The sequence below is a fragment of the Citrobacter sp. Igbk 16 genome (assembly GCF_028069755.1).
Taxonomy (GTDB): domain Bacteria; phylum Pseudomonadota; class Gammaproteobacteria; order Enterobacterales; family Enterobacteriaceae; genus Citrobacter.
On the sequence record NZ_JANEWJ010000005.1, the window covers coordinates 115,344 to 172,708 of the forward strand.

The 57,365-nt window shown below is 50.5% G+C and carries 58 protein-coding genes and 1 other RNA gene (1 of these 59 only partly in view); 30 read left to right on the top strand and 29 right to left on the bottom strand.

Translation table 11 applies throughout. The features are described from left to right. The 3 genes from NNO03_RS05610 to NNO03_RS05620 all read right to left on the bottom strand — a co-directional run. On the bottom strand, window positions 1-636 hold the 5' portion of the coding sequence (locus NNO03_RS05610) for a luciferase-like monooxygenase (protein WP_271449032.1). It extends 372 nt beyond the left edge of the window; only the first 636 of its 1,008 coding nucleotides appear in the window; it begins with the start codon at window positions 634-636; its stop codon lies off the left edge, out of view. A 177-nt stretch (window positions 637-813) separates the two neighbouring features. Continuing rightward, on the bottom strand, window positions 814-1,692 hold the full coding sequence (locus tag NNO03_RS05615) for a U32 family peptidase (protein ID WP_271449033.1): 879 nt from the start codon (window positions 1,690-1,692) through the stop codon (window positions 814-816). An 8-nt stretch (window positions 1,693-1,700) separates the two neighbouring features. After that, on the bottom strand, window positions 1,701-2,696 hold the full coding sequence (locus NNO03_RS05620; RefSeq protein WP_137382410.1) for a peptidase U32 family protein: 996 nt from the start codon (window positions 2,694-2,696) through the stop codon (window positions 1,701-1,703). Window positions 2,697-2,914: 218 nt separating this feature from the next. Here NNO03_RS05620 and NNO03_RS05625 point away from each other — a divergent pair, with 218 nt between their 5' ends. Both NNO03_RS05625 and NNO03_RS05630 read left to right on the top strand, forming a co-directional pair. Further along, entirely contained in the window at window positions 2,915-3,439 is a 525-nt protein-coding gene (locus NNO03_RS05625; RefSeq protein ID WP_271449034.1) for an SCP2 domain-containing protein, read from the top strand. Next, window positions 3,433-3,936: a GNAT family N-acetyltransferase gene (locus tag NNO03_RS05630; protein WP_137382408.1), complete on the top strand. Its 504-nt coding sequence runs from the start codon at window positions 3,433-3,435 to the stop codon at window positions 3,934-3,936. Before NNO03_RS05625 ends, NNO03_RS05630 begins: the two co-directional genes overlap by 7 nt. Here the strand turns inward: NNO03_RS05630 and NNO03_RS05635 are convergent. Beyond that, complete coding sequence (locus tag NNO03_RS05635) at window positions 3,933-4,238, bottom strand: GIY-YIG nuclease family protein (protein WP_271449035.1); 306 nt, start codon at window positions 4,236-4,238, stop codon at window positions 3,933-3,935. The two genes, NNO03_RS05630 and NNO03_RS05635, sit on opposite strands and share 4 nt — an antisense overlap. A gap of 37 nt (window positions 4,239-4,275) precedes the next feature. On the opposite strand from NNO03_RS05635, the gene NNO03_RS05640 reads away from it, so the two are divergent. After that, the gene (locus tag NNO03_RS05640) at window positions 4,276-4,704 is read left to right on the top strand and encodes a YhbP family protein (RefSeq protein WP_271440732.1); all 429 of its coding nucleotides are present in this window, start codon (window positions 4,276-4,278) and stop codon (window positions 4,702-4,704) included. 37 nt (window positions 4,705-4,741) lie between these two features. Beyond that, window positions 4,742-5,377, top strand: coding sequence for an NAD(P)H-binding protein (locus tag NNO03_RS05645; protein ID WP_271440731.1), 636 nt, complete (start codon window positions 4,742-4,744; stop codon window positions 5,375-5,377). A gap of 93 nt (window positions 5,378-5,470) precedes the next feature. Here NNO03_RS05645 and dolP read toward each other — a convergent pair whose 3' ends face one another. From dolP to NNO03_RS05665, 4 genes are all read right to left on the bottom strand, one after another. Continuing rightward, window positions 5,471-6,046 (bottom strand): division/outer membrane stress-associated lipid-binding lipoprotein, encoded by a 576-nt coding sequence (gene dolP / locus NNO03_RS05650; RefSeq protein WP_048213381.1) that lies wholly within the window; start codon window positions 6,044-6,046, stop codon window positions 5,471-5,473. 9 nt (window positions 6,047-6,055) lie between these two features. Then, a complete protein-coding gene (gene diaA / locus NNO03_RS05655; RefSeq protein ID WP_003024948.1) occupies window positions 6,056-6,646 on the bottom strand; it encodes a DnaA initiator-associating protein DiaA in 591 nt (196 codons plus the stop codon). Between the two features lie 61 nt (window positions 6,647-6,707). Further along, window positions 6,708-7,109 (bottom strand): YraN family protein, encoded by a 402-nt coding sequence (locus NNO03_RS05660; protein WP_137382404.1) that lies wholly within the window; start codon window positions 7,107-7,109, stop codon window positions 6,708-6,710. Then, window positions 7,067-9,118, bottom strand: coding sequence for a penicillin-binding protein activator (locus tag NNO03_RS05665; protein WP_271449036.1), 2,052 nt, complete (start codon window positions 9,116-9,118; stop codon window positions 7,067-7,069). Before NNO03_RS05665 ends, NNO03_RS05660 begins: the two co-directional genes overlap by 43 nt. Before the next feature lie 62 nt (window positions 9,119-9,180). On the opposite strand from NNO03_RS05665, the gene rsmI reads away from it, so the two are divergent. Both rsmI and NNO03_RS05675 read left to right on the top strand, forming a co-directional pair. Then, entirely contained in the window at window positions 9,181-10,044 is an 864-nt protein-coding gene (rsmI, locus tag NNO03_RS05670; RefSeq protein ID WP_202037656.1) for a 16S rRNA (cytidine(1402)-2'-O)-methyltransferase, read from the top strand. Window positions 10,045-10,046: 2 nt separating this feature from the next. Next, window positions 10,047-11,099, top strand: a complete 1,053-nt coding sequence (locus NNO03_RS05675; RefSeq protein WP_271449037.1) for a Fic family protein — start codon at window positions 10,047-10,049, stop codon at window positions 11,097-11,099. Here the strand turns inward: NNO03_RS05675 and NNO03_RS05680 are convergent. The 8 genes from NNO03_RS05680 to garD form a co-directional block, all read right to left on the bottom strand. Continuing rightward, on the bottom strand, window positions 11,096-11,869 hold the full coding sequence (locus tag NNO03_RS05680) for a DeoR/GlpR family DNA-binding transcription regulator (protein ID WP_048213375.1): 774 nt from the start codon (window positions 11,867-11,869) through the stop codon (window positions 11,096-11,098). The genes NNO03_RS05675 and NNO03_RS05680 overlap by 4 nt on opposite strands. A gap of 111 nt (window positions 11,870-11,980) precedes the next feature. Continuing rightward, window positions 11,981-13,024 carry a galactitol-1-phosphate 5-dehydrogenase gene (gene gatD, locus NNO03_RS05685; protein WP_271440726.1) on the bottom strand — a complete coding sequence of 348 codons (1,044 nt, stop codon included), beginning with the start codon at window positions 13,022-13,024 and terminating at the stop codon, window positions 11,981-11,983. A gap of 44 nt (window positions 13,025-13,068) precedes the next feature. Beyond that, entirely contained in the window at window positions 13,069-14,442 is a 1,374-nt protein-coding gene (locus NNO03_RS05690; RefSeq protein ID WP_271449038.1) for a PTS galactitol transporter subunit IIC, read from the bottom strand. Window positions 14,443-14,446: 4 nt separating this feature from the next. Beyond that, on the bottom strand, window positions 14,447-14,731 hold the full coding sequence (gatB, locus tag NNO03_RS05695) for a PTS galactitol transporter subunit IIB (protein ID WP_003828616.1): 285 nt from the start codon (window positions 14,729-14,731) through the stop codon (window positions 14,447-14,449). Between the two features lie 29 nt (window positions 14,732-14,760). Further along, window positions 14,761-15,225, bottom strand: a complete 465-nt coding sequence (gene gatA, locus NNO03_RS05700) for a PTS galactitol transporter subunit IIA (protein ID WP_271440724.1) — start codon at window positions 15,223-15,225, stop codon at window positions 14,761-14,763. 14 nt (window positions 15,226-15,239) lie between these two features. Then, window positions 15,240-16,511, bottom strand: a complete 1,272-nt coding sequence (gene gatZ / locus NNO03_RS05705; RefSeq protein WP_271440723.1) for a tagatose-bisphosphate aldolase subunit GatZ — start codon at window positions 16,509-16,511, stop codon at window positions 15,240-15,242. A gap of 133 nt (window positions 16,512-16,644) precedes the next feature. After that, complete coding sequence (locus tag NNO03_RS05710; RefSeq protein WP_271449039.1) at window positions 16,645-17,499, bottom strand: tagatose bisphosphate family class II aldolase; 855 nt, start codon at window positions 17,497-17,499, stop codon at window positions 16,645-16,647. A gap of 179 nt (window positions 17,500-17,678) precedes the next feature. Beyond that, complete coding sequence (gene garD / locus NNO03_RS05715) at window positions 17,679-19,250, bottom strand: galactarate dehydratase (RefSeq protein ID WP_271449040.1); 1,572 nt, start codon at window positions 19,248-19,250, stop codon at window positions 17,679-17,681. 413 nt (window positions 19,251-19,663) lie between these two features. Here garD and garP point away from each other — a divergent pair, with 413 nt between their 5' ends. The 23 genes from garP (at window position 19,664) to NNO03_RS05830 (ending at window position 47,711) form a co-directional block, all read left to right on the top strand. Further along, window positions 19,664-20,998, top strand: a complete 1,335-nt coding sequence (gene garP / locus NNO03_RS05720) for a galactarate/glucarate/glycerate transporter GarP (protein ID WP_271449041.1) — start codon at window positions 19,664-19,666, stop codon at window positions 20,996-20,998. 15 nt (window positions 20,999-21,013) lie between these two features. Then, window positions 21,014-21,784 carry a 2-dehydro-3-deoxyglucarate aldolase gene (garL, locus tag NNO03_RS05725; RefSeq protein ID WP_271440719.1) on the top strand — a complete coding sequence of 257 codons (771 nt, stop codon included), beginning with the start codon at window positions 21,014-21,016 and terminating at the stop codon, window positions 21,782-21,784. 30 nt (window positions 21,785-21,814) lie between these two features. Next, entirely contained in the window at window positions 21,815-22,705 is an 891-nt protein-coding gene (gene garR / locus NNO03_RS05730) for a 2-hydroxy-3-oxopropionate reductase (RefSeq protein WP_038634119.1), read from the top strand. A 65-nt stretch (window positions 22,706-22,770) separates the two neighbouring features. Then, the gene (gene garK, locus NNO03_RS05735) at window positions 22,771-23,916 is read left to right on the top strand and encodes a glycerate 2-kinase (RefSeq protein WP_271449042.1); all 1,146 of its coding nucleotides are present in this window, start codon (window positions 22,771-22,773) and stop codon (window positions 23,914-23,916) included. Window positions 23,917-23,948: 32 nt separating this feature from the next. Further along, an RNA gene (gene rnpB / locus NNO03_RS05740) (RNase P RNA component class A) lies at window positions 23,949-24,325 on the top strand. 52 nt (window positions 24,326-24,377) lie between these two features. Further along, window positions 24,378-24,830 carry a hypothetical protein gene (locus tag NNO03_RS05745; RefSeq protein WP_271449043.1) on the top strand — a complete coding sequence of 151 codons (453 nt, stop codon included), beginning with the start codon at window positions 24,378-24,380 and terminating at the stop codon, window positions 24,828-24,830. A gap of 8 nt (window positions 24,831-24,838) precedes the next feature. Then, window positions 24,839-26,494 carry an S-type pyocin domain-containing protein gene (locus tag NNO03_RS05750; RefSeq protein ID WP_271440715.1) on the top strand — a complete coding sequence of 552 codons (1,656 nt, stop codon included), beginning with the start codon at window positions 24,839-24,841 and terminating at the stop codon, window positions 26,492-26,494. Then, the gene (locus tag NNO03_RS05755) at window positions 26,495-26,746 is read left to right on the top strand and encodes a bacteriocin immunity protein (RefSeq protein ID WP_149608060.1); all 252 of its coding nucleotides are present in this window, start codon (window positions 26,495-26,497) and stop codon (window positions 26,744-26,746) included. It begins immediately after the preceding gene. A gap of 22 nt (window positions 26,747-26,768) precedes the next feature. Next, complete coding sequence (locus tag NNO03_RS05760) at window positions 26,769-26,951, top strand: CPCC family cysteine-rich protein (protein ID WP_149608070.1); 183 nt, start codon at window positions 26,769-26,771, stop codon at window positions 26,949-26,951. An 879-nt stretch (window positions 26,952-27,830) separates the two neighbouring features. Beyond that, complete coding sequence (gene hdcC, locus NNO03_RS05765; RefSeq protein WP_005131726.1) at window positions 27,831-29,183, top strand: histidine-histamine antiporter; 1,353 nt, start codon at window positions 27,831-27,833, stop codon at window positions 29,181-29,183. Window positions 29,184-29,223: 40 nt separating this feature from the next. Next, window positions 29,224-30,360: a histidine decarboxylase gene (locus NNO03_RS05770; RefSeq protein ID WP_271440713.1), complete on the top strand. Its 1,137-nt coding sequence runs from the start codon at window positions 29,224-29,226 to the stop codon at window positions 30,358-30,360. Between the two features lie 212 nt (window positions 30,361-30,572). Beyond that, a complete protein-coding gene (locus tag NNO03_RS05775) occupies window positions 30,573-31,955 on the top strand; it encodes an amino acid permease (RefSeq protein ID WP_271449044.1) in 1,383 nt (460 codons plus the stop codon). Next, window positions 31,952-33,220, top strand: a complete 1,269-nt coding sequence (hisS, locus tag NNO03_RS05780) for a histidine--tRNA ligase (RefSeq protein ID WP_202037669.1) — start codon at window positions 31,952-31,954, stop codon at window positions 33,218-33,220. Before NNO03_RS05775 ends, hisS begins: the two co-directional genes overlap by 4 nt. Beyond that, the gene (locus NNO03_RS05785) at window positions 33,221-35,206 is read left to right on the top strand and encodes an ATP phosphoribosyltransferase regulatory subunit (protein ID WP_271449045.1); all 1,986 of its coding nucleotides are present in this window, start codon (window positions 33,221-33,223) and stop codon (window positions 35,204-35,206) included. It abuts the gene before it with no gap. Between the two features lie 674 nt (window positions 35,207-35,880). Beyond that, on the top strand, window positions 35,881-36,819 hold the full coding sequence (gene tdcA, locus NNO03_RS05790; RefSeq protein WP_003828596.1) for a transcriptional regulator TdcA: 939 nt from the start codon (window positions 35,881-35,883) through the stop codon (window positions 36,817-36,819). A 98-nt stretch (window positions 36,820-36,917) separates the two neighbouring features. After that, window positions 36,918-37,907 carry a bifunctional threonine ammonia-lyase/L-serine ammonia-lyase TdcB gene (gene tdcB / locus NNO03_RS05795; RefSeq protein WP_137382486.1) on the top strand — a complete coding sequence of 330 codons (990 nt, stop codon included), beginning with the start codon at window positions 36,918-36,920 and terminating at the stop codon, window positions 37,905-37,907. Between the two features lie 22 nt (window positions 37,908-37,929). Continuing rightward, window positions 37,930-39,261 (top strand): threonine/serine transporter TdcC, encoded by a 1,332-nt coding sequence (tdcC, locus tag NNO03_RS05800; protein WP_271442072.1) that lies wholly within the window; start codon window positions 37,930-37,932, stop codon window positions 39,259-39,261. Window positions 39,262-39,292: 31 nt separating this feature from the next. After that, the gene (gene tdcD / locus NNO03_RS05805; RefSeq protein ID WP_271449046.1) at window positions 39,293-40,501 is read left to right on the top strand and encodes a propionate kinase; all 1,209 of its coding nucleotides are present in this window, start codon (window positions 39,293-39,295) and stop codon (window positions 40,499-40,501) included. A gap of 28 nt (window positions 40,502-40,529) precedes the next feature. Beyond that, window positions 40,530-42,824, top strand: a complete 2,295-nt coding sequence (pflB, locus tag NNO03_RS05810) for a formate C-acetyltransferase (protein ID WP_271449047.1) — start codon at window positions 40,530-40,532, stop codon at window positions 42,822-42,824. Window positions 42,825-42,837: 13 nt separating this feature from the next. Next, window positions 42,838-43,233 (top strand): enamine/imine deaminase, encoded by a 396-nt coding sequence (locus NNO03_RS05815; RefSeq protein ID WP_137382490.1) that lies wholly within the window; start codon window positions 42,838-42,840, stop codon window positions 43,231-43,233. Between the two features lie 89 nt (window positions 43,234-43,322). Beyond that, the gene (gene tdcG, locus NNO03_RS05820) at window positions 43,323-44,687 is read left to right on the top strand and encodes an L-serine ammonia-lyase (RefSeq protein ID WP_271449048.1); all 1,365 of its coding nucleotides are present in this window, start codon (window positions 43,323-43,325) and stop codon (window positions 44,685-44,687) included. Between the two features lie 357 nt (window positions 44,688-45,044). Further along, window positions 45,045-46,376: an amino acid permease gene (locus NNO03_RS05825; RefSeq protein WP_040230536.1), complete on the top strand. Its 1,332-nt coding sequence runs from the start codon at window positions 45,045-45,047 to the stop codon at window positions 46,374-46,376. A 24-nt stretch (window positions 46,377-46,400) separates the two neighbouring features. After that, complete coding sequence (locus NNO03_RS05830) at window positions 46,401-47,711, top strand: serine dehydratase subunit alpha family protein (RefSeq protein ID WP_271449049.1); 1,311 nt, start codon at window positions 46,401-46,403, stop codon at window positions 47,709-47,711. A gap of 131 nt (window positions 47,712-47,842) precedes the next feature. Here the strand turns inward: NNO03_RS05830 and NNO03_RS05835 are convergent, their stop codons facing one another. Next, the gene (locus tag NNO03_RS05835) at window positions 47,843-47,995 is read right to left on the bottom strand and encodes a hypothetical protein (protein WP_271449050.1); all 153 of its coding nucleotides are present in this window, start codon (window positions 47,993-47,995) and stop codon (window positions 47,843-47,845) included. A 26-nt stretch (window positions 47,996-48,021) separates the two neighbouring features. Next, window positions 48,022-48,723, bottom strand: coding sequence for a pirin family protein (locus NNO03_RS05840; RefSeq protein ID WP_271442078.1), 702 nt, complete (start codon window positions 48,721-48,723; stop codon window positions 48,022-48,024). Between the two features lie 104 nt (window positions 48,724-48,827). On the opposite strand from NNO03_RS05840, the gene yhaJ reads away from it, so the two are divergent. Then, a complete protein-coding gene (yhaJ, locus tag NNO03_RS05845; protein ID WP_271442079.1) occupies window positions 48,828-49,724 on the top strand; it encodes a DNA-binding transcriptional regulator YhaJ in 897 nt (298 codons plus the stop codon). Window positions 49,725-49,788: 64 nt separating this feature from the next. Here the strand turns inward: yhaJ and NNO03_RS05850 are convergent, their stop codons facing one another. The 11 genes from NNO03_RS05850 to exuT form a co-directional block, all read right to left on the bottom strand. Next, window positions 49,789-50,154: a DUF805 domain-containing protein gene (locus NNO03_RS05850; protein ID WP_271442080.1), complete on the bottom strand. Its 366-nt coding sequence runs from the start codon at window positions 50,152-50,154 to the stop codon at window positions 49,789-49,791. A 124-nt stretch (window positions 50,155-50,278) separates the two neighbouring features. Next, complete coding sequence (gene yqjG, locus NNO03_RS05855; RefSeq protein WP_271449051.1) at window positions 50,279-51,265, bottom strand: glutathionyl-hydroquinone reductase YqjG; 987 nt, start codon at window positions 51,263-51,265, stop codon at window positions 50,279-50,281. 190 nt (window positions 51,266-51,455) lie between these two features. Then, window positions 51,456-51,848 (bottom strand): DoxX family protein, encoded by a 393-nt coding sequence (locus NNO03_RS05860; protein ID WP_137382498.1) that lies wholly within the window; start codon window positions 51,846-51,848, stop codon window positions 51,456-51,458. Window positions 51,849-52,031: 183 nt separating this feature from the next. Continuing rightward, window positions 52,032-52,331 carry a YqjK-like family protein gene (locus tag NNO03_RS05865; RefSeq protein WP_271442082.1) on the bottom strand — a complete coding sequence of 100 codons (300 nt, stop codon included), beginning with the start codon at window positions 52,329-52,331 and terminating at the stop codon, window positions 52,032-52,034. Then, a complete protein-coding gene (locus NNO03_RS05870; RefSeq protein WP_271442083.1) occupies window positions 52,331-52,726 on the bottom strand; it encodes a phage holin family protein in 396 nt (131 codons plus the stop codon). Before NNO03_RS05870 ends, NNO03_RS05865 begins: the two co-directional genes overlap by 1 nt. Before the next feature lie 2 nt (window positions 52,727-52,728). Beyond that, the gene (locus tag NNO03_RS05875) at window positions 52,729-53,034 is read right to left on the bottom strand and encodes a YqjD family protein (protein WP_271449052.1); all 306 of its coding nucleotides are present in this window, start codon (window positions 53,032-53,034) and stop codon (window positions 52,729-52,731) included. Window positions 53,035-53,067: 33 nt separating this feature from the next. Continuing rightward, window positions 53,068-53,436: a DUF1090 domain-containing protein gene (locus NNO03_RS05880; protein ID WP_271442084.1), complete on the bottom strand. Its 369-nt coding sequence runs from the start codon at window positions 53,434-53,436 to the stop codon at window positions 53,068-53,070. A gap of 147 nt (window positions 53,437-53,583) precedes the next feature. Continuing rightward, window positions 53,584-53,967, bottom strand: a complete 384-nt coding sequence (gene mzrA, locus NNO03_RS05885; RefSeq protein ID WP_271449053.1) for an EnvZ/OmpR regulon moderator MzrA — start codon at window positions 53,965-53,967, stop codon at window positions 53,584-53,586. Between the two features lie 3 nt (window positions 53,968-53,970). Continuing rightward, the gene (gene yqjA / locus NNO03_RS05890; RefSeq protein ID WP_005131462.1) at window positions 53,971-54,633 is read right to left on the bottom strand and encodes a DedA family general envelope maintenance protein YqjA; all 663 of its coding nucleotides are present in this window, start codon (window positions 54,631-54,633) and stop codon (window positions 53,971-53,973) included. 349 nt (window positions 54,634-54,982) lie between these two features. Next, on the bottom strand, window positions 54,983-55,759 hold the full coding sequence (gene exuR / locus NNO03_RS05895; protein ID WP_005131459.1) for a transcriptional regulator ExuR: 777 nt from the start codon (window positions 55,757-55,759) through the stop codon (window positions 54,983-54,985). A gap of 134 nt (window positions 55,760-55,893) precedes the next feature. Then, complete coding sequence (gene exuT, locus NNO03_RS05900) at window positions 55,894-57,195, bottom strand: hexuronate transporter ExuT (RefSeq protein WP_271449054.1); 1,302 nt, start codon at window positions 57,193-57,195, stop codon at window positions 55,894-55,896. Between the last annotated feature and the right edge of the window lie 170 nt (window positions 57,196-57,365).

Genomic DNA, 57,365 nt, shown 5'->3' on the forward strand with positions numbered 1-57,365 from the left:
TGAAGGCTTGAACTGAGTACGGTACAGATGCAGCGCCTGATGCAGCATATCGGGTGCGAAATGCGAGGCGAAAGCAAACGGCAGGCCAAGCTGTGCTGCCAGCTGTGCGCTGTACAGGCTGGAGCCTAATAACCAAACCGGGATTTGCTCGCCGTAGCCAGGAACCGGGCGAACGTGAGGATTAGGATCGCGGGCGTCAAACCAGTCCACCAGTTCTGCTACATCACGTGGGAAGTTGTCGACATCGCCGCTCATATGGCGACGCAAGGCGCGCATTGTGGGTTGATCGCTCCCTGGCGCGCGGCCAAGCCCGAGATCAATCCGCCCCGGATACAGTGTGTTTAGCGTGCCGAACTGCTCAGCGATCACCAGCGGGGAATGGTTGGGTAGCATCACGCCGCCAGAACCCAGATGTAGCGTGGTGGTATGGGCAGCCAGATAGCCAATCAGTACTGACGTTGCGGCGCTGGCGATACCGGCCATGTTGTGATGTTCTGCCAGCCAGTAGCGGCGGTAGCCGCGTTTTTCAGCAAGCTGTGCGAGTTCGAGCGAATGGGAGAAGGCTTCTCGTGCGGAGGAACCTTGAGGGATCGGCGCCAGATCCAGCACCGAGAACGGAATATTTTTGTTAGTCATAACGGCTCACTTTGTTACCGGTTAATCTTTTAATACTGCATTAAAGATTAGCGAATGTTGTTAACAAAGTGAGCCTTATGAGGCTGACGGCAAAAACAATGCCCGATGGCGCTGCGCTTATCGGACCTACGGGAGCGCTATTTGTCGGCCGGATAAGACACTTTTGCCGCCATCCGGCTAGGCCAGCAGCTCCAGACCTGCCAGTCGCTTCCAGTAACCGTTGCAGTCGCTGTGGGCGGCAAGCGGTAGTGGGGCGTTGCCGTTTTCATTCGCGCGGAAAGCATCAAGCACCGCGATTGTTTCCGTCCCCAACGGTGATAGACGAACAATATCAACCAGCCCCTGCATTGATGTTAGCTCGTTGCCGAGATTGTAGACATAGCCGCTCATGGTCTGGATCCCATTGAGGACAAATACCTGCTGATTTTCCTGCGACAGAACATCACGCCCGTTGGGGTATTTGATGCAGCAGGTTTCACATTCGTCTTTTGGCCGATCTTCGGAACGCGCGGTAAAGCAGCGGGCTGAGTACGCCAGCGGCAGATGCCCGTAGCTGAGGACTTCGGTTTCAAACTGATTGCGAATACCCAGTTCCTCGCACTGATTGAGCAGATTTACCAACCAGTCACGGGACAGTTCAACAGGCATACACCAGCGCACCATGCCCTGTTTAAGCAGCATACGCAGCGTGACCGCGTTGTAGCAGTTGAGCGCATGTCCTGCGACAAACGGTAGTTTGCGCTCGGCGCACATGTTAACCACACCGAGGTCGCTGGCTTCCACCAGGAAGTCGCCGTTTTCCACATAGCGCTTCAGTTCTCCCAGTTCAGAGGAGGCCTGCACCAGCGCCAGTGTAGAGAGCACCACCTGTTTGCCGCTGCCGGCGAGTGATTTCGCCATATCTATCCAGTCACCCACTTTCGTAGCACGGCGCTTGCTGCACACGGCTTCACCCAGATAGATAACGTCGGCCTGGCTGGTTGCGGCCTGCTGATAAAAATCTTCCAGCGTCTCTTTCGGCCAGTAGTAAAGCACGGGCCCTAAGGAATATTTCATTGCTTTTCTCACTGCCATTTACGGTGATACGCACCAAGCGTGGTCTGCGTGCCTTCGGACATGGAGCCCAGTGTTTCCATCCATTCAGGCTGTGGAACGAAGTTCTGCGGGGAGGCTTTGCAGCGGTCGATCGCCTGACGCCATACTTTTGCGACCTGGCTGACATAGGCCGGGCTACGTTGACGGCCCTCTATTTTGACCGACGCAATATTGGCGGCCAGTAAGTCGGGCAGCAGCTCCAGTGTGTTCAGACTGGTTGGCTCTTCCAGTGCATGGTAGCGTTCACCATCGACCAGATAGCGGCCTTTACACAGCGTTGGGTAACCTGCGTTTTCGCCGTCCTGATAGCGGTCGATCAGCACTTCGTTTAACCGTGACTCCAGTCCCTGCGGGGTCTGCTGCCAGCGCACAAAGCGAGCAGGGGAGCAGGCGCCCACGGTGTTTGGCGATTCCCCTGTCAGATAAGAAGATAAGTAACAACGACCTTCCGCCATAATGCACAGACTACCGAAGGCAAATACCTCTAACGGAACTGGGGTGACGCGGGCTAATTGCTTCACCTGATGAATCGACAGCACGCGTGGTAGTACGACCCGCGCAACGTCAAAGTTGCGATGGTAGAAATTAATTGCCTCTTCGTTAGTCGCAGATGCCTGAACGGAGACATGGCGCTCAATATGGGGATAGCGCTCTGCGGCATACTCAAGCATGGCGAGATCGGCGAGGATCAGGGCATCCGCACCCAGTTGTGCCGCCATATCCACGGCACGTTGCCAGCGTACATACCCATCCGGATGGGCAAAAGTGTTAATCGCAATGTGCAGCTTACGGCGATGTTGATGAACGAAACTCACCGCTTCCTGCAATTTTTTCTCGGTAAAATTAAGGCCGGCGAAATGACGGGCGTTGGTATCATCTTTCAGCCCGATGTAGACAGCATCAGCGCCGTTCTCGATGGCCGCCTTAAGCGCCGGGAGATTTCCGGCAGGGCAGAGCAGCTCCATAATTTATCCTGAAAGTTGCGCCTGAGGACGCAAAAATGTTAACGAAGAGGGATTTTAGTTAACCTTGCTGAGACAATTTTTGATTTGAGGCAGTTAAAGTCGTATTGGTGACACCAATAAAGAGGTAACAATTTCGCATCGAATTGTTGATTTATGCCGCTATGTCGTTTATTTGATATGGCAAAATAGCAGGACTATTGAAACAGGGAGTAAAGCTCGTGTTGGATAAACTGCGTTCACGCTTAGTACATTTAGGTCCTTCTCTGATGAGTGTACCGGTTAAACTGACGCCCTTTGCGCTGAAGCGCCAGGTTCTGGAACAGGTCCTGAGCTGGCAGTTTAGTCAGGCGCTGGCCGATGGGGAGCTGGAGTTTCTCAACGGCCGCTGGCTGAGCATTCATGTGCGCGATATTGGTCTCAGATGGTATACCTCAGTAGAGAACGACAAGCTTATCGTCAGTGAGAGCGCAGATGCTGATGTGAGTTTTAGCGCCGATGCCAGCGATCTCCTGATGATCGCGGCGCGTAAGCAGGATCCAGATACGCTTTTCTTCCAGCGTCGCCTGGTGATCGAAGGCGATACAGAATTAGGGCTGTATGTTAAAAATCTGATGGACGCCATCGAACTGGAGCAGATGCCGAAAGCGTTACGTGTCATGCTGCTGCAGTTGGCGGATTTTGTTGAGGCGGGTATGAAAACGTCGCCAGAAACCAAACAGACCTCGGTAGGTGAAGCATGCTGATTCGAGTTGAAATTCCCATTGATGCCCCAGGTATTGATGCGCTGCTGCGTCGTTCATTTGAAAGCGATGCGGAAGCGAAGTTAGTGCACGACCTGCGCGAAGACGGTTTCTTAACGTTGGGTCTGGTTGCTACCGATGATGAAGGTCAGGTAGTGGGCTACGTCGCATTCAGCCCTGTTGATGTGCAGGGTGAAGATCTGCAGTGGGTCGGCATGGCACCGTTAGCGGTAGATGAAAATTACCGTGGGCAAGGCCTGGCGCGTCAGCTGGTTTATGAAGGGCTGGATTCTCTTAACGAGTTTGGCTACGCCGCGGTGGTCACCCTGGGCGATCCGGCATTGTACAGTCGCCTGGGCTTCGAACTGGCGGCCCATCACGACCTGCGTTGCCGCTGGCCGGGTACAGAAAGTGCATTCCAGGTGCATCGCCTGGCGGAAGATGCGCTGGAGGGCGTATCTGGCCTGGTGGAATATCACGACCATTTCAATCGCTTTTAAGTGTCGGGGGTTTGTAGACTGCTCAGCAGAGTCGCAAACCCTTCACCTTCCACAAGGCGCTCTTTCTGGCGTTTTGTAAGCTGCTTGACCCGATACTCTATGCGCAGGGCCAGCGAGCGATCGCCGACTTGCGCCGCAAATGCCAGAGTGAGCTCTCCCTTCCCGCGTAACGCTTTCGCACCTTTTCCGCTCTGATGCTGCTGATAGCGGCGTTGTACATCGGTGGTTATTCCGGTGTACAGGGCATTGTCTGCGGTACGGATCAGATACAGATACCAGGGTGTCATTGTTACCATCGACATGATAATTTTCAGTCCTACAGTATAAAAGAGAACAGAAATGGAAACACTGACTGCGGTGACTCGTTGGTTGGCAAAGCAGCACGTTGTGACCTGGTGTGTACACCATGACGGTGAATTGTGGTGCGCCAATGCGTTTTATCTGTTTGATGCGCAAAAGGTTGCGTTCTATGTGCTCACCGAAGAGAAGACCCGCCATGCACAGATGTCTGGCCCGCGTGCGTGTGTCGCCGGAACGGTAAACGGTCAGCCTAAAACGGTCGCGCTGATTCGCGGCGTTCAGTTTAAAGGGGAAATCCGCCGCCTGGAGGGAGAAGAGAGCGAAGCTGCGCGTAAAGCGTATAACCATCGTTTCCCTGTCGCCAGGATGCTGTCGGCGCCCGTGTGGGAGATTCGGCTGGATGAAATCAAGTTCACTGACAATACGCTGGGCTTTGGCAAGAAGATGCTCTGGCTGCGTGATCTATAGTTAGAAGATCGATTGAGGATGCGGGGATGGAAAAGCAATGAGCCAGGTGTTAATAACAGGTGCCACAGGGCTGGTGGGCGGAAATTTGCTGCGGATGTTGCTGAATGAACCCCGAATCCACGCTATCACCGCACCGACACGACGACCATTGGCAGATACGGTCGGGGTCTATAATCCTCACGATCCACAGTTAAGCGATGCGCTGGCGCAAGTTACTGACCCGGTCGATATTGTTTTTTGCTGCCTGGGTACGACCCGACGTGAAGCGGGTAGCAAAGAGGCGTTTATCCACGCGGATTATACGCTGGTGGTGGACACCGCTCTGACGGGCCGCCGGCTTGGTGCCCAGCATATGCTGGTGGTGAGTTCGATGGGAGCCAATGCACATTCGCCATTTTTTTATAATCGGGTGAAAGGGGAAATGGAGCAGGCGCTGATCGCTCAGAAATGGCCACGGTTAACGATTGTCCGGCCTTCGATGTTGCTGGGGGAACGGGAGAAGCAACGCGCAAATGAAATGTTTTTGGCACCGTTGTTCCGGTTGCTGCCAGGAAACTGGAAATCGATTAAGGCACGTGATGTCGCGCAAGCCATGCTGATGGAGGCGCTGGCACCTGAACATGAAGGGGTTTCGATCCTGACCTCTTCCGAGCTACGCGAAAGGGCGAAATAACATGCCGGATGTTGGCTGAGCTTATCCGACCTACAAACGATTACGTCCTGTAGGCCGGATAAGACGCCTATGCGTCGCTATCCGGCATCTGTATTACTTAATAAAGGTAAAGGCGGTAGTGACGCGTTTCACGCCGCTTACCCGGCTGGCGATATCCGCCGCAGCCTTCGCTTCGCGTTCAGTGACCAGGCCCAGCAGGAATACTTCCCCATTTTCGGTCGTCACTTTCACGTTGGAGGATTTCACCTGATCGCTGGTCAGGAGCTGAGAGCGCACTTTGGTGGTGATCCAGGTATCGTTGGACGCATCGCCCAGGCCGATAGGTTGGCCCTGACGGATCTCATTAAAGACCTCCGTTGTGCCCTCTACACCCATCGCAATTTGTTTTGCTCGTGCAGAAAGTTCGCTATTCGGCGACTGGCCGACCAGCAGGACTTTACCCTGATATGCGCTCACGTTGATGCGTGCTTCTTTCTTTATCTGGGCATCTTTCGACAACGCCGTATTGACGCGTAATTCCAGGGTCCCATCATCTACCTGGGTGCCGACACTGCGAGGATCCGTTGCTGCTTTCGTCCCGACAGCTGCTGTTCCGACAACGGCGGCAGCTACACAGCCTTGCAACAGCAACGCTGAGAGAACGACGGCGAGCGGCGAAAATGCCTTCATGTGTACTCCTTAATCATCCTGGTGAGGGAAAAGCGTGTTATCAATGAGATCGCAAAGGCAATTGACCGTCAGCATATGCATTTCCTGAACGCGGGCGCTGTGGTGTGAAGGGATGCGGATTTCAACGTCCTGTGGCCCCAACAATCCGGCCAGTTCCCCTCCGTCATAACCGGTCAACGCAACGATCGTCATGTCGCGCGTAACGGCTGCTTCAACGGCTTTTACGATATCGCGGCTATTACCACGCGTAGAAATTGCCAACAGAACATCACCTGCATGTCCCAGCGCACGGACTTGTTTTGCATAAACTTCGTCGTGCAGGCGATCGTTGGCAATCGCAGTTAAGACCACATTATCAGTATTTAGTGCAATCGCAGGTAAACTGGGTCGCTCTGTTTCAAAACGGTTGATCATGCTGGCAGCAAAATGCTGTGCGTTGGCAGCGGACGTCCCATTACCACAACAGAGAATTTTGTTGCCATTGAGCAGGGACTGAACCAGCGTCATGGCTGCACGGGAGATCGCATCCGGGAGTGCTTCAGCCGCAGCTATCTGAGTTTGAATGCTTTCTGTAAAGCAGACTTTGATTCTGTCTAACACGCTAATCCTTAAGTACCAGGCACGTCAGGTTATTTTATTTGCCTGATGGGCAGGTTCTGATTCAACTATATGAGCGGTCGTTGAACGCGTTCTTAAACCACTCAACATCATTTCCGGTGAAGGCTAACACATCGAACCGGCAATCCACAGTATCAAAACTCCCATTGTGGCGCGCAAGCCACAAGCGGGCGGTCTGTAATAATTTGTGTTGTTTGCTCCGGGTCACACTCGCCGCCGCGCCGCCAAATTGGGCGGACCGCCGGTAGCGGACCTCGACAAAGACGGTGGTCCTGCCTTCACGCATTATCAGGTCGATTTCGCCGCCACGTTCACGTACGTTGGCGGCGATAAAACGCAGTCCTTTGCTTTCCAGCCAGTGACGCGCAGTCGTTTCCCACGTATCACCGGTCTGTTTGCTCGTTAACTGGCGGGGACGACCTGTCCTTGCTGGTATTTGAGCCATGATAACTTCCTGTTAATCACGCAATCCTGCGTTGCGGTCAACGCGCCGGTGTTGCCGTTAATTTCGAAACCCTGCACCTGACGCATTTGCGAGAAATGATTAGCGAGCGACCAGGCATCAACACCCATTGCATACATGCGCGCAAGCGAGTAGTCATTGCGTACTGCACTCAGCGCTTGCTGCATGAGTGGCTCGTTGCCGCCCGCCAGCATGGGAATTTCGCTGTACTGCAGACCTTCCATCTCCAGACGGAAATCAGGACCAGCGGTACCCTGCGCGCTGCGGGAGCTGGCGTACAGCGTCGCACCGCTCTGGCTGCCGTTACGCATGGCGATCATCGGTTTAATAAACGCAATTTCTTCCGGCGTTGCCAGAATATACACGGCATCAACACGACCGCTGCCGCCAGTGATTTGGGCATCGGTAGGCGCTGCCGGTATCGTCAGACCGCCAATCGTCACGCCAGGTTGCGCAGGCACAGAGGATGCTACCGGGCTACCCGTCAGGGAAATCCCCGACCCGCCGTTGACACCCATTTTAAGCTCAGCGGTCGACCCGAACTTCTGCTGCAGCACTGTACCACCACCCAGTTTTTGCCATTCCTGCGCAAAGGCATTGGCAACACGATCGCCTAACGCGCTACGCGGGATTAACAGCAGTGGTGCTTGCTTGCCTTGTTCATGAATGTGGCGTGCGGCATCGCGCGCTTCATCTTCTGGTGACAGGGCGAAGTAGCAAACATTCGCCAGATTCTTCACCGACTCTGGCTGGTTTAGCGCCAGTACGTTGAGCGGTGTATTGCTTTTCATCAGCTCTTCGACATTGTTCTTCAACAGCGGGCCGACAACGATGCTGGCGCCATCCTGCTGTACCTGAGCCAGGATCTGATTCAGCGGCTGTGATGAGGTGTCGTAGATTTTCAGCTCTGCGGACGGATTCGCCGGCGCGCTGGCCGTCGTTGCCGGTTGTACTGGCGCAGTCTGAGGCACTGCGGCCGCTGGCTGTACTGGCGTATCGTTGGTCAGATCGCTGACAGAAGCCTGAGCGGGACTGGCGACGCCGTCAGTCGTCTGTGGTTGTGCCGTTGTTGCATCAGCACCAGTGTTAGCTGCAGGTGCGGCGGCAACAGGTGCAGAGACCGGTTGAGTACCCATATTTTTTGCCGCTTCAAAGCCCTGCTGAATGGTTCGCCCAAAAACAGCGGCCTGGCCATTCAGAGGCAGTAGCAGTGCGATTTTGCTGGTGGAGGCGGGCTTAAAGCTCTGGACGTTGACGAGCTGCGTAGGCAACAGTTTCGCCCCAGGATTTTGCGGGTAACGTTTTTGCCAGTCGGCAATACCCGCTTTCATCATGTTTGGATCGTTACGGTTATCGAACCAGACGCGCTGGAGATCCAGCCAGCCTTGTAGAACGTTTTCATCAGCGTTGATGACCAGCGTTTGCGCTTGTTCTGGCGTCATTGACGACAGGGCCTGCCAGGTTGCATCAATATTTTTCTGCTTATCGTTGGCGGTCAACAGCGGTTCCTGCGCGATCAGCGCGCGTAGCAGCGTGAGCGACGGGCGTCCCTGGTTGGCGTCAATTTGCGCCTGCCAGTAACGTGCTTGCTGGTTTTGCGAGAAATCGGCTGGTTTTAACTGGCCCAGTAGAGCCTGTGCGCCAGCGATATCTTTCTGCGCAAGTTTGATTTCGACGGCCAGCAGTGACTGTTCAAGACGTTGGGTATCGTTCAGTTGCTGCGGCAACTGGTTGAACAATTCGACCGCCTGCTGGCTCTTGCCTTCTTTCAGCAGTGCACGAATGGCGAGTAATTGCCAGTTGGTCTTGCTATCATCTGAGCTTTGCTGCATTTGCTGCAGATAAAAGCCGGAATCAGCTTGTGCTGTGCCCTGCATATGGGCAGCACTCTGGTCTGGCGCCTGGGTGCCACAGCCTGCGAAAATCAATGCTGCCAGAATGACAGGCAGCGCGCGTGCAGCTTTCAAACGAGAAAATGTTGAGGGTACCATACTGTATCCAGTGATATTTTTTACGCAATGCTCAATATTAAATCGGCAATACGGACGACACAATGAAACAACACGAATCGGCGGATAATTCTCAAGGCCAACTCTTTATTGTACCTACTCCTATCGGAAATTTGGCTGATATTACCCAACGAGCGCTCGAAGTTTTACAAGCCGTTGATTTAATTGCCGCTGAAGATACCCGCCATACAGGATTGTTGTTGCAACACTTCGCGATAAACGCCCGTTTGTTTGCGTTGCATGACCATAATGAGCAGCAAAAAGCCGAAACGCTGGTATTGAAACTGAAAGAAGGGCAAAACATTGCGCTGGTTTCCGATGCCGGAACACCGTTGATTAACGATCCTGGTTATCACCTGGTGCGCACCTGTCGCGAAGCGGGGATCCGCGTGGTACCTCTGCCAGGCCCTTGTGCGGCGATTGCCGCGTTGAGTGCTGCAGGTTTGCCATCAGATCGTTTTTGCTATGAGGGTTTCCTGCCAGCCAAATCTAAAGGGCGTCGTGATGCGATGAAAGCCATCGAAGCAGAACCACGTACGCTTATTTTTTATGAATCCACTCACCGCTTGCTGGACAGCCTGGAAGATATGGTAGCGGTCTGGGGCGAATCTCGTTATGTCGTGCTGGCGCGTGAACTGACCAAAACCTGGGAAACCATTCATGGTGCGCCAGTGGGTGAGTTGCTGGCGTGGGTCAAAGAAGACGAAAATCGCCGTAAAGGTGAAATGGTGTTGATTGTCGAAGGGCATAAAGCACAAGAAGACGACCTTCCGGCTGATGCGCTGCGTACGCTGGCCTTATTACAGGCAGAATTGCCGCTGAAAAAGGCTGCTGCGCTGGCCGCAGAAATCCACGGCGTGAAAAAGAATGCGCTGTATAAGTATGCGCTGGACCAGCAGGGAGAGTAAAAGTGGGTGGATATCAGCCTCCATTCGTTGTCACTCCATTGATACTCAATCAGGTGATTGAAATCGGTGAGCTTATGGGGCATTGGGCGGCGATGGCGGGTAGAACATCCCCTCTTTTACGCAAAGAGAATCGCATTCGTACAATCCAGGCTTCTTTGGCTATTGAACATAATTCGCTGACGACAGAGCAGGTCACCGCTCTGATGGAAGGTAAGCGAATTCTGGCGCCAGCTAAAGATATACAGGAAGTCAGAAATGCCATTCTGGCCTATGAAAAAATGTCGGAGTGGAAAAGTGAACGGTTATCCGATCTCCTTCAGGCCCATCAGGTCCTGATGTTAGGGCTGGTCGATAATCCTGGCCAATTGCGTTCTGGGAATGTCGGTGTCTACAGGGAAAAACAACTTATCCATATGGCCCCTCCTGCCTCACAAGTTCCGCGCTTGGTTAATGACTTGCTGGGTTGGTTAAAAACGACAGAACACCACCCGCTTATTGCTGGGGCTGTTTTCCACTATGAATTTGAATTTATTCATCCTTTTTATGATGGTAATGGGCGAATGGGGCGGTTGTGGCAAACATTAATTCTGCGGGAGTGGCGCGCCGAATTGGCCTGGCTGCCGGTAGAAACGCTGATCCATTACCAGCAGGATCGGTATTATCAGGTATTAGGGCAATGCGATCGGCAAAGTAGTTGTACGCCATTCATAGAATTTATTTTGGGAAATATCATCTCTGCTTTGAAAGAGGGATTAGGGCAAGCACCGACGATGTCGGAAGAAATGTCGGAAGAAATGTCGGAAGAAATGTCGGAAGAAATGTCGGAAGAAATGTCGGAAGAAATGTCGGAAGAAATGTCGCCTGATTTACTGGATATAGAAAAACGTATTCTGCAAATCTTGTCGAATCAGCCGGGCAGATCTGCCAAAAGTATCGCTGATGAGTGTGAAATCTCATCCCGTACCGTAGAGCGCTATCTGAAAGCGTTGCAGCAAAAAGGAAAGTTGCAACGCGTTGGCGCGAAGAAAGGCGGGATGTGGCGGGTAAAAAACTAAACGATCAGTAACTCAACGCCTGTTTTAGCGAGCGCTGATTTGTCCTGCTTGCTGATGCTATCGTCGGTTATCACGCAATTAATCTTCTCCATCGGCAGTACCTGATTAAAGCCACGGCGATTGAACTTTGTCGCGTCCAGCACAGCGATGACCTTATGTGCGGCAGCTGCCATGACGCTGCTAATGGAGTAGCCTTCGTTAAATGTCGTAATACCATTTGTGGCATCAATCCCATCGGCACCAACGAACATCAGGTCAGCACTGATCCCTTGTAGAGAACGCTCTGCTATGGTGCCATGCATCGAATGGGTTTTATGGCGTACTGTTCCACCGCAGACGACCAGCGTAATGTCTTTGTTTTCCGACAACGTGAATGCGGCGGGTAGGCTATTGGTAATAACGGTGATATTACTTTTTCGGTTTAACGCCTCCGCGATAAGCAAGGTGGTGCTTCCACTATCCAGAATGACGGTCATACCTTCTTCGACCATTGCGGTCGCGGCTTGGGCGATCCTTTTTTTCGGATCGCTGGCAAGTTGATACCGCTCTTCCAATATCACTTCCTGATTGTCGCCTTCAGCCAGGTGGCTTCCCGGTTTTGCCGCTCCGCCGTGAAAACGGGTGACAAGACCTTTCTCCTCTAATAACCGCAGGTCAGCGCGAATGGTCACTTCAGAAATACCAAAGGTATTCGAAAGGTCCATTACCAGTACGCTGCCTTGCGTATTAATCAGGTCGACAATTTTGTTCCTTCTCTCAAATGAGTTCATATTGATTTACCTGATAATTTAACTATCACTAGTTTAATCGAAGGATTGCGAAAGGTGAACGCTAAATTTCGAAAGGAAATGTGAGCCAGCGCAGGTTGCTGGCTCGTGAGGTCAGGCAAATTTGAGCAGAATTTTTCCCTGCATCGGTGCGCCATTGAGTGATGTTACCGCTTTGGCAAAACTGTCCGCGTCGCCGCTATGGGCAATTAACGGCTCCAGTTGCAAACGTTTTTCGGTCAGCAAGCGTGCAGCGGTTTCCCACTCCTCTCCTGGCCATGGGCTGGAGTAGTTCATCCAACTGCCGAGAATCGTTAATTCCTTACGCAGTATTTGGCCAAATACACTGGAAGTCAGCGTCAGGTCCTGGTGCAATGTACCCACTAACGCCACCTGTGCGCGAGGGCCTGCAATTTCTACAGACAGGGCTACGGTTTGTGGTGTTCCTGCTGTCTCCAGTACCAACTGATCGAACTGCATATCTGCCAGTGCGGAATAGATTTCCGCCGCACTCATCTCCCGGCTATTAAATACGTGAGTGGCTCCCAACTCTTTCGCTAACGTCAATTTTTGTGGGTTGATATCAATTGCCGTGACACTTTTTGCACCGAGTTCGCGGGCACATTGCATCGCCAGCAAACCGATAGTCCCTGCGCCAACGATAATCACGTTTTTACCTTCGCAGCCCTGAGCCAGGTGGAAGGCATGCAAACCGACGGTAATGGGTTCGATGAATGCCCCGTCATCAATCGGCATATCTGATGGCAGTCGGAACAGATTGGCGCGTTTTACGACCACATATTCCGCATTGCCCCCTTCGCTACGCGAACCGACAAACTGATATTGCTTACATAACGAAAAGTAACCACGTTCACACTGAGGGCAGTGGAAGCAGGGGAGTAGCGGCACACAGGCAACGGCGTCGCCAGGTTGCATATCAGTCACACCGGTGCCGTAGGATTCAACATAACCGCTAAATTCATGACCCAGCGTTATTGGGTAGTAATGCGCACCATGAGAAAAAATACGCGGGATATCAGAACCGCAAAGCCCTGAACTAACCACCCTGACCAATACATCGTTATCGGCTTGCAGTTGGGGCATGGGACGTTCTTCAACGCGTACGTCTCCCTCAGCGTGAATAACCACTGATTTCATAAGAGTCTCCAGAAATGTGAAGGGGAGCAAATGCTCCCCAGAAGTTAAGATGTGGGCTGGCTTTCTGAGATAGCGGCTGCTTTTTCGGTGGCGACGAAACGACGTGCCCGGCGCCAGGTCAATAGCACACCGGCGAAGTAAATGACGGCAATCACGGCAAACGCCACGACGTTTTGCCAGGTAAAGAGCTGAATCAGTAACCAGGTGATCGGCGAACCCCCCTGGTCCAGAGAGGCGACCATTCCACCTGCTTTCAGTGCCCCGGCGTTGGCGGCAAGCTGGGTGTGTAAGCCGATAGTCTGGGTGGCGATCCACAAGGTGATGCCCATGATGATGACACCAGAGATCAGCGTGCGGAACAGGTTCCCCTGATGAACGGCTACCGCCATTGCTACGAAGAACCCAATAGTAGCAAGATCACCGAAGGGCAGAACCTGATTACCTGGAACCAGGACGGCAATCAGAATGGTCAGCGGAATAAAGATCAGGCTGGCGGAAACCACCGATGTATGGCCGAGCAGCAATGCGGGATCAAGACCAATTAAGAACTCCTGACCGCCAAATTTCGCCTGCAGACGTTTACGGGCATGCTTTGCAATAGGTGTTAAGCCATCCATAATCGGTTTAATGACGCGTGGCATGAGCAGCATAACGGCAGCCGTTTTTACCGCCAGTTGCAATACTGCTTTGATGTCATACCCGGCTAACAAGCCGATCACTAAGCCCATAACAAAACCGACGGTGACTGGCTCACCAAAAGGACCGAAGCGTTTCTGTACATCATCAGCACTGAAATGAATGCGATTCAGGCCTGGGATTTTTTCAATGATCGTATCAACCAATACCGCTATTGGCCCCAGATAGGCTGATGAGCCGTGTGGGATGGCAATACCTTCGAGACCGAAAAAGTCGCGCGTGTCTTTCGCAAACCAGTCGCCAAGTTTGTAGACAAATGCGGCGTGAACGACAACGCCCAGGATGCCCAACCAGTATGAGCCCGTCGCCAGATGTAACATTGCGCCAGTGAACGTCATATGCCAGATGTTCCAGATATCGACATTGACGACCCGGGTCATTCGGGTGACCAGCATCAGGATATTGACCCCAATGGCGACAGGGATAGCAATCAAGGCGATCTGTGATGCCCATGTCATCGGTGATGAACCCGGCCAGCCAACATCAATGACATGCAGATTGATTTGAAACTGCTCCGCCATTGCTTTTGCGGCAGGCCCGATAGAATCCAGCATCAGGCCAATAACCAGGCCGATACCGACGAAGCCAATCCCAATATGCAGACCAGATTTAAAACAATCCCCGAGCTTCATCCCCAATAGTTTTGAGAAGATGATGATCACGAGCGGCAGCATGACCGTCGGACCTAAGTCCAGGATATAACGCATTATTTCGCTAAACATGGCGTCACCCCACGAGGATAGTCAGTATTTTTTGCTGCAATGCTTCGATACCCACGCCTGAAACAAAAGGCATGCCGTGGACCACAGGTATATCACCAAAAGTACGGTCAACACGGGCGGTAGTACAGATAAGATCTGCACCATCCATATAGGTTTCGATTTCCGTTACACGGCACTGAACCAGGTCGAGTTGGATATTGTTGGCTTCACACAGTTCTTTAATTTCTTCTGCTGCCATTGTTGAAGTTGCTACAGCACCGCCACACGCCACAATTACTTTACGTTTCATAGGGTATTCCTTTTATTATCAGTTTGTTATCAAGCCTGCGCGCAAGACTCAGGCTCAAGGATTTTTTCCCGAAAGATCATTGCCAGTTCAGCCTCTGGCGCATTCAATAATGCTTCAATGGTGTTCGGGTTTTGCAGCTCACTGAACAGGCGACGTAACAGCTTTAGCTGAGCCGTCGGGTTCTCAACGATTAAGGCAATAATTAAAGAGACCGCTATCTCTTCATCATCATCTGCCTGCTGAAAGTTGACAGGCGTCTCTGGGCGAATCAGATAGATAGCTGGCGATTTTGCATGAATGGCTTCACAGTGCGGGATCGCAACGGCGTGACGTTCCAGCGCTATCCCGGTTGGGAATGTGGCTTCACGTTCAATTAAGGCCTGCGGGTAGCTTTCATGCACGACCCCTTTGGCCAGCATCTCCTCCCCAATGTGTACCAGCGCATGCTGACACGAGCTAAAGTTTATTCCGGTTCGGACAAAGAGTTGGCTCATATATTCTCCAGATTTCAGGCGATGACTGGTGCGCAGCCAAAGCGATAGGCACGCAGAACGTCCTGGATTTTGTCGATAATCAGATTATGGGGTGTAGCCGTGAGCGTACCTTCTGATAGGCGCTCAAACTGCACGGGCATAAACTGGCTAATTAGCCCCAGCGGTAATGCCACACCGTTCAGGTTGGCAATTAACTTTTCCACGCTTTGACGAATGCGCGGATGAGGCCAGTAGTAGCGAATACGGTCAGACAAGCTGAAGTGAATATCGACCATCGCCTGGCTCCAGGTTGGGCGATAGTATTTTTTCCAGTAATCCGGCTCATTCAGCATGACTTCATCAATCACCTCCAGCACCCGGCTACGTTGTTCCGGAGAGATCAGCTCATTTTCCATTTGCGCCAGCGCAAAAATAGCTTCGCGAAGGGCGAAAGTCAGTGCGGGACCTACTTTCAGAATCGCATAGTGGTCACGTACCAGGTCACGATAGGCTTGACGGGTTTGATAATCGGTGGAGTGCGCCTCATAGACCATCGGCGTCTCTTTGATCCAAGCAGAAAGCGCTTCTGCGGCTTGTGGTTGATAGTGAATGATCTGTGTGTGATCAAACTCCACGCCTGGCTGGACGACAATGGCGATCACACGGGTTAATGCGTCTTCAAGCCCTAATGCGCGAAAAGCGACCTGGTGTGTTTCCAGGGTACGGGCAGCATCTTCTTCGCGGGTAACATGTACGGTACCAATAGTACTGGCTTCTCCGCCAGGTACAGGAACTTCTGTCCCTATAACGTAAGTTAGTTGGCGTTTCTGTTCTTCAGTGGCTGTTGCTTCTGCGGCCTGGCACAGTACAGCGGCGCGCTCGGCGACAATCATCGGATCCAACGGTGTGGGATCGTCAGCACAGGACATAGAGGCATCAAGATGGATTTTACTGAATCCAGCGGCGACATAAGCTTTAATTAAATCTACGGATTTCGCCATCGCCTCTGCTGCCGGTTCATTTTGCCAGCAGTTAGGACCGAGGTGATCGCCCCCGAGAATCAGTCTTTCACGAGGGAAACCGACTTGTTCTGCAATGTTATACACAAAGTCACGGAAATCGGCAGGCTTCATCCCGGTATAGCCGCCAAACTGATTGACCTGATTTGATGTCGCTTCGATCAGCACTTTACTGTCTGTATTGAGATCAAAACGTAATGCGGATTCAATCACCAGCGGATGGGCTGAACAAACAGAACAAATTCCCAAATGTTCACCCGCTTTATGACGAGAGATTATTTCTTTCACTTCTATCTCCGATATCTTTTGTTTATCTTCATAATATTTTTGGATTGAAGGCAAAGGGTAAAAGCATCTTTCGTGATCCAGCTTTAAAAACAAACCTTTGTCAGCACCCGTGCAATTCAAATTAATGAAGGACTTACAGCTTTCCTTCGCAGCCGCAGTCGGCAATGACTTTACGTACCACCTCTTTCATCGCCGCTTTTGCTGGCACCATGTAGTGCCGTGGATCGTTCGCATCGGTGTGGGCGCTCAAGTAGTTTTTGAGTGCGTCAGCAAAGGCGATTTTGAGTTCGGTAGCGACGTTGACTTTGCAGATCCCGAGGGCGATTGCGCGTTTAATATCCTGAGGGGGCAGGCCGGAAGCGCCATGTAAAACCAAAGGAATATCAACGCATTGACGAATCTCTTCTAACCGTTCAAAGTCCAGTTTTGGCTCTGCGGTGTACAAGCCGTGGGCAGTGCCAATGGCGACTGCCAGTGAGTCGATACCTGTTTTTTCTACGAACTCTCGAGCCTGCTCAGGGTGGGTATAAAGTGCATCCTTGCCATCAACGATCAGGTCATCTTCTTGCCCACCCAGGCGTCCCAGTTCTGCTTCAACGCTGGCGTCATAGCGGTGGCAGTAATCCGTCACGCGTTTGACTAACGCGATGTTATCGGCAAACGGTAAATGGGAGCCGTCGATCATGACAGAGCGAATCCCTGAGGAGACTTTTGCTTCAATATCGCTGACGCTTTCATGGTGATCGAGATGAATTGCCAGGGGGAGGTTCCAGCTTCTGGCCAGCTCGCTGGCGATAGCGACTATATTACCGACACCAGCGTAGCTAAAAGTACCTGGTGTTCCGGCGACGATCAACGGAGAACGTAGCTCGGCAGCCGTTTCCACGACAACCTGTAAGGTCTCGAGATTGTGGATGTTAAATGCGGGGACGGCGTAACCTTCTTGTTGAGCCTTCTTCAGCATTGTTTTGCTTGAAATGATAAACATACTTCCTCCGAAGTCTTTCGATTTCTTTCTTCGAAATAAAGTATAGGGTTTCGTAATGTTTTTTTGTGATTTTGATCTGAAAAATGAAAGTTTCGAAAGTAATGGGAGGGTTGCGAAAGTTTATGACAAAAAAAAGAGCATGCCCGTAGACATGCTCCTGAAGAAAAAACAGTGAAAAATCAGGTTACCGGTGCCGGGTTAAATACCGCCAGCTGGTTATGTAATCCCCACTGATCCGAGAAGGTTTTCTTACGCCCGCTGGCCACGTCGAGAATGAACTCGAATAGCTTCAAACCTACCTCTTCGATGGTTTCTTCTCCGGTCGCGATGGTGCCTGCATTGATGTCCATCAGATCAAACCAACGATTAGCCAGTTCAGTGCGTGTCGCCATTTTTATCACCGGAACGGCCATCAGACCGTACGGCGTACCGCGACCGGTGGTGAATACCTGCACGGTGATGCCGGAAGCAACCTGCTGCGTACCGCAAACAAAATCACTGGCGGGAGTTGCGGCGTAAATCAGGCCACGCCTGGTTGGACGCTGACCCGGCGACAACACTTCGACAATCGCGCTCTTGCCAGACTTGGCAATGGAGCCCAGCGCTTTTTCCACCACGTTTGCCAGACCGCCTTTCTTGTTGCCCGGAGAGGGGTTAGCGCTGCGGTCCGTTTTCCCCATATCGAGATAGTTGTCGTACCAGGCCATTTCTTCGAGCAGGCGTTTGCCCACCTCTTCGTTAATTGCCCGCGGGGTCAGAAGATGGATGGCATCTCGCACTTCGGTCACTTCCGAGAACATCACGGTCGCACCGCAGCGAACTAACAGGTCGGAGGCATAACCGACTGCCGGGTTGGCCGTTACGCCAGAAAACGCATCGCTACCGCCGCATTGCATGCCGACAACCAGTTCTGATGCCGGACAGGTTTCGCGCTGGCGCTGATTGAGCTTTGCCAGGTGGCGCTCAGCGACCTGCAAAATGTCTTCTACCATGGATTTAAAACCAACGTGTTTTTCATCCTGCAGGCTGACGATACTGGCGCTGTCTACCGGAATACTTTTCACATCGTGCGTACCTTCCAGCAGGCGCTCAGGCTGGAGTTTTTCGCAGCCAAGGCCGATGACCATGACTTCACCGCCGAAGTTTGGGTTCAGCGCAATATTGTGAATTGTACGAATCGGCACGATGGCGGCTGGGGCATTGATAGCCACGCCGCAGCCGTACAAGTGATTGAGCCCCACCACGCCGTCGACGTTCGGATAGTTGGGCAGCAGATCGCGCTCAATGATTTTCACGACATAATCCACCACGCCCGCCACGCAGTGCACGCTGGTGGAGATGCCGAGCAGATTCTTGGTGCCGACGCTGCCGTCAGCATTGCGGTATCCTTCGAAGGTATACCCCTCCAGCGGCGGCAGCGGTTCCGGGACTTTGGTGGCCAGCGGTAATGTTTCCAGCGGCGGGGCTTTTGGCAGTTCAACCATAGATTCATCGATCCAGCTGCCGCGTGGGATATCGCGAACGGCGAAACCTATTACTTCACCATAGCGGACGATTTCGCCATGAGCAGGAATATCTGTTAGTGCCACTTTATGGCCCTGGGGGATATGCTCTATCAGCGTCAGTCCATCCGGAAAACGTGTCCCGGCTTTCAGACCATTGTCATTGACAATAATCGCCACATTATCTGTGTCGTGTACTTTAATATAAAACGCCGTTGGCGATTCTTGTCTAATTTCGATATCGGCCATTGTCCAGTATTCTCCAGCCAGGTGGTGATAATAATTGTATGGGTGTTGTTATATTGAAGCTAATTAAAAGCAATAAAGACCTGGTATTGTGAAATAAGAATGTCAGGAGATTAAACCTGAGAATGTGACCATGATCACTTAAACTCAGGTACACCACGCCGCCAGAGGTGGCAATACGTAAATGTGTGCATTAGCGCCCATGCTTATGTGCATCCGCCCAAGAGAATATTCTAATGACTTTTCTTTAGTGAGCATTTGCACAATGATTAACCTTGTCACGCTGATTATACTAAATCACGGTTTCATAGCACCTGATAAATTATTGCGTATTTTTATTGGCGGTAATTAATTATTAAAATGCCTGCCAAATAATAATAAAAGACATGTGCCTGAGGTAACCCGAGGTAAATAGTATGATACTGGATACGGTTGTAGAGAAAAAGAAAGGCACGCACACTCGTTATTTAATATTGCTGATAATCTTTATTGTTACGGCCGTTAACTATGCGGACCGTGCGACGTTGTCTATTGCCGGTACGGAAGTGGCGAAAGAGCTACAGCTTAGCGCCATATCAATGGGTTACATTTTTTCGGCTTTTGGCTGGGCTTATTTGCTGATGCAAATCCCCGGCGGATGGCTGCTCGACAAGTTCGGCTCGAAGAAAGTCTACACTTACAGCCTGTTTTTCTGGTCGCTGTTTACCTTCCTGCAGGGATTCGTGGATATGTTTCCGCTGGCCTGGGCGGGTATTTCAATGTTCATCATGCGTTTCATGCTGGGCTTCTCTGAAGCGCCGTCTTTCCCGGCTAACGCACGTATTGTGGCCGCCTGGTTTCCCACAAAAGAGCGCGGCACGGCATCGGCAATTTTTAACTCCGCGCAGTACTTCTCCCTGGCATTATTTTCCCCGCTGTTGGGGTGGTTAACTTTTGCCTGGGGCTGGGAGCATGTCTTTACCGTGATGGGGGCGATCGGCTTTGTACTGACCGGGCTGTGGGTGAAACTGATCCATAACCCGACCGAGCATCCGCGTATGTCGCAAGAAGAACTGAAGTTTATCTCTGACAACGGCGCGGTGGTCGATATGGATCACAAGAAGCCGGGCGATGCGGCATCTGGCGGTCCTAAGCTGCATTATATCAAGCAGTTGCTGACTAATCGCATGATGCTGGGTGTGTTCTTCGGACAGTATTTTATCAATACCATCACCTGGTTCTTTCTGACCTGGTTCCCGATCTACCTGGTGCAAGAAAAAGGCATGTCGATCCTGAAGGTAGGCTTGGTGGCTTCTATTCCTGCGCTGTGTGGATTTGCCGGTGGCGTGTTGGGTGGGGTGTTCTCCGATTATCTGATTAAACGCGGCTCCAGTATTACTCTGGCGCGTAAGCTGCCAATTGTGCTCGGGATGCTGCTCGCGTCGACCATCATTCTGTGTAACTACACCGATAATACCACTCTGGTGGTGGCGTTGATGGCGCTGGCGTTTTTCGGAAAAGGCTTCGGCGCGCTGGGCTGGCCGGTGATTTCCGATACTGCACCGAAAGAAATAGTCGGTCTGTGTGGTGGTGTATTTAACGTATTTGGCAACGTCGCGTCCATCGTAACCCCGCTGGTGATTGGTTATCTGGTGAGCGAGCTGCACTCATTTAATGCTGCGCTGATGTTTGTAGGATGCTCGGCGCTGATGGCGATGGTTTGCTACCTGTTTATTGTCGGTGACATTAAACGTATGGAATTGCAGAAATAAACAAAGGTATAGGCGATGAATAACACGATATTCCCGAACAAATTTAAAGCGGCCCTCGCGGCGCATCAGGTGCAGATTGGCTGCTGGTCCGCGCTGGCCAATCCAATCAGTACCGAGGTATTAGGTCTGGCAGGTTTTGACTGGCTGGTGCTGGATGGTGAGCATGCACCGAACGATGTCTCGACGTTTATCCCGCAACTGATGGCACTGAAAGGTAGCATCAGCGCACCGGTTGTGCGTGTTCCGACTAATGAGCCAGTCATTATCAAGCGTCTGTTGGATATTGGGTTTTATAACTTCCTGATCCCGTTTGTTGAGACCGAAGAAGAGGCGGTAAACGCCGTAGCATCTACCCGTTATCCGCCGGAGGGGATTCGTGGTGTATCCGTTTCCCACCGCGCCAATATGTTCGGTACCGTGCCGGACTACTTTGCCCAGTCGAATAAGAACATCACCATTATCGTGCAGATCGAAAGCCAGCAGGGTGTCGATAACGTTGATGCCATCGCGGCGACCGACGGCGTAGACGGTATTTTTGTTGGTCCGAGCGATCTGGCTGCAGCATTAGGTCATCTCGGCAATGCTTCCCACCCTGACGTACAGAACGCAATCCAGCACATCTTTGCCCGTGCGAAGGCACACGGCAAACCCAGCGGCATTCTGGCCCCGGTAGAGGCGGATGCCCGTCGTTATCTGGAGTGGGGCGCGACATTTGTTGCCGTTGGCAGCGATCTTGGCGTATTCCGCTCGGCCACACAGAAGCTGGCTGACTCCTTTAAGAAATAACCACCATCGACAGTAGAGAGAGATAGAGATATGACAATGAAAGTTGGTTTTATTGGCCTCGGTATTATGGGTAAACCAATGAGTAAAAACCTCCTCAAGGCAGGTTACTCGCTGGTGGTTGCTGACCGTAACCCGGAATCCATTGCGGACGTGATTGCCGCAGGCGCAGAGACCGCCGCCACGGCGAAAGACATTGCCGAGCAGTGTGATGTGATCATCACCATGCTGCCGAACTCTCCGCACGTGAAGGAAGTGGCGCTGGGTGAAGGCGGCATCATTGAAGGGGCGAAACCGGGCACCGTGCTGATCGATATGAGTTCCATCGCACCATTAGCCAGCCGTGAAATCAGCGAAGCGCTGAAAGCGAAAGGTGTGGATATGTTGGATGCACCGGTCAGTGGCGGCGAACCGAAAGCGATTGATGGCACGTTGTCGGTGATGGTTGGCGGCGATAAAGCGATTTTCGACAAGTATTACGATCTGCTGAAAGCGATGGCGGGCTCTGTCGTGCATACCGGCGAAATTGGCGCGGGTAACGTCACCAAGCTGGCGAACCAGGTGATTGTGGCGCTGAATATTGCGGCAATGTCTGAAGCGCTGACCCTGGCGACCAAAGCGGGCGTGAACCCGGATCTGGTATATCAGGCGATCCGGGGTGGTCTGGCAGGAAGTACCGTACTGGACGCGAAAGCGCCGATGGTTATGGACCGCAACTTCAAGCCAGGCTTCCGTATTGATCTGCATATTAAGGATCTGGCGAACGCACTGGACACTTCTCATGGCGTAGGCGCACAGCTACCGCTGACTGCTGCGGTCATGGAAATGATGCAAGCGCTGCGCGCTGACGGGCTGGGAACGGCTGACCACAGTGCGTTGGCATGTTACTACGAAAAACTGGCGAAAGTGGAAGTCACTCGCTAACAAGAAGGGCGCGGATGCGCGCCCTGTATTTCTTGCCTTGCGCGGCACAGTCAGGCTACATAACTATGAAAATCGTAATTGCCCCAGACTCTTATAAAGAAAGCCTGTCTGCCTCCGAGGTAGCTCAGGCAATAGAAAAAGGATTTCGGGAAGTTTTTCCTGATGCGCAATATGTTTCTGTTCCGGTTGCTGATGGCGGTGAAGGGACAGTGAAAGCGATGATAGCCGCGACGCAGGGGACTGAACGTTCAGCCCTGGTGACGGGGCCTCTGGGCGAAAAAGTGAATGCCTGCTGGGGCATGTCCGGTGACGGTAAAACCGCGTTTATTGAAATGGCGGCAGCCAGCGGCCTGGCGTTGGTTCCTCCTGAGAAACGCAATCCATTAGTGACAACATCTTGTGGTACCGGAGAGTTAATTTTGCAGGCGCTGGAAAGCGGCGCGAAAAGTATCATTATCGGCATTGGCGGCAGCGCGACCAATGACGGCGGTGCGGGTATGGTGCAGGCGCTGGGGGCAAAACTCTGTGATGCCAACGGTACTGAAATCGGTTACGGCGGCGGCAGCCTGAATTGTCTCAGTGCCATCGATGTTTCAGGGCTGGATCCGCGCTTAAAAACCTGTTCAATCCGTGTCGCCTGTGATGTGACGAATCCTCTGACGGGCGATACTGGCGCATCCCGCATCTTTGGGCCGCAGAAAGGGGCGGCAGAGGAACACATTGTTGAGCTGGACCGTAATCTCTCCCACTATGCCGATATCATTAAAAAATCGCTCAGGGTGGATGTGAAAGACGTGCCTGGCGCGGGAGCTGCTGGTGGTATGGGGGCCGCGTTAATGGCTTTTTTAGGCGCGGAGCTGCGCAGTGGTATCGAGATTGTGACTCAGGCGCTCAATCTGGAAGAACATATTCACGATTGTACGCTGGTGGTCACCGGTGAGGGACGCATCGACAGCCAGAGTGTGCATGGCAAAGTGCCGATTGGTGTGGCAAATGTGGCGAAGAAGTACCACAAACCCGTAATTGGTATTGCCGGTAGCCTGACACGCGATGTGGACGTGGTACATCAATATGGCATTGATGCGGTGTTTAGCGTATTAACCCGGATTGGCACGCTGGAGGACGCTTTCCGCGGGGCATCGGATAATATTTACCGCGCTTCAAGGAATATCGCTGCCACGCTGGCAATCGGAATGCGTAGTGCAGGGTGACAAAGGCGCACGAACCCTCTATACTGCGCGCCGAAGCTGACCAGACAGTCGCCGCTTCGTCGTCGTCCTCTTCGGGGGAGACGGGCGGAGGGGAGGAAAGTCCGGGCTCCATAGGGCAGGGTGCCAGGTAACGCCTGGGGGGGAAACCCACGACCAGTGCAACAGAGAGCAAACCGCCGATGGCCCACGTAAGTGGGATCAGGTAAGGGTGAAAGGGTGCGGTAAGAGCGCACCGCGCGGCTGGTAACAGTCCGTGGCACGGTAAACTCCACCCGGAGCAAGGCCAAATAGGGGTTCACAAGGTACGGCCCGTACTGAACCCGGGTAGGCTGCTTGAGCCAGTGAGCGATTGCTGGCCTAGATGAATGACTGTCCACGACAGAACCCGGCTTATCGGTCAGCTTCACTCTTTATAAAACCCCGCTTCGGCGGGGTTTTTGCTTTCTGGGCAGGCTAAATGAATGACTGTCCACGACGCTATGTTCAAAATAACGCGGCTTATTGGTCAGCTTCATCTTCGTTTAAAACACTACATTAGTGTCTCTCTGGCCTTCATCGGTGAAAATGTGACACAGACGAGGCACACCAACGGCAGTTCCATCCCGAATATCCTGAAGCGTGGCAACCGCTACTGCCTTCATTTCCGACTTCCTTCAGGTGGCTTTTTTTACATGTCCCTGGGCTGCGATTCGGCCAGTGTGGCAACAGTATTTACACCTTCACCTACGCCACCAGGTCGAAGCATTGCCCATATAGCAAAACCTTTGATGCTTCACAAAGTGAATCAAAAATCAGGAAATATTCACTCTGAAAATTATTTAAAACATAGTTTTACTTTAAGTGAAAACAACTTCCTGCGTGTGGATGTTATTTGTACAATGCGTGCTGTATGTGAATTAATGCACTCTAAGTAGAGGGAATTATGGCTAAGGGATACATTCTTCATATGTACGATCCCACCACTTGTGGCGGTCGTGTACTGGAAGGAGCACCAAACAGAAGAACCAATGGGACTTCTGTTGCCCGGATGGGTGACCGGGTATCATGTGGTAAAGATGGCAATACTTACCGCATTGTCGGTGGCATTGGATGGATTAAAACGGATGGTCGCCTTGTGGCAGGCAGTCTGGACAGTTTCAGCAGTTGTCCCTGTAATGCAAAAATCATCCCGCAAATAACCGTACAAACCTATGAATCGCGCAGTGATTCCAGAACGTCGGCACCAGTAACAGCAACCACACCGCCGACAATCGTTTCCTCAAGTTCATCACCAGCGGCTAGCCCCGCTGCACTGCTGCCTGTCCCAGTCTTCGCTAAATCCCGCGAGCGTGGCTCAGGGAATACTGATGCAGGGAAGCAACAAGAACCGCATACTAATTTTGCAGAGATGGGCCTTTTCCGGGCAGCGCCTGCTGTTGACGCCGTAACAGATTCAGATGCCCCACAACACGCACAAACAGCAAAGAAAAAACCACAAGCCCCGGAAGATATTCCAAAACCGAAAAAGCGAAGCGCCCTGTATAAGTGGCTCAACGGCAATCACGAAGAGGTGCAATATCAGGCCGCAGTCGCAGCCGCTGCCAGTGCGACCAGAGCACAAACAGCCACCGCAGGTGCTGGCGTTCTGGAACAAGTTGCCGGGCGATTTGCTACATATGGAACATGGGCTGTACGAGGTGCGGAAATTGCCGCTGGTGGCGCTGGTGCCTCCGTTGCCGGATTCTTAGTAGGCATGATGCCTGGCAAACTCAATGAAGGAGAACAGGACTTCATCGACCGTATGCGGCTTGCACAAATGCGGGAAGCCCCTACGCGTGTTCGCTATTCGTGGGAGAATGACACCAACGGAAATCCCGTACCGCGTGGATATCACACGCCACCGGGTAAAGATATGGTGCGAGTCCGTAAGATGGAATGGGACCGCCGCTATGAGGCTTACACTTTCACCACTGAGGAAGAAAACCCCGTTACCCTTATCTGGACCCCGGACAGTTCGGGAGTTGACACTCCATCAAACACAGGCAACCAGACACCGCCAAGGCTACCGGGAACCATCCTTGTTAATCCGTTACCCGATGGAACACAGATCAGCAGTACGACAACCCCTGCACCGGATGAGAAAAATTTTGCGGATTACATTCTGATCCTTCCGGTATCAGATATCCCACCGATTTATATCTACATTCGAAACAATCCGGGACAAGTCACAGGCAAAGGCCAGAAGGTCACAGGCACCTGGTTAGCTGATGCGAATCAAGGCAACGGATCACCGATACCATCTCAGATTGCCGATAAACTGCGTGGGCGTACATTCTCCAACTTTGATAGATTCAGGGAAGCGTTCTGGCTAGAAGTTTCAAAAGACCCTGAATTGAGCCAACAATTTAAACGAGGAAACTTGGGAAATATTCGGGCAGGTAAAGCTCCAGCGCCAAGAGAATCTGAACAAGTTGGTGGCAAAATAAAATACAATATCCACCATATCAGGCCGATAAGTGAAGGTGGTGAAGTGTACGACGTCGACAACATGGGCGTAGTAACGCCAAAACGCCACATTGAGATCCATCGAGGTGAGTAAGTGAGCAGCATTAACGACTATACAGAAAGTGAATTTTTGGAATTTGTCCGTAAGTTATTCGATGTAGCGAATACTTCTGAAAGCGAAGACATTAAAAACATATTGGAGTTTAAGCGCTTGACTGAACACCCTGACGGATCGGACCTCATTTACTATCCCCGTGATGACCGCGAAGATAGTCCTGAAGGTGTTGTTCAAGAAGTCAAAGAATGGCGTAAAGCCAATGGAAAACCCGGCTTTCGAGATGAATAAGTCGCAAATTTTTGAGGCGAAGATGTTATGCCCCTGTTGTGAGCTGTTCGAGTTTAGCGGAGAGGGAAGTTTTGAATTATGCCCTGTCTGTGACTGGGAAAATGATTCAGTTCAGAGCAGTGATCCTGATTATGCTGGTGGAGCTAATATCATGAGCTTGAACGAAGCGCGCGAAGCATTCCGGCAAGGTCGAAAGGTAGGGTAACCCTGCTTTGGCAAATTCAATCTGTGAGTTGAACGGCTGGGTTTTGCCCCGGCCTTTCTTTTGTCTGTTAACCTGCTTTATCTGCCACACAAAGTGCGATACAGTCTGCGACACAAGACAACTCCAGCGCCGTAGATGCCTGACGTACAGTTGAACGAAGCCGCCTTATCGGTCAGCTTCACTCTTTATAAAACCCCGCTTCGGCGGGGTTTTTGCTTTTTGGGCAGGCTAAATGAATGACTGTCCACGACGCTATGCTCAAAATAACGCGGCTTATCAGTCAGCTTCACTCTTTATAGAACCCCGCCTCGGCGGGGTTATTGCTTTCTGGGCAGGCTAAATGAATGACTGTCCACGACGCTATGCTCAAAATAACGCGGCTTATCGGTCAGCTTCACTCTTTATAAAACCCCGCTTCGGCGGGGTTTTTGCTTTGTGAGGCGTAGCCCACAGGAAGGCATCGTTCTATCCGTTGTAACATAAATTATGTTCCCTCTTTTGAATCACACCCTTCTACTTTATCCATATCAGAAATGCCCGTTTTTGGCGTGATAAATAGGTGTCTTTAAATTACTCATAATTGTTAACATTGAAACAACACCATCAACAAAAAAGTACATTATTAATAAACGATCGTCGTGATTTTTTTCCTGATTATTTTAGTGTCGCCTTTGCTTTATTCAGGTCGAATAAAAGGGGACAGAGTCAATTACCAATAAAATGGTTAAAAAGTGAGCAAAAAAACCGCTCAAAAAAAATTGATTCATTATTATTTTTGATTGTTGTCACAATAATGGACATTTCTATTCATAACAATGGCCCACGAATTCAGTACGAATTTCCACTTATTGCAAAATTTTAAATTAATAGGAAACCATTATGGGAACAGTAAGCTCAGGCTCTGCTCATAAAATGGGAGTCATTGCCCTAACGTTAGTGACCGCATCAAATATGATGGGGTCTGGCGTATTTATGTTGCCAACTAATCTCGCAGGAATAGGCTCCATCTCAATATGGGGATGGGTATTTACCATCATCGGCGTTATTGCACTTGCATTAGTTTTCGCTAAAACCAGTCTAATTACACCTCGTACCGGCGGTATCGTTGCTTATGCCAGTGATGCGTTTGGTCCATTCATTGGGTTTCAGACAACAATGTGCTATTGGATCAGCGCATGGGTAGGTAACGTTGCATTATTGGTCGCAGGTGTCGGCTATCTCAGTTTCTTTTTCCCAGAGCTTAAAAATCCAACTTACGGTTGTATTGCCGCAATTATTATTCTGTGGGCATTTGTTTTCCTTGCTAGTTTTGGTGCCAAAGTTGCAGGGCGGGCACAATCGTTTACCGCAACCTGCGGGTTAATTGTAATTTTAGGCGTAGGATTCATTGGGTGGTTCTGGTTTAACCCGTCGCTCTATACTGAAGTTTATAATGGAACGGGTCATAGTGATTCCTCAGCAATAATTTCTGCTGCGTCGATTGCGCTATGGGGCTTCCTTGGTATTGAATCTGCAGTCGTTTCTACCGGCCAGGTCGAAGATCCTGAACGTACGGTTCCTCGGGCTACCGTTATGGGATTATTAATCGCTTCCGTATGTTATGTCGGTAGCTGCACCGTTATTATGGGGTTAGTACCACATAACGTTCTGGTAGATTCAGCCGCACCTTTTGCTGATGCCGCACGCTATATGTTCGGTAATACGGCAGGGAACATTGCTTCCGCACTGAGCATCATTGCCTGCTTTGGTTCCATTTCAGGTTGGCTGATACTTCAGTCAGAAGGCCCACGCGCAGGTGCTCAACAAGGACTTTTCCCGAAATTCTTTGAAGAAACCAACAAGCAAGATGTCCCGATGAAAAGCCTCATTTTTACCGGTGTATTAATGAGTATTGTCTTGCTTTTGACGGCATCTCCGAATTTGGCGAAGCAATTCCAGGCCGTAATCCTAATGTCGGTGTTTGCTTCACTTCTGCCATATATGTATGCCCTGATTTCGCTTCCAATTATCCTTGTCTCAAAGAAAGCCAATCGTGGAAGATCGTTTATGTTTTACTGCACGTTGGTTGTTATTGGCATGATTTACTGCATTTTTGCTTTGCTTGGTTCTGGCAGCGATTCCATATTCTGGGGCATCTTGATGATGATGGTAACCATTCCATTATTCTCTTTTGTTGCCGCCGGACGTAGTAAGAAAGGTCAGGATATTCTTTATTTAGATAAACGTATCTAAACGTATCCAACAGTATTGGTTTTATCCACGGGAGTTTAAAATGACATTATCTATTGTCGATCAGAATAAGCTCGATGCTTTTTGGTCATATTGCGTAAAAAATCAGTATTTTAATATAGGTTATCCAGAGTCAGCCGACTTCGATTACACGATACTGGAACGGTTTATGCGTTTCTCCATAAATAACTGTGGTGACTGGGGGGAGTATTGTAATTATTTGCTGAACTCGTTTGATTTTGAAAAAGAAGTAATGGAGTATTTTGCTAAGATTTTCAAAATCCCATTTGAAGAAAGCTGGGGGTATGTTACCAATGGGGGAACTGAAGGTAATATGTTTGGCTGCTATCTGGGGCGTGAACTGTTTCCAGAAGGTACGCTTTATTACTCGAAAGACACTCATTATTCCGTTGCAAAAATTGTTAAGTTGTTGCGCATTAAATCAAGTCTGGTGGAATCACAGCCGAATGGTGAGATGGACTATGATGATTTGATTCGTAAAATTCAACGCGATAATGAAGAACATCCGATTATTTTTGCAAATATCGGCACAACCGTTCGTGGCGCTATTGATAATATTGCTGAGATCCAACAACGGATTGGTCAGCTGGGTATCAAACGTGATGATTATTATCTACACGCTGATGCTGCGCTGAGCGGTATGATTTTGCCGTTTGTGAACGATCCGCAACCTTTTAACTTCGCTGATGGTATTGATTCTATCGGTGTTTCCGGCCACAAAATGATTGGTTCGCCTATTCCCTGCGGCATTGTGGTAGCGAAAAGGAAAAACGTTGACCGGATTTCTGTCGAAATTGATTACATCTCTGCACACGATAAAACCATTTCTGGTTCTCGTAACGGCCACACACCGCTAATGATGTGGGAAGCGATTCGCAGCCATTCCTGGAGCGACTGGCAACGCCGCATTGAACATAGCCTGAATATGGCGCAATACGCAGTCGATCGCTTACAGGCTGCGGGTATTGATGCCTGGCGCAATAAAAACTCTATTACCGTGGTTTTCCCTTGCCCGTCAGAAGCCGTCTGGAAGAAGCACTGTCTGGCCACCTCCGGTGACATCGCTCACCTGATTACCACCGCCCACCACCTTGACTCCAGCAAGATTGATGAGCTGATTGACGATGTGATCGCCGACCTGAACCAGCAGGCCGCATGAAGAAAGGGCAGTGATAATCATCACTGCCCTCAGGGGCGGCGCAACCGATGCCGAGACCAATCATTATCGGTTGCGTCTATCAGGCTCTGTTCTTACAGAGCCTGCAACGAGATTACCGCTTTACCGATGGGTTGTAACGACAAACTTTGGCCCTGAACATGCGCGGGAGAAGTCCCGTTCATCTCACCATGATCTATTAAATGAGGACTGGCATGGATAAATGTTGCGCGAAGACAAACCAAATGGGCCTGCTTGCGCTGACCATGATGACGGCATCAAATATGATGGGTAGCGGTGTGTTTATGCTGCCTGCCACGCTTGCGAGAATAGGTTCAATCTCTGTCTGGGGATGGGGACTCGCGTTTTTAGCGATTGCTGCCCTGGCGCTCATTTTTTGCAAAATGAGTGAGTTATTTCCGCGCAATGGCGGCATCATAGCCAGTATTACTGCCAGCTTTGGCCCCTTTATCGGCCTACAAATGACATTGTTCTATTGGTTGTCAACGTGGATTGGCAACTGCGCGCTGCTGTTAGCCGGCGTGGGATATCTCTCTTTCTTCTTCCCGGTATTACACAACCCACTTTATGGCACGACGGCATGCATTGTGCTGCTTTGGTGCTCTGTTCTTTGGGGATTACGTGGCGCAAAACGGGTTGGCTATATGCAAATGTTCACGGGCAGTTGCATGGTGCTGGTGATCCTCAGCATCGGCGTCATGGGCTGGGGGCATTTTGACGTTGCTCGTTATCAGGCAGCCTGGAATCTTAGTGGCGTCAGTGATCATCAGGCAATCATTAACGCGGCAACCATCTCATTATGGGGTTTTCTGGGGATTGAGTCTGCATCTGTCTCGTTTAGCCAAGTGAAAAACCCTCGCCGCACTATACCGCTGGCCACCTTGTTAGGGTTGGGGCTTGCTGGGTTATGTTATGCCAGTTCAACCAATGTCATGATGGGGCTGCTCCCCCATGATGTGCTGATGAACTCCTCCTCTCCTTTTGCCGATAGCGCGAAAGCCATGTGGGGCAGTACGGCTGGGGCGATTATTTCAGCCATGGTTGTTATCGCTTGCCTCGGTGCGATGCCAGGTTGGCAAATTCTGCAAACGGAAGTGCCCAGGGCTGCGGCGGAAGATAATTTGCTCCCTGCTTTTTTTGCCCGTACTAACCGCTATGGTGTTCCCTGGTGTGGGTTAGTTTTTACTGCAGCGCTGATGACTGCACTCCTGCTATTCACATTGTCGCCAAATCTGCAGAACCAGTTCCAGAGCGTGATTACCTTGGCCATCTCTGCCAGCTTACTCCCCTATGCATTTGCTGCAGTATCACTGCCGGTCATGATGGTTGTTCATCGCCGGGGAGGAGATGCCAGTTTCTGGACTTATTGCTGCCTTAGTCTGGTTGCGTTGAGCTTTATTGCGCTGGCGTTAATGACAGAGAGTGCCTCTACCGTGGTATGGGGAATTATTTTACAGATGATTACCATCCCTCTTTACCTTCTTTATGTTGCCCGGCGCCATCGCCTGAACAAGGGTGTCCCGCAGCACAATTTGACTGAACAATCTTTTTCTTTATTAAGCAAGGAGTTGTCATGAGCAAAATTCAGGCCATACGAGGTATGCGCGATGTGCTGCCTGACGAAACACCGATGTGGCAGTGGCTGGAGCGTAAATTTCATCAAATGGCGTTTCGTTATGGATACCAGGAAATGCGTCTGCCGCTCCTGGAACCCGTTGCGCTCTTTGAACGTGCGGTGGGTGAAGCGACCGATATCGTCTCAAAAGAAATGTACGACTTTACCGATAAAAGCGGCGAGCATATTACCTTGCGTCCGGAAGGAACCAGCGGATGTATGCGTGCGGTCCTGGAAAATAACATGTGTTACAACAAGTCACAGCGTTTGTGGTATCAGGGACCGATGTTTCGTTACGAGCGTCCGCAAAAAGGGCGGTTACGCCAGTTCACGCAGTTTGGCGTCGAAGCCTTCGGAATGTCCGGTGCCGATGTTGATGCTGAACTGATCTTTATGGTGCGCGATCTATTTGAAGATTTAGGCATATCACAGAACGTCCGGCTGGAAATTAACTCATTAGGGACGCCGGAAGAACGCCAGGCACATCGCAGGGAACTGGTGAGTTGGTTTACTCAACATAGAGACGTGTTGGACGAAGACAGCATCAAGCGCCTGGACGTAAACCCTCTGCGTATCCTTGATAGCAAAAACCCTGAAATGCAAGAAATGATAGAGAACGCACCTCGCTTACTGGATTTTTTGGGGGATGATTCACAGCGGCATTTCAATACGTTGCGGACTCTGCTCGACAATGCCGATATAACCTATCACATTAACCCACGACTGGTGCGCGGGTTGGATTATTATTCACGTACTGTTTTTGAATGGATTACCGATGACTTAGGTTCTCAGGGGACAGTCTGCGGTGGTGGTCGTTATGATGGTCTGGCAGAGTTATTTAATGGTAAGAAATTGCCCGCCTGTGGGTTTGCCATAGGTATCGAACGATTGTTGCTTCTGCTGCAGACTGTTTATGACGGCCTGAATCCTCAGTGGCAATTCCATCCTGATGTTGTGATTACCAGTGAGCTGGAGGATGGAGGCATACAGGTGCAAGTGCTGGCTTGCGCGCTTCGTCGAGACTTGCCTGGTTTACGTGTCCTCACTGATTGTAGCGGTACCAAACTTAAACGACAGCATCAAAATGCCCTTAAGAGTGGTTGTCGTTTTATTCTGACCATTAATGCTGATCAACAAATTCGGCTTTGGGATTTACAAAATAACCAGCAAAATTTACTAGCGATTCAAGATATTGCATTACGACTTGATGAGCTTAACCAGAAATAAATGAACTGGGCTATCAAAAGGGTATCTTGTTGTCTTTTGGTAGCTCCTGTAAGATTCTTTAGAAATCGTAATATATTAACAGACGTGGCTTATGCACTAATAAAAACACTATTTAGCCCACTTAAAGATTATTTACACATTATTCCTATGCCACGAAAAAACCGATTATTTATCGATGGAATTCCTCACCTCGTGCAATTGTGCGGGCATAATGATGAAACTATTTTTAAAGGTGAAGAGGATTACCAGTACTTTTATCAATGCGTTGATACCGCAATGGGTATTTATGCGATAAAATTGCATGCGTATTCTCTTTCTTCAAAAAAAATATTTTTATTTTTGTCCGCTCCTGATAAAGAATGCCTTGGGCGCTTTATGCAATATATTGCCAAAGGTTACACCCACTACTTCAACCACCGTCACCAGCGTCATGGTACGCTATGGGATAGTCGATACAATTGCTGCCCCGTCGAACCCAATGCCTATTTCTTGCTGACAAAAAAATACGTTGAATGCCATTGTGTAGATGAAACTCCTCATCATAGTTTTGCTGATTCCCCCGAAGTGCGGATCACTCCCCATGAGGAGTACCTGCGCCTCGGAGAAAATGCAGCGCAGCGTTCAGGTGCCTATCAGCGCTTTTGCCTGGGGATGATTGTTCCAGCAGTCATTACGCGTATTGAGTCATCTCTGGTGCAAAACTGCCTACTGGCAACGACGCCTTACTCTCAGTCACTGGAAGAAAAATATCAGCGAAATCTGCGGCCACGGAAAAGTGGGCGCCCACGTAAGCATTACCAGAACCCCGCCGCGGACTGGGAGTGGCTGGAAAAAAAAGCGGAGTATTTATTGCAGCAGTATTGCTACAAGGAGATCCGCATGCCACTTCTTGAAAGGCTGGAAGAAAACGCGACGAGGTCTTTTTCCGGTGAAAGTGATGAGCTAATGCTTAATCATCAGGCGTTATTTCGTGGCGATGGAACGATGGGATGTCTACGGCTTTTATCGCAATATCAGAATTTACAAATTGGCACACGATTATGGTATCTGGGGGCAATGTTCCGTCGTCAGAACCAGCAGAACATCAGCCAATTTCATCAATTGGGTGTGGAAGCGTTTGGCTATCCAGATATCGGCATTGAGATTGAACTTATTTCCTTACAATATGATTTTTTCAAATCGCTACAACTGTTGCCGTTTGTCGAACTCAAAATTAATTCATTAGGCAATGTAGAGGAATTCACTCAATTTCGCCGTCACTTGCAGCAATACTATCAGCCGCTGGCATCACTGCTGAATGCCAGGCAACTAGCTTGCCTGGAGCAACATCCTGAGCGTTTACTGAGTGATAAAGATAATTTGATGCTGCGGCTGGCAGAAAAAGCGCCGCAACTTGAAGCATGCCTGTCATTACAATCCCGCCAGCGTTTTACGCATCTTTGCGACTCACTGACTGCACTGAATATCCCTTTTACCCACGATAAAAATCTCTTCCCCGTAAATGACTATAACGACCAGCTTTTCGAATGGTATGCGGATTCATTGCATCATAATAAATTGCTGTGTCGGGGCGGGCGTTACGACAATAGCGCCAGTCGGTTAATTGGGCATCCTGTCTCTGCATGCGGTTTCGCTTTCATGCTGGAACCGATTATGCTGTTGCTCACCGCTACGAAAAAAGGCAGCGATTACGCTAAGCATGTCGATGTTGTCATCATACCCAGCCAGGAACGGGCACGGGATCAGGCAATACTGCTTGGTCGCCGACTCAGGCGAAATTTCCCGCATTTGAGCATTGTCAATGATTGCTCCATGCTACGCTTATCAACCCGGCAGAAGAATGCGCAACGCCAGGGGGCACGTTTTATTTTGCTTATCGACGGTAGCGACAATGAGGTCACTTTTTGTGATGAAGAAAACCATTGCTGGGTGCAAATCCCTCTTCATGAAGTGACTGCACACTTAAGTATGGCGTTAATGATGTAACCCGATAGGGCGCAATGAGCAATGACCTTCCCTTTACTAACGGGGATAACGTTCTTTATCTGGCAAAAGGTACTGGTGGATATTTCCTGTTTTGTGACAGACAACACAAAACGCTGTGCGATACGTTTTTATCGAGAATAAATGAACGTAATCGATCGCCATCACAAAATTACTCGCTGATAAATCGTACAAAATCAGTGTTAATCTGATGTTGTAAATGATAATTTTATGTATTGTTTTGTTTAAATATTAATAAATGCAATGTTTCTTTACAAACAAATAAGGCAAAAAAACGTGATGCATGGCGTTATTTATTCACAGTTACAATTAAAATATAATTAAATTGGATAAGTTGCTTATTAAATTTAAGCGTCATTTTGCCTGATAATTACTCTGTAATTGATTGAAATATAGCCTTTCATGTTTTTTGGAAATAGCGGAAAAAGCAGGTGTGTTATTGCCATAAAATTCCGTTATCCCCCCATCTTTTTTTGATTAAAGTCAGGTTAAAGTGAGATCGAGTTTTTGTAACGTATTGATTATAAAGTATTTTATTATTATATAATAATCTTACAAAAAGTAAGGTAAGGGGATTTGTGAGTGGTCGCACATATCCTCGATTGCTTAATTTGGTACACTTCCTGCCGTCAACAAAGTAATTAACGCAGGTCGATATGAATACTATTACTCTCCCTAAAACACAGCATTTAGTGGTCTTTCAGGAAGTCATTAGAAGTGGTTCTATCGGCTCGGCTGCAAAAGAATTAGGTTTAACTCAACCCGCTGTCAGCAAAATCATTAACGATGTTGAGGCTTATTTTGGCATTGAGTTAGTCGTACGTAAAAATACCGGTGTGACGCTGACCCAAGCAGGTCAGGTGATGCTTTCATGGTCTGAATCCATTACCCGCGAAATGAAAAATATGGTTGATGAGATGAACAGCATGACCAGCAACGCGGTCGTTGATGTGTCGTTTGGCTTCCCTTCACTGATCGCCTTTACCATCATGTCCGGCATGATTAAAAAATTCAAAGAAGTGTTCCCGAAAGCGCAGGTTTCTATGTATGAAGCTCAGCTCTCCTCCTTCTTACCGGCGATTCGTGACGGGCGTCTGGACTTCGCCATCGGTACGCTAAGTGATGAGATGAAACTGCACGATCTGCACGTCGAGCCGCTCTTTGAGTCAGACTTCATCCTGGTTGCCAGCAAGTCCCGAACATGCACCGGCATCACCTCGCTGAGCGCGTTGAAAAACGAACAGTGGGTGTTGCCACAAACGAATATGGGGTACTACAGCGAACTTCTTACCACGTTACAAAATAATGGCATCAGCAGTGAAAACATCGTTAAAACAGACTCTGTCGTTACGATTTATAATCTTGTTCTCAATGCTGATTTCTTAACAGTAATTCCCTGCGATATGACCACACCGTTTGGCTCAAACCAGTTTATTACTATCCCGGTAGAAGAAACCTTACCTGTCGCGCGTTATGCCGCCGTATGGTCGAAAAATTATCGAATTAAAAAAGCAGCATCTATTTTGGTGGAATTAGCCAAAGAATATTCATCATATAATTGTCGGAGACGAAGGCAATTAATTGAAATTGATTAAAGATTGAATTTGTTTTAACACAAAATAAACGCCATCTGTCTATATCTGACAATGGTCACGGCTATCTATTTACTTTAATACCCTAGTAAGAGGTTCTAATGCACATTACATACGATCTCCCAGTTGCAATTGAAGATATCCTCGAAGCGAAAAAAAGACTGGCGGGGAAAATTTATAAAACGGGAATGCCTCGCTCTAACTATTTTAGTGAACGTTGCAAAGGGGAAATTTTCCTCAAATTCGAAAACATGCAGCGTACCGGCTCATTTAAAATCCGTGGTGCTTTTAATAAGCTCAGTTCATTAACCGAAGCCGAAAGACGTAAAGGTGTGGTGGCGTGTTCTGCGGGTAACCATGCGCAGGGCGTTTCTCTCTCCTGCGCTATGCTCGGTATCGACGGCAAAGTGGTGATGCCAAAAGGCGCGCCGAAATCTAAAGTAGCGGCAACCTGCGATTACTCCGCAGAAGTTGTGCTGCACGGCGATAACTTCAACGACACTATCGCGAAGGTCAGCGAGATTGTAGAAACTGAAGGCCGTATCTTTATTCCTCCTTATGATGACCCGAAAGTTATTGCTGGTCAGGGCACTATTGGTCTGGAAATTCTGGAAGATTTATACGATGTCGATAACGTGATTGTGCCAATTGGCGGTGGCGGACTGATTGCGGGTATTGCCGTAGCAATTAAATCTATCAACCCAACAATTAGAATTATTGGTGTGCAGTCTGAAAACGTTCACGGCATGGCGGCATCTTTCCACGCTGGAGAAATAACCACGCACCGAACGACCGGCACCCTGGCGGATGGTTGTGACGTCTCTCGCCCGGGTACTTTAACGTATGAAATCGTTCGTGAGTTGGTAGATGACATTGTCCTGGTCAGCGAAGATGAAATTCGCAACAGCATGGTGGCATTAATTCAGCGAAATAAAGTTGTGACTGAAGGTGCCGGCGCGCTGGCATGCGCAGCATTATTAAGCGGGAAATTAGATAGCTATATCCAGAACAGAAAAACAGTCAGCATTATTTCTGGCGGTAATATCGATCTTTCTCGTGTATCCCAAATTACTGGTTTAGTTGACGCTTAATATACTTCGTTGAGGATAGGATATGAGTACTACTGATAGCATTGTATCCAGCCAGACAAAACAATCGTCCTGGCGCAAATCGGACACCACCTGGACACTGGGTTTATTTGGTACAGCCATCGGCGCCGGGGTGTTGTTCTTCCCTATCCGCGCAGGTTTTGGCGGCTTGATCCCCATTCTGTTGATGCTGGTGTTAGCATACCCCATCGCTTTCTATTGCCACCGTGCCCTGGCACGCCTGTGTCTTTCCGGTTCTAATCCTTCCGGCAACATCACAGAAACGGTTGAAGAGCACTTTGGTAAAACGGGCGGCGTGGTTATCACGTTCCTCTACTTCTTTGCGATTTGTCCGCTGCTGTGGATTTACGGCGTCACCATTACCAACACCTTTATGACCTTCTGGGAAAACCAGTTGCAGATGCCTGCGCTGAACCGTGGCTTTGTCGCCCTGTTCCTGCTGCTGCTGATGGCATTCGTCATCTGGTTTGGTAAGGACCTGATGGTTAAAGTCATGAGCTACCTGGTGTGGCCGTTTATTGCCAGCCTGGTGCTTATCTCTCTGTCCCTGATTCCTTACTGGAACTCTGCGGTTATCCAGCAGGTTGATCTCAGCAATATCGCGCTGACAGGTCATGACGGTATTCTGGTCACTGTGTGGCTGGGTATTTCCATCATGGTGTTCTCTTTCAACTTCTCGCCGATTGTTTCTTCCTTCGTCGTCTCTAAACGTGAAGAGTATGAGAAAGATTTTGGCCGCGAATTTACCGAGCAGAAGTGTTCTAAAATCATCTCCCGCGCCAGTATGCTGATGGTTGCGGTGGTAATGTTCTTCGCCTTTAGCTGCCTGTTCACACTCTCTCCGGCAAACATGGCGGATGCGAAAGCGCAGAACATTCCAGTACTGTCTTATCTGGCGAACCACTTCGCTTCACTGTCCGGGACGAAGTCCACCTTCGCGACCGTTCTGGAATACGGTGCTTCAATCATTGCACTGGTTGCTATCTTCAAATCTTTCTTCGGCCACTATCTGGGCACGCTGGAAGGTCTGAACGGTCTGGTGCTGAAGTTTGGTTACAAAGGCGATAAAACCAAAGTTTCCGCCGGTAAACTCAACACTATCAGCATGATCTTCATCATGGGGTCCACCTGGGTTGTGGCTTACGCCAACCCGAACATTCTGGACCTGATTGAAGCGATGGGTGCGCCAATTATCGCCTCACTGCTCTGCTTGCTGCCGATGTATGCCATCCGTAAAGCGCCGTCACTGGCGAAATACCGTGGTCGTCTGGATAACGTGTTTGTTACCGTGATTGGTTTGCTGACCATCCTGAACATCGTTTACAAACTGTTTTAATCCATAAGCTCAGGATGAGCGGAGTAGTGAAATGAATGAGTTTCCGGTAGTACTGGTTATTAACTGCGGTTCATCTTCCATTAAATTCTCAGTGCTGGATGCAGCAAACTGTGACGTTTTAATGGCGGGAATTGCAGACGGTATTAACTCTGAAAATGCGTTCATAGCCATTAATGGAGGTGAGCCAGCTAAGCTGGCTCACCACAGCTACGAAGATGCATTAAAGGCTATTGCCGTTGAACTGGAGAACCGTAATTTAATGGACAGCGTGGCCTTAATTGGCCACCGTATTGCCCACGGCGGAAATATCTTTACCGAATCAGCAATTATTACTGACGAAGTTATCGAGAATATTCGCCGGGTCTCTCCTTTAGCACCGTTACATAATTATGCGAACCTGAGTGGGATCGAGTCCGCGCAGCACCTTTTCCCAGGCGTGCAGCAGGTCGCGGTATTTGATACCAGCTTCCACCAGACAATGGCGCCTGAAGCGTATATGTACGGTTTACCGTGGAAATATTTTGAGGAGCTGGGTGTTCGTCGTTATGGCTTCCACGGCACGTCGCACCGTTATGTTTCTCAACGTGCGCATGAGCTGCTTGAGCTACCGCATGATGATTCTGGGCTGGTTGTGGCTCACCTCGGGAACGGGGCGTCTATCTGTGCGGTTCGTAATGGACAGAGCGTGGATACCTCGATGGGGATGACGCCGCTGGAAGGCCTGATGATGGGGACCCGCAGCGGTGATGTGGACTTCGGTGCGATGGCGTGGATCGCCAGTGAAACCAACCAGACGCTGAGCGACCTTGAGCGCGTAGTGAATAAGGAATCTGGCCTGTTGGGTATTTCCGGTTTGTCGTCCGACTTACGTACGCTGGAAAAAGCCTGGCACGAGGGACACGAACGCGCACAACTGGCGATTAAAACGTTTGTGCATCGTATTGCGCGTCATATCGCCGGACATGCTGCATCGTTGCATCGTCTTGATGGGATTATTTTCACCGGTGGAATTGGTGAGAATTCAGTATTAATTCGCCGCCTGGTGATTGAACACCTCGCCGTTTTAGGGGTGAATATCGACAGCGAGATGAATAGCCTGCCAAATTCCCATGGCGAAAGAATTATCTCTAATAAAGATGCTCGTGTTATTTGTGCGGTAATTCCCACAAATGAAGAGAAAATGATTGCACGTGATGCCATTGCGTTAGGCAAAATTAATACACCAGTAGAATTTGCATAATTAATTTTCAGCAGAGAGATTATTTTTCATGAAGGTAAATATCGATACCAGCGATATGCTGTATGCCGAAGCCTGGAACGGCTTTAAAGGTACGGACTGGAAAGAAGAAATTAATGTCCGTGATTTTATTCAGCACAACTATACGCCTTATGAAGGGGATGAATCTTTCCTCGCCGAAGCTACGCCTGCGACCACTGCGCTGTGGGAAAAAGTCATGGCGGGCATCCGTATTGAAAACTCAACGCACGCGCCGGTTGATTTCGATACCAATATTGCAACGACAATTACCGCACACGATGCGGGGTATATTGAACAAGAACTGGAAAAGATTGTCGGTCTGCAAACGGATAAGCCGCTCAAGCGCGCTCTGCATCCGTTTGGCGGCATCAACATGATCAAAAGCTCTTTTGATGCTTATGGTCGTGAGATGGACGCTGATTTTGAATATCAGTTTACAGAACTGCGTAAAACCCATAATCAGGGTGTGTTCGATGCCTACTCTCCGGATATGTTGCGCTGCCGTAAATCCGGTGTACTGACTGGTCTGCCGGATGGCTATGGCCGTGGCCGCATTATCGGTGACTACCGCCGCGTGGCGCTGTACGGTATTCGCTACCTGGTGCGTGAACGTGAACTGCAATTTGCCGATCTTCAGTCGAACCTGGAGTGGGGGCAGAATCTTGAAGCCACGATTCGCCTGCGTGAAGAGTTGTCTGAGCACCGTCGTGCCCTGCTGCAAATGCAGGAAATGGCGGCGAAATACGGCTGCGATATCTCCCGTCCGGCGCGTAATGCGCAGGAAGCGGTACAGTGGGTGTACTTTGCTTACCTGGCTGCGGTGAAATCTCAGAATGGCGGCGCTATGTCGCTGGGCCGTACCGCATCGTTCCTCGATATCTACATTGAGCGTGACTTTAAAGCAGGTACCTTAACCGAGCAGCAGGCGCAGGAACTGATCGACCACTTCATCATGAAGATCCGTATGGTGCGCTTCCTGCGTACGCCGGAATTCGACACTCTGTTCTCTGGTGACCCTATTTGGGCGACCGAAGTTATCGGTGGGATGGGGCTGGATGGCCGCACGCTGGTGACGAAAAACTCGTTCCGCTACCTGCATACGCTGCACACCATGGGACCGGCACCTGAGCCGAACCTGACGGTGCTGTGGTCTGAGCAGCTACCGATTGCTTTCAAAAAATATGCCGCCCAGGTGTCTATCATCACCTCGTCTTTACAGTATGAAAACGACGACCTGATGCGTGCAGACTTTGACAGCGATGACTATGCCATTGCCTGTTGCGTTAGCCCGATGGTTATCGGCAAACAAATGCAGTTCTTCGGCGCACGTGCCAACCTCGCCAAAACGTTGCTGTACGCAATCAACGGCGGTGTGGATGAGAAACTGAAAATCCAGGTCGGACCGAAAACCGCGCCACTGATGGATGATGTGCTGGATTACGACACGGTGATGGAGAGCCTGGACCACTTTATGGACTGGCTGGCCGTACAGTACATCAGTGCACTGAACATCATCCACTACATGCACGACAAGTACAGCTACGAAGCGTCGCTGATGGCGCTGCACGATCGTGACGTGTATCGCACGATGGCGTGTGGTATGGCGGGCCTCTCCGTAGCGGCGGATTCTCTGTCAGCGATTAAGTACGCACGAGTGAAACCAATTCGTGATGAAAATGGTCTGGCTGTCGATTTCGAAATTGAAGGCGACTATCCGCAATACGGTAACAACGATGAGCGCGTAGACAGCATTGCCTGTGACCTGGTCGAACGCTTTATGAAGAAAATTAAAGTGTTGCCAACCTATCGTAACGCGGTGCCGACACAGTCCATTCTGACCATCACCTCCAACGTGGTGTATGGACAGAAAACCGGTAACACGCCGGATGGACGTCGCGCGGGCACGCCGTTTGCACCAGGGGCGAACCCGATGCACGGCCGCGATCGTAAAGGTGCGGTGGCGTCGTTAACCTCGGTCGCTAAACTGCCGTTCACCTATGCCAAAGACGGTATCTCGTACACCTTCTCCATTGTGCCGGCAGCGCTGGGCAAAGAGGACAGCGTACGTAAAACCAACCTGGTTGGTCTGCTGGACGGATACTTCCATCATGAAGCGCATGTGGAAGGTGGGCAGCATCTGAACGTTAACGTCATGAATCGTGAAATGTTGATGGATGCGATTGAGCACCCGGAAAACTATCCGAACCTGACGATCCGTGTGTCTGGTTATGCGGTGCGCTTCAATGCGTTGACCCGTGAACAGCAGCAGGATGTCATTTCCCGTACTTTCACCCAGGCGCTTTAACGCCGGAGGGGCTATGAGAAAAGTTATTGCAACTGAATGTGCGCCAGGAGCCATTGGTCCTTACGTACAGGGTGTGGATCTGGGCAGCATGGTGTTCACGTCGGGTCAAATCCCGGTATGCCCACAGACCGGTGACGTGGCTGACAACGTGGTCGATCAGGCGCGTCAGAGTCTGGAAAACGTGAAAGCGATTGTCGAGTCCGCCGGTTTGAAAGTGAGCGACATCGTGAAAACCACCGTTTTCGTTGCTGACCTGAATGACTTCGCCACCATTAACCAGGTGTACCAGCAGTTCTTTGATGAGCACAAGGCTATCTACCCCACGCGCAGTTGCGTGCAGGTCGCCCGCTTACCGAAGGATGTGAAGCTGGAGATCGAAGCCATCGCCGTACGTGGCGACACGGTGTAATCCCCTGCGGGGCGGTCGTGCGGATCGCCCCGATCCTTTAATGAGTGTGAAACCTGGTCTTCACTGAACGGCAATCCGAGGGTGTGGATATGATTAGCGCATTCGATATTTTTAAGATTGGCATTGGACCTTCCAGCTCCCATACCGTGGGGCCAATGAACGCAGGTAAAAGCTTTATCGATCTGTTGGTCAGCAGCGGGGAACTCCCCAAAGCTACGCATATTGTGGTCGATCTTTATGGATCGCTTTCCCTGACCGGAAAAGGTCATGCGACAGATGTCGCCATCATGATGGGACTGGCAGGTAACAGTCCGCAAAACGTCAATATTGATTCAATCGCTGGTTTTACTCAGGAAGTGGCCCGTACCGGACGTTTACCGGTTGCCGAGGGCACACATGTTGTCGATTTCTCTCCAGATGAAAATATTCTCTTTCATACCGAAACGCTGCCGCGCCATGAAAATGGTATGCGTATCACCGCGTGGAACGGCACCGAAACGCTATTAAGCAAAACCTATTACTCTGTCGGCGGTGGTTTTATTGTTGAAGAGGCGCAATTTGGCCAGGCACATGACGTTGAAGCACACGTGCCCTACAACTTTCATTCCGCCGGCGAACTGCTGAAACTGTGCGAGCGAAACGGACTTTCCGTTTCCGGTCTGATGATGCAAAACGAGCTGGCGATGCGCAGCAAAGAAGAGATTGATGCTGGCTTTGCCGCGATCTGGGATGTCATGCATGCCGGTATTGAACGCGGCATGAACACCGAAGGCGTTCTGCCTGGTCCACTCAATGTTCCGCGTCGCGCCGTGGCACTGCGTCGGTTGCTGGTCTCCAGCGATAACTTGTCCAGCGATCCGATGAACGTCATTGACTGGATCAACATGTTCGCGCTGGCCGTGAGCGAAGAAAACGCCGCCGGGTGTCGGGTTGTAACCGCACCGACCAATGGCGCATGCGGGATTATCCCTGCCGTGCTGGCTTATTACGACAAATTCCGCCGTCCGGTGAATGCCAATTCCATCGCCCGCTATTTACTGGCTGCCGGGGCGATAGGCGCGCTGTATAAGATGAACGCCTCGATTTCTGGTGCCGAAGTCGGCTGTCAGGGCGAAATTGGTGTGGCCTGCTCAATGGCGGCGGCCGGGCTGACGGAATTGCTTGGTGGTAGCCCTGCGCAGGTCTGCATTGCGGCTGAGATCGCGATGGAGCATAACCTTGGCCTTACCTGTGACCCGGTGGCCGGACAAGTGCAGATACCGTGCATTGAACGTAATGCGATCAACGCAGTGAAAGCCGTCAACGCCGCGCGCATGGCGTTACGCCGGACGTCCGAGCCACGCGTGTCACTCGATAAAGTGATCGAGACCATGTACGAGACGGGCAAAGACATGAACGACAAATACCGTGAAACCTCACGTGGAGGCCTGGCAATTAAAGTGGTTTGTACCTGAGGTTAATGGCCGTGATTACGGTTTGCACGCTTTTGTAGGCCGGATAAGGCGCAAGCGCCGCTATCCGGCAATGAATGAATTAATCAACATAGCAGAATAAAAAAGGTGCACTTTAGTGCACCTTTTTTGTTGTGATCGGCTTCAAAATTAGAAATTACATTCTTTATGTGAGTTTAAAAGAGAAAATATTTCTTAACTATCAGCAATTACATGGGCTTGTTTGTGAAGTTTTTCTCTAACCCTGCGCGTATGATTTCTTCATTCTAATAGCTTGCCTGCATCTCATGTACTGCGTATCGCCTTGAAGCAGTGCGATAAAATAAAAAAAACCTCTACCTACACACTAAGCGGGAAATTATGGAAACGGCAACGAATAGTAGCGTAATACTCGACGCATCAGCGCCTGCGCGTCGGGCGGGAATGACCGAAAGTGAATGGCGGGAAGCCATTAAGTTCGACAGCACGGACACGGGCTGGGTCATTATGAGTATTGGTATGGCAATTGGTGCGGGGATTGTTTTCCTTCCCGTCCAGGTAGGGCTGATGGGGCTGTGGGTTTTCTTGCTCTCCTCGATTATCGGCTATCCTGCGATGTATTTATTCCAACGCCTGTTTATCAACACGCTGGCGGAATCCCCGGAATGCAAAGACTACCCGAGCGTAATCAGCGGCTATTTGGGTAAAAACTGGGGCATCCTGTTAGGTGCATTATATTTTGTGATGCTGGTTATCTGGATGTTCGTTTACTCCACGGCTATCACTAACGATAGCGCCTCTTATCTGCACACGTTTGGCGTCACTGAAGGGTTGCTGTCTGACAGCCCGTTCTATGGACTGGTGCTGATTTGCATCCTCGTTGCCATCTCGTCACGAGGCGAAAAACTGCTGTTTAAAATCTCTACCGGTATGGTACTGACCAAGCTGCTGGTAGTGGCCGCACTTGGTGTTTCGATGGTGGGGATGTGGCATTTGTATAACGCTGGCTCACTGCCGCCGATGGCGCTGCTGATCAAAAACGCAATTATCACGCTGCCGTTTACCCTGACTTCTATTCTGTTTATTCAGACGCTAAGCCCGATGGTTATTTCGTACCGCTCTCGTGAGAAATCGATTGAGGTGGCACGCCATAAAGCTCTGCGTGCTATGAACATCGCGTTCGGTATTCTGTTTGTCACCGTCTTTTTCTACGCCGTTTCCTTCACGCTGGCGATGGGCCACGACGAAGCGGTTAAAGCCTATGAGCAGAATATTTCCGCTCTGGCGATTGCCGCACAGTTTATCAGTGGTGATGGTGCAGGTTGGGTAAAAATCGTCAGCGTTATCCTGAACATTTTCGCCGTGATGACCGCCTTCTTCGGTGTTTACCTGGGCTTTCGTGAAGCAACTCAGGGGATCGTGATGAATGTGCTGCGCCGCAAAATGCCAGCCGAGAAGATCAACGAAACTCTGGTTCAACGCGGCATTATGGTCTTCGCTATCTTACTGGCCTGGAGTGCGATTGTGCTCAATGCGCCAGTACTGAGCTTCACCTCTATTTGTAGCCCAATTTTCGGCATGGTGGGTTGCTTGATCCCGGCCTGGCTGGTCTACAAAGTTCCTGCATTGCACAAATACAAAGGCGCCTCTCTGTACCTGATTATCGTCACTGGCCTGTTGTTGTGCGTTTCTCCGTTCCTGGCATTTTCCTGAGTTATCTGAGCAAGGGTTGTTGTTATGTTTGAGACTACATTGAATCCATTATGGGATAGTTTTATTCGCGCGGTGCAGGAAGAAGTGAAACCTGCGCTGGGTTGTACTGAACCTATCTCTCTGGCTCTGGCGGCAGCCGTCGCTTCTGCTGAGCTGGACGGCGCGGTGGAACGCATTGATGCGTGGGTCTCACCAAACCTGATGAAGAACGGCATGGGCGTTACCGTGCCGGGTACCGGGATGGTTGGTCTTCCCGTTGCGGCTGCGCTAGGCGCTTTGGGGGGAAATGCCGGGGCTGGGTTAGAAGTATTGAAAGACGCGTCGCCACAAGCGATTGCCGATGCGAAAGCGATGCTGACCGCCGGGAAGGTGGCGGTGATGCTGCAGGAGCCTTGCGAGGATATCCTCTTTTCCCGCGCTAAGGTATACAGCTCGGAAGGTTGGGCGTGCGTGACGATTGTCGGCGGCCATACCAACATTGTGCATATCGAGACCAACAAAGGCGTGGTGTTTACTCAGCCTGAGCAGGTTCAGGCTGATGATCAGGAATCCCCGCTGGCAGTGCTATCCCACACGTCGCTGGAAGAGATTGTGGCATTTGTGAATGCTGTGCCGTTTGACGCTATTCGCTTTATTCTTGATGCGGCAAAACTGAACGGTGCGCTGTCTCAGGAAGGACTAAGCGGTAGCTGGGGCTTGCATATCGGCACCACGCTTGAGAAACAGTGCGCACGTGGTCTGTTGGCTAACGATCTCTCAACCGCCATTCTTATTCGTACCAGCGCGGCATCGGATGCGCGAATGGGCGGGGCGACGTTGCCCGCAATGAGCAATTCCGGTTCCGGCAATCAGGGTATTACTGCCACCGTTCCGGTGATGGTGGTGGCTGAGCACTTTGGGGCCGATGAAGAGAAACTGGCACGTGCGCTGATGTTATCTCACCTGAGTGCTATCTACATCCATCATCAGCTTCCGCGTTTGTCTGCGCTGTGTGCGGCAACGACCGCAGCAATGGGCGCCGCGGCAGGTATGGCATGGGTGGTGGATGGTCGTTACGACACTATCGCTATGGCTATTAGCAGCATGATTGGCGATGTGAGTGGGATGATTTGCGATGGCGCCTCGAACAGCTGCGCAATGAAAGTCTCTACCAGTGCGTCAGCAGCCTGGAAAGCAGTACTCATGGCGCTGGACGATACCGCAGTGACGGGGAATGAAGGCATTGTGGCGCATAACGTGGAGCAATCTATCTCTAACTTGTGTGCGCTGGCGTGTCGTTCAATGCAGGAAACCGACAAGCAGATCATTGAGATTATGGCCAGCAAGGCACATTAATCTGGCGACTGACTGCCTGATGGCGCGCAGATTTCCGGCCTGCGGGGGGCGCATCGTTACAAAACCGTAGGCCGGATAAGACGCATTAGCGTCGCCATCCGGCAGGCCGCTGTCTGACCTATGATTACCTGTCAGAGAGCGGCTTCTTCTTCTTCCAGCCGTAGCTCGGCATCAGCAACGATTGCTTCCAGTTCCGTTAGCAGGTCCTCGTAGCCAAAGACGACGGTTTCCTGTTTTTTGGCCTCAACCCGCGGCTGGCGTTTTTTTGATGACTTCTTGCTCAATAGTCGTACTCCCTTGATTCTAATGACTATACGGGCAAATCTATCAGCAAAGCGCGCAATGGGGTGTCGGCAACTAACGTTATGTTAGTTTCATCACGAATAAATGCGCCATCACCGCAGGTAAGCGCCTCTTTTTCAGCACCTGAAGTGACCGCGTGGAACGTGCCATGGATCGACTGCAAATACGCGCGATGCCCATGCAATTGAAAACTCAGTGATTCACCTTTTTGCAGCTCAACATGATGTACCCAGACCTGCTGGCGAAGATGCAGGCTGCCCTGCTCACCGTCAGGTGAAGCAAGCAGTTGATGCTTGCCGGCATTCAGCGTCGCTTTTTGCACGCAGGAATTTTCTCGCTGCGGGCAGGCGTCCAGCCATAGCTGCATTCTGGTCAGGGGTTTATCTTTGCTGATATTGTGTTCGCTGTAGCTGATCCCAGGTTGCGTAGCGAGCAGTAACACCTCTCCGGCTTTGGCCTGAATATGGTTACCTTCGCTGTCGCGATACTCTGCTTCCCCTTCGAGGATCAGATTGACGATATCAACCTTTGGATAGGTACGAGGCTGGAAAGAGGCCCCCGGTGCCAGAACTTCCTGGTTCAGAACACGCAGCGAGGCATAACCCAGCAGTTTAGGATCAAAATAGTGTCCAAAGGAGAAGGTATAACGGGCCTGCAGCCAGCCGTAGTCTGCTTGCCCGCATTGTTTGGCTGTACGGGTAGTAATCATAGTTCTTGACCTCTCTTTACTTCCTTTTATGTTAAATGGCTAGACGCTGCATTGTTAGCCAGATATTCTGCCCGGTATGTTCAAATTTCCTGAATGAGAACGAAATGGCCAAAGAACGGGCTTTAACGCTTGAAGCGTTACGCGTCATGGACGCAATAGACAGGCGCGGCAGCTTTGCCGCCGCGGCAGATGAACTGGGACGCGTACCTTCCGCCCTCAGCTACACCATGCAGAAACTGGAAGAAGAGCTGGATGTTGTGCTGTTTGACCGCTCTGGTCACCGCACAAAATTTACCAACGTCGGGCGTATGCTGCTTGAACGTGGCCGCGTGTTGCTGGAGGCTGCGGATAAGCTGACGACCGATGCTGAAGCGCTGGCCCGTGGTTGGGAAACGCATCTGACGATTGTCACCGAAGCGTTGGTGCCAACGGCGGCATTCTTCCCGCTTATCGACCGCCTTGCCGGAAAGGCGAACACGCAGCTTTCCGTCATCACTGAAGTGTTGGCCGGGGCGTGGGAGCGTCTGGAGCAGGGCAGAGCGGACATCGTGATCGCGCCGGATATGCATTTCCGCTCATCATCAGAAATTAACTCGCGCAAACTGTACTCGCTGATGAACGTCTATGTGGCGGCACCGGATCACCCGATCCACCAGGAGCCGGAACCGTTGTCAGAAGTCACTCGTGTGAAATATCGGGGCATAGCGGTGGCGGATACTGCCCGTGAACGCCCGGTGCTGACCGTTCAGCTTCTCGATAAACAACCGCGTCTGACGGTCAGTACTATTGAAGATAAGCGTCAAGCGCTGTTAGCCGGGCTGGGTGTAGCGACCATGCCGTATCCGTTGGTCGAAGAGGATATTGCCGCAGGCCGGCTGCGTGTGGTTAGCCCGGAATCGACAAATGAAATAGATATCATTATGGCCTGGCGTCGGGACAGTATGGGCGAAGCGAAGTCCTGGTGTTTGCGGGAAATCCCGAAACTGTTTGCGGGTAAATAGCCTGACTGTTACGCCGGATGCGGTGCAATTGCACCTTATCCGGCCTACAAAAGGATGTATGACGTCAGGACAGCTGTTTAGGGTCAGTGCCGAAGCGGTTGCTACCTGGCGTGCCGTTTTGGCAGTTGAAAAGGATGATGACCAACCAGCCAATGATGGGGATCAGTAATACTAACAGCCACCATGCCGAACGGTCGGTGTCATGCAAACGCCGAAACTGAACAGCCCACCACGGTATAAAAACCAGAATTGCATAAATCGTTGTTAATACGCCTTCTCCCCCGGCACGTTGCCAGCCAAACATCCTGTCTAACACGCTCAGCACGAACGTAAAGATGATGTTGACCAAAATAAACATCCAGTACTCTTTGCGCCGTGCACGACCACCAAAACCAAAGTAGTTCTTTAATACGTTTAAATACCAATCCATTTTCGCCTCGTTCTGCGTTCAATTACTTGTTTTTAAAGCAATCAAAATAAGAATAGCTGCGAATGAAATGATGGTAAATATTTACGGTATTAATTATTTGGTTCCAAAAGGGGGCCCGTGTAAATCACGCGAAACGCTCGTCGCGCCCGTGAGGCTCGTTGAGATCCTGCCACGGACCGATAGAAATAATACCCGTCGGGTTAATGGTCTTGTGGCTGCGGAAATAGTGAGTGCGGATGTGATCGAAATTGACGGTGTCTGCAATGCCTGGCATCTGGTAGATATCACGCAGAAAACCGTACAGATTCAGATAGTCACTGATCCGATGCTTGTCGCATTTGAAGTGGGTGACATACACCGGATCAAAACGTACCAGCGTAGTCCATAGGCGAATGTCAGCCTCTGTTAACTGGTCGCCAGTCAGGTAGCGATGCTGACCGAGAATCTGTTCCAGCCGCGCCAGTGATTCAAAGACTTTTTCGACTGCGCTGTCATACGCTTCCTGGCTGGTAGCAAAACCAGCTTTATAAACGCCATTATTGACGTTGTCATAAATCCAACTGTTCAGATCGTCAATTTTGCTTTGCAGGGCTGGTGGATAGTAATCCCCGGCTTTTGCGCCCAGCGCATCAAACGCGGTGTTAAACATGCGGATAATTTCTGCCGATTCGTTGCTGACGATGGTGTGATTTTTTTTATCCCACAGCACCGGAACCGTTACCCGGCCGCTGTAGTGCGGATCGGCGTGTAAATACAGTTGATAGAGAAACTCGTGCTGATAAAGCGTATCACCTGTTGCTGCCGGAAAGTTGTTATCAAACGTCCAGCCGTTTTCCAGCATCAGCGGATTCACTACGGAAACGGAAATGAAGGGTTCCAGACCTTTGAGTTTACGCATAATCAGCGTGCGATGCGCCCACGGGCAGGCCAGAGAAACATACAGATGATAGCGGTCTTTTTCGGCGGCAAAACCACCTTCGCCAGTTGGGCCTGGCGCGCCATCAGCGGTAAGCCAGTTACGGAAAGCCGATGCGGAGCGTTGGAATTTTCCGCCGGTTGATTTGGTATCATACCAGGTGTCATGCCAGACGCCGTCAATCAGTTGTCCCATTATCTCTCTCCCGAATAGCAAAACGAGGAGTTAATCCCCTCGTCTTTTAATAAGTATATACCCTACATAATTCGAGTTGCAGGAAGGCGGCAAGGGAAGACATTCCCCAGGAGCATAGATAACTATGTGACTGGGGTTTCTGAGTGTAGCCAACACACCTGCAACTTGAAGAATGACGGGTATAGTTTGATTACCACTTTTTATTCAGTACGCGGTCGATACTGAATGCGCCTGGACCCGTGATGGCCAGCAGCAGGAAACCGCCTGCGATGGTCAGGTTTTTCATGAACATCAGAGAGTTCATCCCTTCCGCAAAGTTGCTGTGGAAGATGAACGCGGTCAGCAGGGTGAAGCCTGCGGTGAACAGCGCGGTAGTACGGGTCAGGAAACCAAACAGGATTGCCAGGCCGCCGCCGAACTCAAGCAGAATAACCAGCGGCAACATAAAACCAGGGACGCCCATGGCTTCCATATACTGTTGGGTACCCGCATATCCGGTGATCTTTCCCCAACCTGCAGTAATAAACAGGATTGGCATCAGAATGCGCGCTACCAGTACACCAACATCTTCTAATTTTTTCATCGTACTCTCCAGGAAACCACTCAGGCGGATTGTTTTGTCTTTTGTGCATCAACGCTGCAGAGCGCGTCGTTGCTGTCGATGGAGAGAATCATAGACGTGCTGAATGACAATTGTTAGCAAGGAAAACTGTCAGTAATTTTCAAAAAATTTGAGGAACCCGCAAAATAGGGGATACGGCAGGGGTTAACCGCGCAATTGTTGCTGTCTGATTGTCGATTTAATCAGACGCCATGCGCTCCAGACGCTAAAGCCGCGTTTAGCCCAGCGAACCAGCAGATTAGGATTACGAATGGTCCGTACAGCCATAATACTGCTGCCGACCAGCACCCAGGCGCGCAGGTTCAGCAGCGTTTTCCAGCCACGATCGTATACGTCTGTAACCTCCAGCCAGTCGCGGCGGGTGGCAGACAGATCCAGCCGTTGCTGCTGGATCTGACCAAGCAGTTGTGCCTTACGTTTTTGGCGCTCGACTTTACTGCTCACTAGACATCATCCTCCAGGGCCTGCCTGTCATTAGCAAGTTCGTGGCGTGTATGGCGTAAGAGTGTTGATTTACGGGCTTTACGTAATGTCCATATCCCGCCAACGAGCGCCAAAAGCAACAGCACAACGGTGGTGGCAATCATCGCGTTCAGGCGGTACTGAGGGTCAATGGCCCAGATGATAAGCACCATCAGGCTCATCAGCCCAAATGCCGCAAAGAGCATAGTCAGTCCCAGCATCAGCACGATCTGGACAAGGTTAGCTTTTTCCTCTTCCAGCTCAACGACGGCCAGCCGTAATCGGGTCTCTACGATCTCAACGAGAATCGTGAGGATCCGTTGTCCAATCCCCAGGACGCTTTTGCCCGGACCTTGTGCGTGTTGAGAGTCAGCCATTGTTAGCGGCGCGACAGCAGTACACCAAGCACCACACCGACCGCAGCGCCAATACCAACGCCTGTCCATGGGTTTTCGCGCACATAGTTATCTGCTTTGGCGGCCGCTTCACGGGTTTGCTTAGCAATCACATCGCTGGTCTCGCTCAGGCGATGGCGGCTCTCGCGCAGCGCATGTTCAGCTTTGCTGCGAATTTTACTCATCTCTTCCTTCGACTTATCGCCAGAGGTGCTCAGTACTTCTTCGAGCGTATCCGCAAGGGATTTCAGCTCAGCGCGCAGATTTTCCGTAGCGTTATCTTTCGACATAGTTTTCTCCAGGTGAGTGGGTAGTTACCGTACTTAGTAATCGCGGGTCTCAAGTTCCTTCAGCTCTTTTTGAGCCTCTGCAAGCTTACGTTCGCGTTTTGCGATTTTATCCGCATCGCCTTTTTGCTTCGCTTCGGCTAAATCACGCTGACGTTCGGCTATCTCATTTTTCTGCTCTGCGATTTTTTTCTGGTGATTCGCGCGCAGTTTGCTGTCAGTACAGTTTGCCCGAACCTCACTAAGCGCTTTGTTCAACCCATTGATGCGGCTCTGATTGTTGTGCTTTTCGGCATAACTAATTTCCCGCTGAATATCTTGTTCTTTTTCCTGACAGAGGGAGTTAGCGTAGCTGCCGGCACTGAGAGCGAAAAGACTAATTGCCAAAGCGATGCGGTATTTCATTCTTGAACCTTCCATTGTGATTCGACCCGGTGCTTTGGGTCGATGCTCCAGAATAATAAAGCTGTAGGTCATAACTTCAGTTTATTAATCATAGGCACTAAACGGTGAAATCACCAAAGTGAGTGATCTAATTCAGATTCCTGGAGATTAACCAAAGCGGTGCGGTGTATCCCGTAAACGAGATAACCACTGCACTGCCTGATTGTCATCATCCTGTTGAGCAATAACGAAGCCGTGTGGCAACGTTCTGTCCAGTACAGCTTTTGCGGCTGCGCTTTGCGCGCTGGAATCAAAGGTGATCAGCAGCGCGTCATTTTGCGGAGTAATACTTTTAAAACGAATGCCGTTGGCATCCAGATGATGCCAGATAGAGAAGCCGTCTGGCATGCTGGCACCCTGGTTTATGGCGCGAATGGCAAGCGTCGATTCCTGCTGGCGAATGACCGACCAGGTCAGGATTAACGCGCCCAAAAACAGCATAAAGGAGGTGGCCCAGGCCAGTCGTCGGAGCGTTATGCGTGATTTCAGCATAATTTACCCTCGGTTCCCGTATTTCTTTTTCCAGAGTACAACCAGTGAACCGGCAAGGCCAACCACCAGTAATACGACAGGAAGCAGCATCAGGCAGGACATGAGCTGATCTTCATACTTAAGAAAAACAGGTGTTTTGCCCAGTAGATAGCCCAGCGTTGTCAAAATCAGTACCCACAATAGACCGCTCATCCAGTTGAAGAACTGAAAACGCGCATTATTCAGGCCTGACAGCCCGGCAATGGTCGGCAGTAATGTTCTGACAAACGCAATGAAGCGACCGACCAACAGCGCGGATAAGCCATGTTTGTGGAAAAGATGATGCGCGCGTTGGTGATAATGAGCCGGAAGATGAGAAAGCCAGTTCTGCACGGTGCGGGTATTACCCAACCATCGGCCCTGAATATAGCTGAGCCAACAACCGAGGCTGGCTGCGGTGGTGAGTAGCAGTACCGTTTGCGGAAAACCCATTGCGCCTTTGGCAATAAGTACGCCGACCAGTACCAGCAAACTGTCGCCAGGTAAAAAGGCCGCTGGTAGCAACCCATTTTCCAGAAACAAAATTGTAAACAGTACAAAATACAGCATACCAATCATGGAAGGATTGGCCAGAGTTTCAAAATCCTGAGCCCATAAAGCATTCAGTAATTGAGTCAGTAGTTCCATTCAGTATTCCTGGAGAATCGGTTATGGTCACGCCGTTGTTCTTGAGTTTGTAATGCCGCGATTTTATTGGTGTTTTTTGCATGGATCGCGGTCTGCACAAATTCACGGCCTGAACTGTTCCCTGTTAAGTTGTGAAGTAAGCAAGCACTAACACATAAAAAATTCAAAACGCTTTTAATTGTAACAAAGGTCAACGTAGTCCGTTATATAAATTACGGTGGTTGAACTCTGATTTTGCTTATCGCAATGGAGTGAGGCGAGAGGATTTACACAGGCTGACACTTTATACCTAATGCTTACCGAGTGTCAGAAACAGGCGCTATTACCGCGCCTGTGAAAGTCAGAACGTTTATTTTGTGCTGTTTGCAGCTGTATCCAGATGAACGACCGGATTTTCTGTGAAAAGGTAACGATCCGCGTTGAACTCGAAATCATCGCTGGTTTCGTTAAACAGCATCTGTTTCGTGTTCTCAAGGTGCTGCCACATCGCCAGTTTGGCTGCATGCGGATCTTTGCGAATTAATGCCCGCAGGATCTGGTCATGGTCATCACACCAGTTGTCTACCGTGCGCAGATCAATGTGATCATGCAATTTCTTCCAGTAGGGGTTATGAACGCGCTGAGTCCACATTTTTTCAACAATGGCGGCCAGAGCTGAGTTTTGCGTCGCTAGCGCGACCTGAACATGGAACTGCAGGTCCCATTCGGAGTCACGAAAGCTTTTTTCGTTGCGCGACTTCTCCTGGATTTCCATCAGTTTCATGATGTCCTGCTTGGTCACCTGAGTGGCGGCAAACTCGGCGATGTTGCTCTCAATAAGTTGACGCGCTTGCAGCAATTCAAAAGGACCGTAGCTGGCGAATTCCAGACCTTCGTCGGGAGCAACATAATGTTTGGGTTGGTTAGAGATGACGTGGATACCCGATCCTTTACGCACCTCAACGTAGCCTTCAACCTCGAGCATGATAATCGCTTCACGAACCACGGTACGGCTGACATTCTTTTCATCGGCAATAAAGCGCTCGGCGGGAAGTTTATCGCCCACCAGATAGACGCCTTGCTCGATGCGTTCTTTTAGATCGGCAGCAAGTTGTTGGTACAAACGTCGTGGTTCAGTGATTTCCATATGCACTCCAGGCATGATACGGCAGACTATATTTGTTATACCACTTTTGCGATGGCGGCTCTACTCGCACCGACAAAAAAGCCGCCAGTCAACTGGCGGCTCTGCATTATATACCTATGACGACTCGCGTCAGGTTAATTTTGCGTAGCGGGAGAGCCGGTTTGCGGGCCCGAATCAATCTCGCTTGCCGACTTGTTCTGCAGTACCGTCCAGATGACTAACGCACCGAGCAGGTCGAATACTGCCAGTACGGCGAACAGTGGGCTAAATCCGATGGTATCAGCCAGGGCACCAACGACCAGGGCAAACAGGGTACTCGCCAGCCAGGCAGACATCCCCGTCAGGCCGTTAGCGGTCGCGACTTCATTGCGGCCAAATACGTCAGAAGAGAGCGTAATCAGCGCGCCAGACAGTGCCTGGTGAGCAAAACCACCGACGCACAGCAGGGCGATAGCAATATACGGGCTGGTAAACAGACCAATCATCCCTGGGCCAATCATCAGCAGTGCACCCATGGTGACGACCATTTTACGGGACACGATCAGGTTTACGCCGAACCAGCGCTGGAACAGCGGCGGTAAGTAACCCCCGACGATACAGCCCAGGTCAGCAAACAGCATTGGCATCCACGCGAACATCGCAATCTCTTTCAGGTTAAAGCCGTAGACTTTAAACATAAACAGCGGGATCCAGGCGTTGAATGTACCCCAGGCCGGCTCTGCCAGAAAACGTGGCAGCGCGATACCCCAGAACTGGCGGTTACGCAGGATCTGGCCAAGCGACATTTTCTTCGCTGTGCTGTTTTTATGCTGTGATTCCTGACCGTTAAGGATGTAATCACGCTCTTCGTCAGACAGTTTTTTCTGGTCGCGCGGGTGTTTATAGAAAACAAGCCAGGACATCGCCCAGATAAAGCTCAGAGCACCAGAAATAATGAACGCCATCTGCCAGCTGTGCATGACGATAGCCCACACGACCAGCGGCGGAGCAATCATCGCGCCGATAGAAGAACCAACGTTAAAGTAACCTACAGCAATGGAACGCTCTTTTGCCGGGAACCATTCAGAACTGGCTTTCAGACCCGCAGGGATCATCGCGGCTTCTGCGGCACCGACTGCGCCTCGTGCCAGTGCCAGTCCACCCCAGCTACCAGCCAGCGCCGTGGCACCACAGAAGACGGCCCACAGAACGGCGAACATCGCGTAGCCTACTTTGGTGCCGAGCACATCCAGCACGTAGCCAGCAACGGGTTGCATTACGGTGTAAGCAGCAGAATACGCTGCGATGATATAGGAGTACTGTTGAGTGGAGATGTGTAACTCTTCCATCAGCGTTGGCGCAGCTGCCGCCACAGTGTTACGTGTCAGGTAACCCAGCACGGTGCCAAGCGTCACCAGTGCGATCATGTACCAACGTAACCCTTTAATTTTACGCATGTAAAACCTCATCGTTTTGTTATGTCCGCTAACGAGCGGTCATCTTCCAGTCCAGGGCGGAGGATGTTCTTTTACGAAGGGCGTGACCGAAAAAAAACCGGCACTGCCCCGAACTTTGCCATGTCAATGATTGTGCTAATTCGGTTTCCGTACCGGTCAATCCGATGGTG

What these genes read in the sequence shown, in the direction of transcription:
- exuR (WP_005131459.1), bottom strand. Translation starts at nt 55,759, where the DNA reads ATGGAAATCACTGAACCACGACGTTTGTACCAACAACTTGCTGCCGAT.
- NNO03_RS05690 (WP_271449038.1), bottom strand. Translation starts at nt 14,442, where the DNA reads ATGTTTAGCGAAATAATGCGTTATATCCTGGACTTAGGTCCGACGGTC.
- NNO03_RS05815 (WP_137382490.1), top strand. Translation starts at nt 42,838, where the DNA reads ATGAGAAAAGTTATTGCAACTGAATGTGCGCCAGGAGCCATTGGTCCT.
- NNO03_RS05615 (WP_271449033.1), bottom strand. Translation starts at nt 1,692, where the DNA reads ATGAAATATTCCTTAGGGCCCGTGCTTTACTACTGGCCGAAAGAGACG.
- NNO03_RS05760 (WP_149608070.1), top strand. Translation starts at nt 26,769, where the DNA reads ATGTTATGCCCCTGTTGTGAGCTGTTCGAGTTTAGCGGAGAGGGAAGT.
- NNO03_RS05645 (WP_271440731.1), top strand. Translation starts at nt 4,742, where the DNA reads ATGAGCCAGGTGTTAATAACAGGTGCCACAGGGCTGGTGGGCGGAAAT.
- tdcD (WP_271449046.1), top strand. Translation starts at nt 39,293, where the DNA reads ATGAATGAGTTTCCGGTAGTACTGGTTATTAACTGCGGTTCATCTTCC.
- NNO03_RS05870 (WP_271442083.1), bottom strand. Translation starts at nt 52,726, where the DNA reads ATGGCTGACTCTCAACACGCACAAGGTCCGGGCAAAAGCGTCCTGGGG.
- garD (WP_271449040.1), bottom strand. Translation starts at nt 19,250, where the DNA reads ATGGCCGATATCGAAATTAGACAAGAATCGCCAACGGCGTTTTATATT.
- yqjA (WP_005131462.1), bottom strand. Translation starts at nt 54,633, where the DNA reads ATGGAACTACTGACTCAATTACTGAATGCTTTATGGGCTCAGGATTTT.
- tdcB (WP_137382486.1), top strand. Translation starts at nt 36,918, where the DNA reads ATGCACATTACATACGATCTCCCAGTTGCAATTGAAGATATCCTCGAA.
- gatA (WP_271440724.1), bottom strand. Translation starts at nt 15,225, where the DNA reads ATGAGCCAACTCTTTGTCCGAACCGGAATAAACTTTAGCTCGTGTCAG.
- yhaJ (WP_271442079.1), top strand. Translation starts at nt 48,828, where the DNA reads ATGGCCAAAGAACGGGCTTTAACGCTTGAAGCGTTACGCGTCATGGAC.
- NNO03_RS05620 (WP_137382410.1), bottom strand. Translation starts at nt 2,696, where the DNA reads ATGGAGCTGCTCTGCCCTGCCGGAAATCTCCCGGCGCTTAAGGCGGCC.
- NNO03_RS05880 (WP_271442084.1), bottom strand. Translation starts at nt 53,436, where the DNA reads ATGAAATACCGCATCGCTTTGGCAATTAGTCTTTTCGCTCTCAGTGCC.
- NNO03_RS05770 (WP_271440713.1), top strand. Translation starts at nt 29,224, where the DNA reads ATGACATTATCTATTGTCGATCAGAATAAGCTCGATGCTTTTTGGTCA.
- tdcC (WP_271442072.1), top strand. Translation starts at nt 37,930, where the DNA reads ATGAGTACTACTGATAGCATTGTATCCAGCCAGACAAAACAATCGTCC.
- NNO03_RS05665 (WP_271449036.1), bottom strand. Translation starts at nt 9,118, where the DNA reads ATGGTACCCTCAACATTTTCTCGTTTGAAAGCTGCACGCGCGCTGCCT.
- garP (WP_271449041.1), top strand. Translation starts at nt 19,664, where the DNA reads ATGATACTGGATACGGTTGTAGAGAAAAAGAAAGGCACGCACACTCGT.
- garL (WP_271440719.1), top strand. Translation starts at nt 21,014, where the DNA reads ATGAATAACACGATATTCCCGAACAAATTTAAAGCGGCCCTCGCGGCG.
- dolP (WP_048213381.1), bottom strand. Translation starts at nt 6,046, where the DNA reads ATGAAGGCATTTTCGCCGCTCGCCGTCGTTCTCTCAGCGTTGCTGTTG.
- NNO03_RS05745 (WP_271449043.1), top strand. Translation starts at nt 24,378, where the DNA reads ATGACTGTCCACGACGCTATGTTCAAAATAACGCGGCTTATTGGTCAG.
- rsmI (WP_202037656.1), top strand. Translation starts at nt 9,181, where the DNA reads ATGAAACAACACGAATCGGCGGATAATTCTCAAGGCCAACTCTTTATT.
- NNO03_RS05830 (WP_271449049.1), top strand. Translation starts at nt 46,401, where the DNA reads ATGTTTGAGACTACATTGAATCCATTATGGGATAGTTTTATTCGCGCG.
- NNO03_RS05825 (WP_040230536.1), top strand. Translation starts at nt 45,045, where the DNA reads ATGGAAACGGCAACGAATAGTAGCGTAATACTCGACGCATCAGCGCCT.
- NNO03_RS05750 (WP_271440715.1), top strand. Translation starts at nt 24,839, where the DNA reads ATGGCTAAGGGATACATTCTTCATATGTACGATCCCACCACTTGTGGC.
- NNO03_RS05680 (WP_048213375.1), bottom strand. Translation starts at nt 11,869, where the DNA reads ATGAACTCATTTGAGAGAAGGAACAAAATTGTCGACCTGATTAATACG.
- NNO03_RS05710 (WP_271449039.1), bottom strand. Translation starts at nt 17,499, where the DNA reads ATGTTTATCATTTCAAGCAAAACAATGCTGAAGAAGGCTCAACAAGAA.
- gatB (WP_003828616.1), bottom strand. Translation starts at nt 14,731, where the DNA reads ATGAAACGTAAAGTAATTGTGGCGTGTGGCGGTGCTGTAGCAACTTCA.
- gatD (WP_271440726.1), bottom strand. Translation starts at nt 13,024, where the DNA reads ATGAAATCAGTGGTTATTCACGCTGAGGGAGACGTACGCGTTGAAGAA.
- NNO03_RS05875 (WP_271449052.1), bottom strand. Translation starts at nt 53,034, where the DNA reads ATGTCGAAAGATAACGCTACGGAAAATCTGCGCGCTGAGCTGAAATCC.
- exuT (WP_271449054.1), bottom strand. Translation starts at nt 57,195, where the DNA reads ATGCGTAAAATTAAAGGGTTACGTTGGTACATGATCGCACTGGTGACG.
- pflB (WP_271449047.1), top strand. Translation starts at nt 40,530, where the DNA reads ATGAAGGTAAATATCGATACCAGCGATATGCTGTATGCCGAAGCCTGG.
- mzrA (WP_271449053.1), bottom strand. Translation starts at nt 53,967, where the DNA reads ATGCTGAAATCACGCATAACGCTCCGACGACTGGCCTGGGCCACCTCC.
- tdcA (WP_003828596.1), top strand. Translation starts at nt 35,881, where the DNA reads ATGAATACTATTACTCTCCCTAAAACACAGCATTTAGTGGTCTTTCAG.
- NNO03_RS05840 (WP_271442078.1), bottom strand. Translation starts at nt 48,723, where the DNA reads ATGATTACTACCCGTACAGCCAAACAATGCGGGCAAGCAGACTACGGC.
- NNO03_RS05640 (WP_271440732.1), top strand. Translation starts at nt 4,276, where the DNA reads ATGGAAACACTGACTGCGGTGACTCGTTGGTTGGCAAAGCAGCACGTT.
- NNO03_RS05660 (WP_137382404.1), bottom strand. Translation starts at nt 7,109, where the DNA reads ATGGCTCAAATACCAGCAAGGACAGGTCGTCCCCGCCAGTTAACGAGC.
- NNO03_RS05850 (WP_271442080.1), bottom strand. Translation starts at nt 50,154, where the DNA reads ATGGATTGGTATTTAAACGTATTAAAGAACTACTTTGGTTTTGGTGGT.
- yqjG (WP_271449051.1), bottom strand. Translation starts at nt 51,265, where the DNA reads ATGGGACAACTGATTGACGGCGTCTGGCATGACACCTGGTATGATACC.
- NNO03_RS05860 (WP_137382498.1), bottom strand. Translation starts at nt 51,848, where the DNA reads ATGAAAAAATTAGAAGATGTTGGTGTACTGGTAGCGCGCATTCTGATG.
- garR (WP_038634119.1), top strand. Translation starts at nt 21,815, where the DNA reads ATGACAATGAAAGTTGGTTTTATTGGCCTCGGTATTATGGGTAAACCA.
- NNO03_RS05635 (WP_271449035.1), bottom strand. Translation starts at nt 4,238, where the DNA reads ATGTCGATGGTAACAATGACACCCTGGTATCTGTATCTGATCCGTACC.
- tdcG (WP_271449048.1), top strand. Translation starts at nt 43,323, where the DNA reads ATGATTAGCGCATTCGATATTTTTAAGATTGGCATTGGACCTTCCAGC.
- hisS (WP_202037669.1), top strand. Translation starts at nt 31,952, where the DNA reads ATGAGCAAAATTCAGGCCATACGAGGTATGCGCGATGTGCTGCCTGAC.
- garK (WP_271449042.1), top strand. Translation starts at nt 22,771, where the DNA reads ATGAAAATCGTAATTGCCCCAGACTCTTATAAAGAAAGCCTGTCTGCC.
- NNO03_RS05775 (WP_271449044.1), top strand. Translation starts at nt 30,573, where the DNA reads ATGGATAAATGTTGCGCGAAGACAAACCAAATGGGCCTGCTTGCGCTG.
- hdcC (WP_005131726.1), top strand. Translation starts at nt 27,831, where the DNA reads ATGGGAACAGTAAGCTCAGGCTCTGCTCATAAAATGGGAGTCATTGCC.
- NNO03_RS05630 (WP_137382408.1), top strand. Translation starts at nt 3,433, where the DNA reads ATGCTGATTCGAGTTGAAATTCCCATTGATGCCCCAGGTATTGATGCG.
- NNO03_RS05785 (WP_271449045.1), top strand. Translation starts at nt 33,221, where the DNA reads ATGAACTGGGCTATCAAAAGGGTATCTTGTTGTCTTTTGGTAGCTCCT.